This window comes from Mycobacterium sp. NTMscope_MAC_269, assembly GCF_976985695.1.
This window is the reverse complement of the sequence record NZ_OZ335668.1, coordinates 1811866-1866982: the sequence shown is the minus strand read 5'-3', so window position 1 is coordinate 1866982 and position 55117 is coordinate 1811866. Positions and strand designations below refer to the sequence as shown.

Genomic DNA, 55117 nt, shown 5'->3' with positions numbered 1-55117 from the left:
GACTCCAGCTGGCGAACGCGCGGGCCCAGTCCATCCGCCCGCCCAGCATCCGGCTCGACAGTGCCAGCGCCGCCGCGGCACCGTTCGTCATGCCCCATTTGTTGAAACCCGTTGCGACAAAGATGCTTTCGTTGTTCGGCAGAATGGGGCCAACATAGGGCAGATGGTCGATGGGCGTGTAGTCCTGCGCGGACCAAAAATGGGTTTGCTCGGCGCCCGGGTAATGCCTGCGCGTCCAGGACGCCAGCTCGCCCAACGCCTCGGACGGGCTCTTCTCGCGGCCCACGGTGTGGCCGGCTCCGCCCACGATCAGCCTCTGCCCGTCCGCGACCGGCGCGTAGCGCACCGACCGTGTCGGCGAGTCGGCGGTGATCATCATCGGTCGGGTGATGTTGCCGGGAACCTCGAAGGCCAGGCAGTAGGACCGGCTGGGCTTGACCCGCGCGAAGTAGCCGCCGCGATCCAGGATCGGGATGCCGGTGGCAAGCACCAGTTGCCCGGTCTGAAGCTCGACATCCTGCCCGGCAGGGTCGTTGACGTGCACGCGCACGCCCTTGCCGCGCGAGGAGACTCGTCGCACCCGGCTGTGCTCGACCAGCCGACCACCGCGGTTGAGCAGCTCGACGGCCAACGAGTCGAGGAAGGGCATCGGGTCGAACTGCGCCTGGTCGGCCAGCCGCACGCCGCCGTGATACTCGAACGGCACGTCGGCCTCGTCCTCCCACACCGCCGGCAGACCGGCCGTCTGACACGCCTTGAGTTCGGCCCGCGCCGACGGCACGCCCCGAGTCGACTGCGCGTAGGTGTAGGCATCCTCGCGCTGCACCGCCACCCCGTGCGCCTCGCAATGGCCCAGGATCCATTCCTGCCCCTCGCGATTACCGTCGACGTACGCGCGCGCCACCTCCCGGCCATGCCGCGGCAGCACCTTCGAGAGCTGGCTGCCTTGCAGCAGGCTGATTTTGGCGGTCGTGTTCCCCGTTGCGCAGGAACCCACCGTGCGGGCCTCGAGCACCAGCACGTCCTTGCCCGCGCGGGCCAGCAGAACCGCCGTCATCAGCCCGGTGATGCCGGCGCCCACGACGATGACATCGGCGGACGCGGGGCCCTGGTCAAGTGGGCTTGCCGCCCAAGGCCGTTCGGTACGGTCGGTCATCCACAAAGAAGTCACGGCTGTGCAGATACCCCAACCCGGCACGAGGAAACGCCGCGCGGCCTCACCCCTGCTTCAACCGGGCTTTCGCCTCCTTGAGTTCCTCGGCGGCCGCCCGGCTGGCTCCGGCGGCCCGGTCGTAGTCGTGTTCGGTGCGGCCGAGGTCGCGCTCGGCCGCCCGCAGCGCTCTGGCCGCCTCGTCGCGGCGCCGCCGGGCCTCGTCGCGCTGGGCTCCCCGTCCCGACAACCGCTCGTCGGCCTCGGCTTTGGCCGCTTCGGCGGCGGCGACGGCCGCGGTGAGCTTCTCGCTGCGCCGGCTACGGGATTTGTCCTGAGCCGGTTCGGGTGCCGCGTCACCGGAAGCGCCGAAACCCGACCACTGCTCGGGGCGGGTCAGCCGCCCCAGCCGCGCCCGCACCTGCGGGTCGGCGATCGCGGCTTGCAGTGTGCTGGTCAGATCCTCGCGCACGGACGCCGACGGCTGTTTCACCTCGGCGGCGTGCAGCGCGTCCCGAGTGAGCTCGTCGATGAGTTTGTGTTGCTCGGCCGACAACTCGCGGATGCGCGCGCCGTCCATCGCGGCGTGCGCGTCTCGCAACCGCTCACCGAGGTCCGCCAGACGCTCCCGGGTGTCCTTGTGCCGCAGGGCCAGCCGGTTGACGATCCACGCCGCCGTCGTCGGCTTGGTGGCCGCTGCAATGCGTTTGGCGGCCTCGTCGTCACCGCGTTTCCTGGCCGCGGCGGTCAACCTGGCGCGTTCCGCGGTGAACTCCTTGAGCGGCGCGCGATAGAGATCGTCGAGTTCCTCGTCGGCCATGAAGCCATGATCCCCCCGGGGGCCGGCCGAAGGCCCGAACCGTTGCGCCGAGCGTGTACTCACGGCGACTATTGACGAATTCTTCGCCACGAATGCACGTTCGGCGCAGGGCACCGCACGTTTACCGGGAGCGCGCCGCGGGTTATCAGGTGCACAACATGACAATCCGTTGGTCCCGCCGGCTCCTGCTGGCCGTGTTCGTTGTCGTCGGGGTGGTCGGCGCGATCCAGATCGCATCGCCGAATCATCATCCCCGGACCACCGCGACGCCGCCCGGCCCGGCGCAAGTGACGTTCACCCCCGGTCCCGACGCGCACGACGTCGACCCGGTCGCCCCGGTGATGGTCAAAGCCGAGGTGGGCACGCTGGCCGGCGTTGACATGGTCAATGAGTCCGGCACTTCGGTCCAGGGTGTCATGACCCCGGACAACCTGGTGTGGAAGCCCACCGTCCCGCTGGGCTACGGGCGCACCTACACGCTGACGGTCACCAGTCGCGGCACCAACGGCGTTGCGGCCAAACAGGTCTCGACGTTCACCACGCTGCGGCCCTCCAATCAGACCAAGGTGTCGTTCAAAACCACCGCGGAGGCGCCGCTGCGCGACGGCGGCACCTACGGCGTCGGAACGGTCATCGTCGCGCACTTCGACGAGCAGATCACCGACCGGGCCGCCGCCGAGCGACGCCTGGCGGTGACCACCACCCCTAAGGTCGAGGGCTCATGGTTCTGGGTCGACGGTCAAAACGCACACTGGCGCCCGGAGCGCTACTACGCCCCGGACACACAGATCACGGCCGAGGCGCAGATCTATGGAATCGCTTTGGGCGAAGGGTTATTCGGGCAGGACGACACCCGGGTCTCGTTCCGGATCGGTGACGCCCACGTCTCGATCGCCGATGATGCCACCAAACAGGTCAGCGTCTTCGACAACGGGGCGCTGGTGCGCACGATGCCCACCAGCATGGGGATGGGCGGCACCGAAGACGTCGGCGGGCGCAAGATCTCGCTGTGGACCCCGCCGGGTGTGTACACCGTGCTCGACAAGGGCAATCCGGTGGTGATGGACTCCTCGACCTTCGGGTTGCCCAAGAACTCCCGGCTCGGCTATCGCGAAACCATCAACTGGGCTACGAAGATCAGCAGCGACGGCATCTATCTGCATGAGCTCGATGCGACGGTGTGGGCCCAGGGGCACCGCGACACGTCCCACGGGTGCTTGAACCTCAACGCCGACAACGCGAAATGGTTCTACGACTTTTCGGTGCCCGGCGACGTGGTCGAGGTCCGCAACAGCGGCGGTCCGCCGCTGACGCTCGAGCAGAACGGCGACTGGACGCTCAACTGGGACCAATGGCGCGAAGGCAGTGCGCTCAAGCCCGCCTGACGTGGTGTGGCCGGAACATGACCCAGCCCATTCGTCACCCACAATTGTGCTCCACTTCACAAGAAACTCTTGACTCGTTCCAGATAAGTGCGTCATATTGGTGCGGTGTCATCGACGGCCGATTACGCGGACAGGTTGCGGATGGCCGATCTGCGGGTGACCCGTCCCCGGGTTGCCGTGCTGGAAGTCGTGGACGCCAACCCGCACGCCGACACCGAGACGATCTTCTCGGCGGTCCGCAGGGGCCTGCCCGATGTGTCCCGCCAAGCCGTATACGACGTCCTCAACGCGCTGACCACGGTCGGTCTGGTCCGGCGCATCCAGCCGTTGGGGATGGTCGCGCGCTACGAGTCGAGGGTCGGCGACAACCACCATCACGTCGTCTGCCGGACCTGCGGGATCATCGGCGACATCGACTGCGCCGTCGGCGAGGCCCCGTGCCTCACACCGTCGGACGACGACAACGTTCTTGATGGCTTCGTTCTCGACGAGGCCGAAGTCATCTACTGGGGCCTGTGCGCCGATTGCTCGACTGCAGGCTCCTAGATCGCAGCCCGATTCACCCACCTCGAAAGGAATGCTGTGTCATCTGATACATCCGGTAGCCGCCCACCCCAACCAGACACCGGGACGGCTAGCAAGAGCGAAAGCGAAAACCCAGCAATCCCTTCGCCGCAGCCGAAGGCCCACGCCCCGCTGACCAACCAGGACTGGTGGCCCGACCAGGTCGACGTCTCCAGGCTGCACCCGCACTCGCCGCAGTCCAACCCGCTCGGCGACGACTTCGACTACGCCACGGAGTTCGCCAAGCTCGACGTCGACGCGCTCAAGGCCGACATGATCTCGCTGATGACCACGTCGCAGGACTGGTGGCCCGCCGACTACGGCCACTACGGCGGCCTGTTCATCAGGATGAGCTGGCACGCCGCGGGCACCTACCGCATTCACGACGGCCGCGGCGGCGCCGGCCAGGGCATGCAGCGTTTTGCCCCGCTGAACAGCTGGCCGGACAACGCGAGCCTGGACAAGGCCCGCCGGCTGCTCTGGCCGATCAAGAAGAAGTACGGGAACAAGCTGTCCTGGGCGGACCTCATCACCCTCGCCGGCAACGTGGCCCTCGAGTCGATGGGGTTCAAGACCTTCGGCTTCGCCTTCGGGCGCGAGGACGTCTGGGAGCCCGAGGAGATCCTCTGGGGGGAAGAGGAAGAATGGCTGGGCACCGACAGGCGCTATTCGGGTAAGCGCGATCTCGCGCAGCCCTACGGCGCGACGACGATGGGCCTGATCTACGTCAATCCCGAAGGGCCGGAGGGCAAACCGGATCCGATCGCCGCGGCGATCGACATCCGCGAGACGTTCGGCCGGATGGCGATGAACGACGAGGAGACCGCGGCGCTCATCGTCGGGGGTCACAGCTTCGGCAAGACCCACGGCGCCGGCGACGCCGACCTGGTCGGCCCGGAGCCCGAGGCCGCGCCGATCGAACAGCAGGGGCTGGGCTGGAAGAGCTCGTATGCCAGCGGTTCTGGCAAGGACGCGATCACCAGCGGACTCGAGGTGGTCTGGACGCCCACCCCGACGAAGTGGGACAACAGCTTCCTGGAGACGCTGTACGGCTACGAATGGGAGCTGACCAAGAGCCCCGCCGGCGCGTGGCAGTTCACCGCCAAGGACGGCGCGGGTGCGGGCACGATCCCCGACCCGTTCGGCGGCGCGGGTCGCGCACCGACGATGCTGGTCACCGACATCTCGTTGCGCGAATCCCCGATCTACGCCGACATCACGCGCCGCTGGCTGGACCACCCCGAGGAGCTGGCCGACGCGTTCGCCAAGGCGTGGTACAAGTTGCTGCACCGCGACATGGGCCCGATCACCCGCTACCTGGGTCCGTGGGTCGCCGAGCCCCAGCTCTGGCAGGACCCGGTCCCCGCCGTCGACCACGAGCTCGTCGACGACAAGGACGTCGCGGCGCTGAAGAAGAAGGTGCTCGACTCCGGGCTGTCCATCCCGCAGCTGGTCAAAACGGCCTGGTCGGCGGCGGCGAGCTATCGCAACACCGACAAGCGCGGCGGGGCGAACGGCGGGCGGCTGCGCCTGCAACCCCAGCGCAATTGGGAGGCCAACGAGCCCTCCGAACTCGACAAGGTGCTGCCGGTGCTGGAAAAGATCCAGCAGGATTTCAACGCCTCGGCCTCCGGCGGCAAGAAGATCTCGCTGGCCGACCTGATTGTGCTGGCGGGCTCGGCGGCCGTCGAGAAGGCGGCCAAGGACGCCGGTTACGAGATCGCGGTGCACTTCGCGCCGGGCCGCACCGACGCCTCGCAGGAGAGCACCGACGTGGAGTCGTTCGCGGTGCTCGAACCGCGGGCCGACGGATTCCGCAACTACATCCGGCCGGGTGAGAAGGCGCCGCTCGAGCAGCTACTGATGGAGCGGGCGTACCTGCTCGGCGTGACCGGTCCGGAGTTGACCGTGCTCGTCGGGGGCCTGCGCGCCCTCGGTGCCAATCACGGCAGCAGCAAGCACGGGGTGTTCACCGACAAGCCGGGCGCGTTGACCAACGACTTCTTCGTCAACCTGCTCGACATGGGCACCGAGTGGAGGGCGTCGGAGACCGCGGAGAACGTCTACGAGGGACACGACCGGTCCTCCGGCGCGCTCAAGTGGACCGCCACCGCGAACGACCTTGTCTTCGGCTCCAACTCGGTGCTGCGTGGACTGGTCGAGGTCTACGCCCAGGATGACGCCCAGGGGAAGTTCGTGGAGGACTTCGTCGCGGCGTGGGTGAAGGTCATGAACAACGACCGGTTCGACCTCAAGTAGAACCCGGATAGCGAGCGACACCCCGCGGGCCCTCGGCTCGCGGGGTGTCGTCTTGGTGGGGCTAACCGTCGAGCGTCGGCCGTATGCACTGGATCGGGCCGCTTTTCGTGCATAGGACCCACGGTCGACGTGTGGACCGGCCTGAATCAGCGCGGATCAGGGAGGCTCAGCGGGCCAAATCCCATTGCCCGTAATCGGGCGCGAGGACGTCGTCGACGTCCACGTTGATCCCGCCGAGCAGCGGGCCCGGGTTCGACGGGCTGTTGACGACGGCCTGGTAGAGGACCGCCGCCGGTTCGCGCTCCCCGTGCGACCACGATCGCGTCTGCCACGCCCACCGGTGCCCGGGCGTGCTGGAGCTCCCGATGACGCCGTCGCGGATGGCCCACCCGCACGCCCTGGCATGCCCGTAGATGCCGGTGCGACCCGCGCCGAGCACCGAGTTGATCCCCCGAAACCAGTCGACGGCAACGCTATTCCAGGCGTTGTCGTCGATGTCGTCGTCGACGCTGAAGAAGATCGGCGCGGAGTCCGGTCCCCCGGCCGCGGCGTGCAGCCGCATCGCGGTCTGGGCGTCGGCGACGCCGCCGTCGTGCCCGCGGGTGCAGTCCGACGGGTCGGGCCACCCCGGCTTGCCGTACTGGAAATTGCTGACGATCTGCAGTCCCGCCGCGCGCAGCGAGTCGGCGTACTGGCGGGTGATGGGCTTGGCCTCGAAGTTCGCGCCCGGGCGCGACTCCGACACATAGTTGACCACGCCGCCGTATCCCGCGGCCTTGATCTCCTCCGGGGCGATCCGCTTCTCGGCGAAATCGATCAGCGTCAGACCCGCGGCCGCCGCTTTCGGCCCGTCGGCGATCGCGCCTGGCAGGCTGAGGATGGCCGGGGCCAACGCGTACTTCAGCACGTCGCGTCTGGAAACAGATCGCGGCGCGTGCCCCGCCGGTGCAGCCGAATCCCGCACCGCGCGATGGTAACAAAGCCCCCTCAGCCACTCATTGACGCCGGTCAGCACCCAGAACCCCCCGGCCGGAAAGCCGGCGGCCGCCCGCCAGTGGCATGATCTTTGCGTGTCGGACATCCCGGGGGCCGTCTGTGCGCGAGACGGTGGATTTCAGCCTCGTTGCGCTCGCTTAGGTGATCGAACTATAGTCTGGACACATGTCCAGTTTGCTGTCACGGAGTTCGGGAGCCCGTTGACAGCGATGGATTCGGCGCCCTTCCGCGGTCATTTTCCAGCACAGAAGAGTTGAGTATGCGAATTGCCCTGCTGTCCTACCGTAGTAAGACCCATTGCGGCGGACAGGGCGTCTACGTGCGCCATCTCAGCCACGGTCTGGTGGAGCTCGGTCACGACGTCGAGGTGTTTTCCGGGCAGCCATATCCCGACCTGCTCGACCCTCGCGTCCGGCTCACCGAAGTTCCGAGCCTTGATCTGTATCGGGAACCTGACCCGTTCCGGGTGCCGCGGCCGAGCGAAATTCGCGATTCCATCGACCTTTTGGAATTGCTGACCACGTGGACCGCGGGCTTTCCCGAGCCTCGGACGTTCACCATGCGGGCCGCGCGGTTATTGGCCGAGCGGGCAGCCGATTTCGACGTCGTACACGACAATCAGAGCCTGGGCACCGGACTGCTCAGCATCGCGGACGCGGGGCTGCCGGTGGTGGCCACCGTGCACCACCCGATCACCCGCGATCGGGTGCTGGACCTTGCTGCTGCGCGTTGGTGGCGAAAACCGTTGGTGCGCCGCTGGTATGGGTTCTTGGACATGCAGCAGGAGGTCGCCCGCCACATCCCCGACCTGTTGACGGTCTCGTCGTCGTCGGCCGCCGACATCGTCAGCGACTTCGGCGTCTCGCCGGACCAGTTGCATGTGGTGCCGCTCGGGGTGAACACCGAGCTGTTCAAACCGGGCTCCGGACCGCGGGAGCCGGGTCGCATCATCGCGATCGCCAGCGCCGACACCCCGCTGAAGGGCGTCCGCACGCTGCTGCACGCGGTCGCCAGGCTGCGCACCGTCCGGGATCTCGAATTGCGGCTCGTCGCGAAGGTCGAACCCAACGGGCCGACCCACAAACTCATCGCCGAGCTCGGCATCTCCGACATCGTGCACATCACCAGCGGGCTCTCCGATGCCGAGCTCGCGGCGTTGTTCGCGTCCGCGGAGGTGGCCTGCATCCCGTCGCTTTACGAGGGGTTCTCGTTGCCGGCGGTGGAAGCCATGGCCAGCGGCACGCCGATCGTCGCCAGCCGGGTGGGCGCGCTGCCGGAAGTCCTTGGGACGGACGGCGCTTGCGCCGAGCTGGTGCCGCCCGCGGACGTCGACGCCCTCACCCACGCGCTCGGTGAACTCCTGGATTCCCCGGAAAAGCGGCGCAGCCTCGGCAAGGCGGGACGAACACGCGCAGTCGACGTGTTCAGCTGGGAAGCCGTCGCCGCGCAGACCGTTCGGGTCTACGAGCGGGCGATCGCACGCACCGCGCGAGGCGAAGCGACATGCTGACCGTCGATTTCGACCGGCTGAGGATCGGCCCGTCGAGCAAGGTCATCGACGTGGGTTGCGGCGCCGGCCGGCACGCGTTCGAAGCGTATCGCCGTGGCGCCGACGTTGTCGCTTTCGACCGCGATGAAGACGAATTACGGTCTGTTGACACCATTTTGCGCGCGATGGCAGACAACGGCGAGGCGCCGGCCGAGGCGTCGGCGAAGGTGGTGGTCGGGGATGCGCTCAAGTTGCCCTACGCCGACCAGACCTTCGACTGTGTCATCGCCTCGGAGATCTTGGAACACATACCGCAAGACGACATCGCCATCGCCGAATTGATCAGGGTGCTCAAAGTCGGTGGCACGCTGGCAGTCAGCGTGCCCCGCTGGCTACCCGAACGGGTGTGTTGGTTGCTGTCCGACGAATACCACGCCAACGAGGGCGGCCACGTGCGCATCTACCGCGCCAATGAACTACGCGGCAAGATCCTCGGTGGCGGAATGGAATTGACGCACACTCATCACGCGCATGCGCTGCATTCGCCCTTCTGGTGGCTGAAATGCGCTGTGGGCGTCTCGAACACCGACCACCGGGCGGTGACCACCTACCACAAACTTCTGGTCTGGGATCTGATGCAGCGGCCCAAGATCACCCAGCTGGCGGAGTCGCTGCTCAATCCGCTGGTGGGTAAGAGCGTGGCGATGTACTTCGTCAAACCACAGGAGGCCGACAGCCAAGCGAGTCCGGGATATTCAGTTGCCTCGGTCTAACCCGCCCGCGGTCACGGGGGTGCTCACTGCCGAACAGTGCCGGCAGACCGCGCTGTCCATCGTTGCCGCACAGGAATCCTCGGGCGCCATCCCCTGGTTCGACGGCGGCCACACCGACCCGTGGGATCACGTGGAGTGCGCGATGGCGCTCACCACCGCCGGACTGCTGGACCCGGCGCGGGCGGCCTTCGACTGGAGCCGCCGCACTCAGCGGCCCGACGGCTCCTGGCCCATCCAGTTTCGGGCGGGCGTGATCGAAGACGCCAACAGCGACAGCAACTTCTGCGCCTACATCGCCGCCGGTGTCTGGCACCACGTCCTGGTCACCGGCGACGAATCGTTCGCGGCAAAGATGTGGCCGGTCGTGCACAAGGCGATCGATTTCGTCATCGACATGCAGATCGGCAACGGTGAAATCGCCTGGGCGCGAAGCGAATCCGGGCTGTTGCCGGAAGCCCTGCTGACAGGGTGCTCCAGCGTGTATCACAGCATCCGCTGCGCGCTCGCGCTGGCGGCCTTCGTCGAGGACCCGCAGCCGGAGTGGGAACTCGCGGTGGGCCGGCTGGGCCACGCCATCACCGACCACCCGGAGGCGTTCACCGAAAAAGAGCGCTACTCGATGGACTGGTATTACCCCATTCTCGGCAGTGCCCTGCGGGGCCCGGCCGCGGCCGCGCGCATCCAGCAGCGCTGGGATGACTTCGTGGTCGACGGCCTGGGCATCCGATGCGTCGGCGATCGCCCCTGGGTGACCGGCGCCGAGACCTGCGAGCTGGTGATGGCGCTGGATGCCCTCGGCCGGCGCTCCGACGCTCACCGCCAATTCGCCGCGATGCAGCACCTTCGTGAGGGTGACGGATCCTATTGGACCGGCCTGGTTTTCGCGGACGGGAAACGCTGGCCCGAGGAGCGCACCACCTGGACAGGCGCCGCGATGATCCTGGCGGCCGACGCACTGTCGAACGCGACTCCCGGAGCGGGGATCTTCCGCGGCGACGCGCTGCCGATGGGCCTGCAGACCGACTTCGACTGCGAATGCGTCGCGACCGGCCCCGGCCGGTAACCCGAGACCGCCCGCTACACCGGCTCGCCGGGCCGGCCGCTGACACGTTCGAGCACCCGTAGCGATCCGGTGGCCGATACCTCCCGGAACTGCCCGGAATCGATTGCGCGACAATAGATGTTGTACGGCGGCCGTCCGCCGTCCTTGGGGTCGGGAAACACGTCGTGGATGACCAGCGCCCCGCCCGCGGCGACCCACTTGGCCCATCCGTCGAAGTCCTGGTTCGCGGCGTCCTGGCTGTGGCCGCCGTCGATGAACAGGAACTGCAGCGGCGTCCGCCATGCCCGCGCCACCAGCGGCGACTTGCCGACAATCGTGACGACGTGTTCGTCCAACTGGGCGGCGTCGAGGGTGCGACGAAACGTCGGCAGGGTGTCGAACAAGCCCGTGACCTCATCCACCAACGACGCGTCGTGGTATTCCCAGCCGGCCTGATGTTCCTCGGAGCCGTGGTGGTGGTCGATCGTGAAGACCACGCTGGCGGTCTGCTGCGCCGCCGCGCCCAGCAAAAGGGTGGATTTGCCGCAGTACGTGCCGATCTCGACGCCGGTACCACCGTCGAGATAGCGCAGCGCGGCGTCGTAGAGCGCGCGCCCTTCGTCGGGCGGCATGAAACCTTGTACCTGTTCGGCCAGTGCGAACAAGCGCTCGGGCGCACCCGTGGCGACGTGATCCATCAGGTGAACCTATCGCCTGGATCGACGCCGCCGTCAGCGTGGTCGATGTTCGCGCTGAGCGATCACACGAGGTCCGCGTGCCGGCCGGCCAGCGGACGCGGTGAGATCGCTTTACCATCATGGGCGTGCGCGCCTTGCCTCTCCGTAAATGCGGTGCCGCCGGCCTCGCCGCGGTCACCGCCGCGACCGCCCTGGTGCTGGCCGCCGCGGCCGTTCCGCCGTCGTCGCCGCTCGCGGCGCCCGTGGCCGCCGCCGCCTGTCCGCCGGTGCAGGTCGTGTTCGCCCGCGGCCGCAACGAATCGCCGGGGCCGGGCGTGCTGGGCAACGCGTTCATCAGCGCCCTGCGCTCCAAGGTCTCGAGGACCGTCGACGCCTATGCCGTGCGATACCCCGCCGACACCGAGGTCGCCCAGGGCGCCAACGACATGAGCCACCACATCCAGGACGTGGTCAACAACTGCCCGGACACCAGGCTGGTGCTGGGCGGCTACTCGCTGGGCGCGGCAGTGACCGACGTCGTGCTCGCGGCGCCCATCGGCGCGTTCGGTTTCGACAGCCCCCTGCCGCCGGGCGTCGATCAGCACATCGCCGCGGTCGCCTTGTTCGGCAACGGAAGCCAGTGGGTTGGGCCGATCACCAACTTCAATCCGACCTACAACGACCGGACCATCGAGCTGTGCCATGGCGCCGACCCGATCTGCAACCCCGCCGATCCGAACACCTGGAAACAGAACTGGCCGCAGCATCTTGCCGGCGCCTACATCGATGCGGGCATGGCCAATCAGGCCGCGGACTTCGTCGCGGGCAAGCTCTGACCGGTCGCGGTACGTTGGCGCCGCGCGCCCACGCCTAGCGCAGGTTGGTGGGGTTGAGGTCGTCGGGCATCTGCTGGCCGGCGTCCTCGTAGGCCTTCTTGATCGCGGCCATCGCCGGTGCACCGTAATCGCGCTTCTTCGCCACCACCGTGTCGTAGCTGGCCCGCAGCGGGTCCAAATGCCCACGGAACTCCGGGATCACGTAGCGTCCCATCAATTCGTAGCTGCGGAGCGTGGTCTCACGGTCGGCCCAATCGCCGGCCAGCACCAGGAAGCCGCCGAACCCGCCGGTGAGGTTCTGCAGCCGGTGCAACGCCTCGATCATGTCGTCGGGCGTGCCGACGATGGCGGCGTCCTCCTCGATCTCCTGTTCCAGGGTGTAGTCGTTCTTCAGCCCGGCGACCCGCTTGAAGTACCCGACGCGTTCGGCTTCGCGCCCCTCGCGCACCTCGGCCTTGGCCTGTTCCCGCGTGGGCGCCAGATGCGCGCGAATCACCAGGCGCCACTCCTCGCGCCGCAGTTGCTTGCCGCTGTCCGCGGCGGCCTTCTCCCCCAGTGCCCAGTGCGCCGCCAGATCCTTCTTCCCGCCGATCAGCCCGGCGCCTAGCGACAGCACACCGACCCCATGCGTGCCCGCCGCCGTCATGCCCGACGGCGAGGTGCTGGACGCGACGGCGATCGGCATCGAGCCGTTCACCGGAAGCAGTTGCAGCCGAGCCTCTTCCAACGTGAACCAGTCGCTGTGGTGCGTGACGGTCTCGCCGGCCAGCAGCCGAATGATCACGCCGAGCGCTTCGTTCATGCGCGGCCGCTGGGTCACCGGGTCGATGCCCATCATCGTCGCGTCGGAGATCAGCGCACCCGGACCCACGCCCAGCATGGCGCGGCCGTGGGTTAGGTAGTCGAGTTGCACGAACCGGTCGGCGACCATCATCGGGTGGTGGTACGGCAGGCTGACCACCCCGGAACCAAGCCGGATCCGCTGCGTCCGTTGTCCGGCGACCGCCAGGAACATCGCGGGATCGGCGATGTTCTCCCATGCGGCGGAGTGATGCTCGCCGACCCACGCCTCGTCGAATCCCCAGCGGTCGCACCACTCGATCAGCTCGAGGTCGCGCTCGTAGGTGGTCAGCGGGCTCTCACGCACCGGGTGGTAGGGCGCGATGAAGGTTCCGAATCTCAGCATGCCGTCCAGCTCCTATAATCTACGTCAACGTTCATGTTCAAGTTGTTCAGCAAGGGGGCGTCAGATGCTCGATCCCGCCGCATACCGCACCATCGATGTCGCGGTGGACAGCGCGACCGCCGTTGCGGTGCTGACGTTGAACCGGCCCGACAAGGCCAATGCCGTTGATGACGCAATGCATTCGGAGCTGTCCGTGGTCTTCGCGGCGGCCCAGGACGACGCCCGCGTGCGCGCCGTGGTGCTGACCGGGGCGGGCCGGACCTTTTCCGCCGGCGGCGACGAGTCCAGCGATCGCCAGTACGCGACCGCCTCGGGCCGCACCCCGATCGAGGAGGCGCGTCACATCGTCGACGACATCGTGGGGCTGACCAAGCCCCTGGTCGCCGCAGTTAACGGGCACGCGATCGGGCTGGGTGCGGTGCTCGCGACCCTGGCCGACGTCTCCTACATGGCCGAGTCGGCGAAGCTCGGCGATCTGCATGTCCACGCCGCGCTGCCGGCGGGCAACGGCGCCGCGGTGATCTGGCCGCTGCTCGTCGGGCTCAACCGCGCGAAACAATTGCTGATGACGGGCGAAATCCTCACCGCCGCAGAGGCCGAACGTCTCGGGCTGATCTCCCGCGTCGTCCCGCCGGCTGACGTAGGGCCGTCGGCCATGGCGATGGCGCAGCGGCTTGCGGCGCTGGCGCCCCAGGCCGTCCAGGGCACCAAGGCGGCGATGCATCGGCTGCTCGCAATGGCCTCCGGCGCGGTGCTGCCCTTCTCCCTCGCCCTCGAGGCGGCCGCCATGGAGCACGACGACTTTCGTGCGGCGATGGCGAAGTTGGGCCGCGGATGAGGCTTGCATCAGTAGGGACGCTAAAACGCCGTGCCATGTTTGTCAACGTCAACGTTCACGTTGATAATCGCGTTAATCCTCAGGTCAGCTTGCCTGATGGCGTATTTTTGACAGGGCGACAACTCGTCACATGAGGAGGCCGACGATTCCAGCCGCACGCCAGCAGAGCGACAACGCTCGGCGTCGCCATGAGCGACGCAATGCCGACCGCCGCGCGTCCAACGAGCGGTGGCAGACGATCCTCAAGGGCGCGACGGAGGTCTTCCTCCGCGAGGGCTTCGCCCGGGCGAGGCTTGAGGATGTCGCCGTCGAGGTGGGCATCAATCGCGCCTCGCTGTACTACTACGTGGGCACCAAAGAGGAGCTGCTCGTCGCGCTCATCGAACAGCCGGCCTACGAAATGACCCGGCACTGCCGCGAAGCGCTCGAGTCGGACGCCGCGCCGGACGAGAAGTTGCGCCGCGCGCTGGGTGCCTACATCAGCGACCTCGCCGCCTATCCCGAGCTCTTCCTGCTGTTCGGCGAATCCCAGCACATCGCAACCATTCCGGAGGCCCAGGGCATCGTCTCCAACGCTGACGCCTACGGCAAGACGCTGCTGGCGATCATCGAAGAGGGCGTCGCGGGCGAGGTGTTCCGCTCGGACCTGGACCCGCGGCTGGCGATGCTCGGCATTTTGGGCATGCACAACTGGATCCACCGTTGGTATGTGCCCGGGGGTCGCAATTCCCTGAGCGAGATCGGCGACGCCTTCGCCGCCATGGTGCTCTCCGGCCTGCGCCCCTGACCCCAGACTGTACGCAATCGCGCCGCGTAGCCCGTCGCGAGCTGCGTTGACGCGTGGACGGATCCTGGGATTGAATGCAATCTGCAGCGCTGCCCGACCGACCCGCCAACCGAGAGGAGTCGCAATGCCGCGTCTGGAGCCGATCCCCCGGGGCGAGGTCACCGACGAGTTCACCCTGAAGATGTACGACTTCATGTTCGGCGACCGAGATCCCGTGGCCGAACCGGGCACCGTCGGCGGCACCCCCGGCAACTGGTGGACGGTGATGGCGCAGTCCCCCGCCGCCCTTCGTCACGCCGTGCGCGGTTTCCGCCTGTACCGCGAAGAGGTGTCCATCCGCGCCGATCATCGTGAGCTGGGCCAGATCCGGGCGGGCTGGGTGGTCGGCAGCCAGTTCGTCTTCTCGCAACACTGCAAGGCGTGCCGGTCGGCGGGATTGTCCGAGGAGAAGATCGCGGCCATCCCGTCCTGGCAGACCGCCGACTGTTTCGACCAGACCGAGCGGCTGTTGCTGGCCTACACCGACTGCCTTGCGGGACACCATGGTCGGGTGCCGGAGCGGCTGATGGACCAGATGCGGGAGGTCTTCACCGACACCGAGATCCTCGAATTCACCTACACCACCACGATGTACGTGATGCACGCGATCATGTCCCGGGCGCTGCGGCTGGAATTCGACGACGTCGACGACCCAACCGTTGAGGTCGCCGACCCGGACGGCGGCGGTGTGCTCGACATCGGCGCCGCGACCTCTGGGCGTGACTGACATGGGCGAGATGGATGGCCGTTCGGAGCTGGCGTACCGGCTGATCAGGCGCGCCATCGCCGAAGGCGAGTTCGAGCCGGGCTCGCGGTTGGTCGAACAGCGCATCGGAGAGATGTTCGAGCTATCCCGCACGCCGGTGCGAGAGGCGTTGCGGGCCTTGGCCGCCGACGGCCTGGTCACCATCGAACGCAACCGCGGTGCCATCGTCGCGACGATGTCCGACACCGATATCCGCGACCAGTATGAGCTGCGGGCGCGACTGGAATCATTGGCGGCCGAGCGCGCGGCGACGCGGATGGGGGCTGACGGTGTCGCGGCCCTCGACGCCGCGATCGCCGAGTTCGACGCGGGTGTCGAACTGATGTCCGGCGGCTCGCCCGATGCCGGCTTGCGCCGTATCACCGCCGCCAACAGTGCCTTTCACCAGGCGATCGTCGTGGGCGCACAGCATCGGCGGCTGTCCGCGCTGCTGGAGCACGCCGTTGATATCCCCTTGGTGTATCAGGTGTTTCGGCATCAAACGCGACAGGAGCGTGAGCGGTCCAACCTGTTCCACCGCATGGTGCGCGACGCGATCGCGCACGGCGAATCACAGCGGGCCGGCGCATTGATGGCCGAGCACATCCTGCAGGGCCGCGATTCCCTGCTGGCGTTGCGGTCGCAACAGGGACGCGAGACCGAAACGCACGCTTCGTGACGGCCGGTGTCGGTGAGCGGTTCCGGTTGGACGGGCGCGTCGCCGTGGTCACCGGGGCAACGTCCGAACTCGGCGTGGCGATCGCGCGGGCGCTCGGAGCCGCGGGGGCGCGAATCGCATTGGCGGGCCGGCGTGTCGGCGATATCGAAACCAGGTGCGCCGCGCTGCGCGACGACGGCATCGACGCCACCGCCTTTCAGGTCGACGTGGCCGAACCCGAATCCTGCACGACCGCAACGAGCCAGGTGCTAGACCGGTTCGGCAGCGTGGACGTGCTGGTCAACAATGCCGGCGTGGGTACCGCTGCGCCGGCGACGCGCGAAGAGCCCGACCAGTTCCGGCGCACCATCGAGGTGAACCTCATGGGCGCATACTGGATGAGCCAGGCGTGCGGACGGTTGATGCGCCCCGGTTCGGCGGTGGTGATGATCAGCAGCATCCTGGGGCTGACGACGACATCGCTGCCGCAGGCCGGCTACGTGTCGAGCAAGGCGGGGCTGCTCGGCCTGACCCGGGATCTGGCCCGGCAGTGGACCGGCCGCAAGGGAATTCGAGTCAATGCCGTGGCGCCCGGCTTCCTGTCGACCGGCCTGACCAAACTCACCCCGGACGGCTTCAACGACGGATTCGTTGCGACCCGCGTGCCCGCGGCGAGGCTGGGCGAACCCGACGAGGTCGCCGCCGCGGTCCTGTTCCTGGCGAGCCCGGCCGCCTCATTCGTCAGCGGGGCCGTGTTGCCCGTTGACGGTGGCGCCCTGATCACCTGAGCGGCGCGCGAACAGCAGGCCGCGCAGGTGCTCGGTTACGGCGGGGTCGATCAGGTCGGGCTCGTAGAGCAGTTCCGGCGGGAAGTACAGCACGATTTCGTCGATGCCCACCTGCCGCCAACCGGCCACCCAGTCGTCGAACGCCTGCGTCGACGACCAGATGGGATCCGGGGTGGTCGCGGGATTGCCGGCCAGGAGCTGTCGGCGGATGGTCGAGGCGTCGCGGCCCGATTCGGCACAGAATTCGTCGAGGGCTGCCGACCGCCGTGCGGTGATCTGCATCAGCCGCTGCGACGACAACCCCCAGCCGCCGAACGAGCTCCAGATGTCGCCGAACCGGGCGACCAATCGCAGGCTCGAACGGTCGTGTGCGGCAACGCAGATCGGCGGCCGGGGCCGCTGCAGGGGTGCGGGCCGCAACCGCAGGCCGCGGGCTTGATAGTAGGCGCCGCAGTAGTCGACCGGATCGGCGCGCAGCAGCCCGTCGATCAATTCGACCGCCTCGGCGAACCGCGCCGCACGCTCGTCGCGCGACCAGGGGTCGGTGCCGACGAATTCGTGATCCGTGGGGGCGTAACCGGCGCCGAGTCCCAGTTGCAACCGCCCGCCCGACATGCATTCGATGGTGGCGGCCTGGCGGGCGAGCACCACCGGGTGCCGCAGGATGATGTTGGAGACCAGCGGGCCCAGCAAGATGCGCCGGGTGCAGTTGGCCAGGCCGGCCAGCGTGGTGAAGGCTTCGAACCAATTCGACCTGGGCGCTTGCGGATTGACGCCATGATCGTCGATCCACAGGCTACGAAAGCCCAACTCTTCTGCTCGTTCGCAGCGGTCCACCAGCGTGGCCCAGGCGGTATTGGGAAACAGCAGCGCCCCGAAGTCGATCACCGGCTTGCGTGCAGGGTTTCGTTCTCGGCGCGGCGACGAGCCTGGCGCTCTTCCAGGAATTGTTGTGTGGCACCGACGATCGCGTTGGTGATGTTGCCCATCAGGGTTTCGCGGTGGAAGATCGTCCAGTCGCGGCTGCGCTCGAGCGGTTCGAGGGAATCCTGGAACACCGGCATGACGTAGCGGCTGAACAGCTCGTAGGAACGCAGTGTGGCCTCGCGGTTGGCCCACTCGTGCGCCATCAGCAGGTAGGTGCCGAAGCCACCGGATTGTTTCTCGAGCCGGCGTAGCTGCTCGATCGCCATCTCGGGGGTGCCGATCACCCCCACGCCGGTCTCGTTGACCGCGGCCACGATGTCCTCGCCGGGATCGAAGTCGCCCAAAATCGGTATCGCCCCGACATTCTGGAAGTAGTCCACCCACTGCGCCAGGCCGATCTCGACCTCCTTGCGGGCCTGCTCCTCGGATTCGGCGATGTGCATCGGCCCGCACATCCGCCAGCCCTGGCGGCTCACCGTGGTCCCGTGCGCGGCGGCGGTTTCGGTTGCGGTGCGCCAATTGCGGGCCAGCGCGTCAAAGGCCTTCTTCTGGGTGGCCGCGATGGAGAGCAGTCCGATGCCGAACTTGCCCGCCGCCACCGGACCGGAGGGCGAGGCCGTCACCGCCACGCTGACCTCGATGTTGGGTTTGCTGTACGGGCGCAGCTGCAACCGGGCGTCGCGCAGGGTGAACCAGTCGGTCTCCCGGTTGACCGGCGCTTCGTCTCGCCACAGTTCCAGCACCGCGTCCAGGGACTCGAGCATCATGTCCCGCTGTCGCGTGGTCTCGATGCCCATCATGTATGCGTCGCCGGGCAGCGCGCCCGGGCCGACGCCGACGATCAAGCGTCCGCGCGTGAGGTGGTCGAGTTGCACCATGCGGTCGGCGAACATGAAGGGGTGGTGGTACGGCAGGGAGGCCACGCCGGTGCCGAGCCGGATCCGTTTGGTGCGGGCCGCGGCCGTCGCGATCATGAGGTCTGGCGCTCCGATGATTTCCGTTCCGCCGGAATGGTGTTCGCCGAACCAGGCCTCCTCGTAGCCGAGGTTGTCGACGGCCTCGACTAGTTGCAGGTCACGCTCGAAGGCGAGCGTCGGATTGTCGCCGACCATGTGGTACGGCGCGATGAAGACACCAAAGCGCATGAGGTGAATCTACGTCTACGTTCACGTTCATGCAAGGTGGTGCTTGTGCCTTTCGGCCGCGCGAGCGTAGTCACCGACGCGTTTCCCGAGAGGCGACGTCGGTGTTGCCCTCCGGCGGTCAGAGGTCCGCCGCGTGCCGCGCCAGGCGCTTGGCGCGTTCCATGTCGTAGTGCTTGCGCGTGACGAGGCGCTGCGCGAAAAGTCCGCCCCCGGACTGCACGTTGGTCACCAGATGCCAGCCGCCGTAGGAATCGGCCGTGGTGTCGCGGATGGCGTGGAACAGCTTGGCGCGGGCGTCCCCGGACACATCGGATGCACCGGTCAGATACTTGCGCAGCTGCGGGCCGACGTCCGGATTGTCCAGGTCCGCCATCGACGGCGTGGTGATCACCCCGCCCCCGGCGATGTCGTGCAGATGCCGGACCATCAGGTTGAAGTTCGCCGCGCCAAGGTATTTCGTTGCGTTCGTGTACAGGTCGTCCGGATAGTAGTAGCCCTCGGGTGTGGTGTGGGCGTTGCTGATCGCGGCCTCCATGCCTGCCCGCAAGTTGGTGGCGTGGATCATCATCTCGTCGATCTTCTCCCGGATGTGTGACACCCGGGCGGTCCCGTTGGCTTCGGCCATCAACTGGGCCAGGCCCACCATCTCGTCGGCCTGTTCCACCATCACCGCGGTGCCGCCGAGGCGCTCCCACAGGCCCAGGGAGTGCGCGAAGATCCCGGCCTGCGCCGCGACGCCGTCGAGGAACACGTGTTTGTGCGGGACGAACACGTCGTCGAAGATGACGAATCCGTCGGGCATGCTGCGCCGCGCGCTCACCGGGTAGTCGCGCTCGTCGCCGCCGCGGGCCTGGACGGTGCGGCTGATCACGTGCACCCCGGGGGCGTTCACCGGTACCGCGCACGCGATCGCGTAGTCCTCCTCCCCCGGCTTCATCGACTTGGTCGGCATCACCATCAGGTGATGGGCGAACGGTGCGGCGCTGATGTGCAGTTTGGCGCCCCGGATCACCACGCCGTCGTCGCGGCGCTCCACCACGCGCACGTACTGGTCGGCGTCGTCCTGCGCGGACGGCGCCTTCGATCGGTCGCCTTTGGAGTCGGTGATGCACTCGGCGATGCGGATGTCGTCCCGGCGGGCCTGTGCGACATAGGCATTGATGCGGGCGACGAACTCGGGGTGGGCATCGGCCAGTCGCGCCGCGGCCACCACGAGTGTCATCAACGACTGGTAGGTGACGTTGAGCAGCAGGTCCATGCTGGTGAGGATGGGTACCCTCTCGCGCAGCTCCGCCACGCTGCGCGGCGCTTCCACGAGCGGGTTCACCGCGTCGGCGTCCGGCCGGTAGTACTCGTCGTATCCGGCGGCCACCGCGTCCAGCGCCGGCGCCAGTAACGGATCGGTGTCCATGTCGGCGACCAGCTTGCCGTCCTGATAGATGCGCCGCCCGTCTCGTAGTGAGTTCTTGTACTGCTCGCCGGTCATCATGGTCGCTGCGTTCTCCTCTATCGACTGGTCCGCTGGTTGAACGGCTTGTCACGGTCGGGATCGGCCTCGCGGGGCAGCCCCAGCACCCGCTCGGCGATGATATTGCGCTGGATCTCCGAGGTGCCCCCCGCGATGCAGTACTTCTTCATCTCCAGGAAAGACCGTGTGCCGGCTGGCATTTCGGCGTCGGCCGCCCAGCCGATCGTCAGCTCGGGCCGCAGATCGATGCGGACGCGCCCCGCCCGCTCATGCAGGTCCGCGCTGACGAGTTTGCGAATGGAGTCGATGGCCCCGGGATTGCGGTCCGCGGCGACGCTGGCGCGGAAGCCGGCGCTTTGTAGCGCGCGCTCGTCGACGAGCATGTGCTGCAAACGATCCCGTATATCGGCGTCCTGCCATGCTCCGCTTGCCACCGCCTCGCCGATGAGCTCATCGGCGACTCCCGGGCCGACGACGGGCGGGCCGGTGAGGCTGTTGCGCTCCTGCATCAACGTGCTGATGCCGACCTTCCAGCCGTCGTTCAGCGGGCCGAGTCGCGCCGAATCCGGCACCACGACGTCGGTCAGGAAGACCTCGTTGAATTCCTCGTTGAATTCGGCATCGCCCGTCATCTGCCGCAGCGGACGCACCTCCACACCCGGGGTGCGCATGTCGAGCAGGAAGTAGGTGATGCCGGCGTGTTTGGGCAACGTCGGATCGGTGCGGGCCATCAGCAGCCCGAAGTCGGCGGTGTTGGCGAATGAACTCCAGATCTTCTGCCCGTTGACCAGCCAGCGGTCATCATCGAGCGGCACCGCCGAGGTCGACAACGACGCCAGGTCCGACCCGGCGCCGGGCTCGCTGAAGAGTTGACACCAGCGGTGTTCTCCGCGTGCCAGCGGGCGCAGGTAGGTATCGCGTTGCTCGTCGGTACCCCACTGCAAGATGGTCGGCCCGGCCAGCCACACCCCGACGAAATCCTTTTCGGGCCGGTCGACCCCGCGGCGGCGCAACTCCTCCACGGCGGCCCCGCCCTCGTCGCGCCCAAGGCCCCGGCCGCCGTATTCGGTCGGCCACGTCGGCGTGGCCCAGCCTGCGTCGCCGAGACGGCGATACCAGTCTCGGCGCAACGGTGAGTATTTCGCGCCGGGTGGCGGCGCCGCGTGATCCTCGACGATCTCGTCGGTCAGGTTGTCGGCCAGCCACCGGTTCAGGTCGTCGAGAGCCGGCGATCCGCCTTGCCTGACCGCCGATACGGATTCGGTTGCCGTCGAACGGTTTTCGGCTACCGCGCTGCCGAGCCGGTTACGTAGTGCTGACGGCGTCCCGAACAGGTACTGATTGGCCTTGGCGCGACGCAGGTACAGGTGCGCGACATGCTCCCACGTGTAGCCGATTCCGCCGTGCAGCTGGATCATCTCGGCCGCGTTTTGCACGGCGGCCTCTCCGCATGCGGCCGCGGCCACCGTGACGGCGAACTCCGCGTCGGCCGCGCCGTCGGCCAGCTGTCGGATCGCGTACCAGGCGCTGCCGGCGCACAATTCGGCGCGCACCGTGGCATCGGCGAGGCGGTGCTTGAGCGCTTGAAACGAACCGATCTGCCGGCCGAACTGCCGGCGATCCAGCAGGTACTGCTTGGTGAGCGCGACGCAGTGTTCGGCCAGCACGGCCTGCTCGGCGGCCAGCAGTGCCGTCGCCCGCAGGCGCACCCGGGCCAGGACCGACCCGGCCGCTCCCACCGCACCGACCCGGCGGCCCGTCGCCTGAACCAGCCGGAGGTTGGCGAGGCCGCGGGTGCCGTCCAGGGTGGAAAGTCGGTCCCGGTGCACGCCATCGGGCCCGGTCACCGCGTAAAGCGTTGGGCCGCCGTCCGTCTCCGCAGCGAGCAACACCACCTGAGCGTCGGCGCCATCGGGGACGTGGTGAAAGTCGCCGGTGATCGCCCAGGACCTCCCCCGCCGTTCGGCCCGGGCAGCGCCGTGGGCAAGCGTCGCGGTCAGCGCGCCGGCGGCCAGCCCGGGCAGCAGCTCCGTGCGGGCTGAGTCGTCTCCGGAGGCCAACAGCGCCTCGACGGCAAGGCAGGCTGTGGGCAGAAACGGTACGGCCGCCAGCTCCCGCGCGAGTTCTTCGCAGACGATGACCTGCTCGGCCAGGCCGGCGCCACTGCCGCCGTAGTGCTCGGGAACGGCGATGCCGAGCAATCCCAGGTCGGCCAGCGCTGCCCACCCGGCTTGCCGCGCCGACGCCGGATCGGCGTGTCGCATCTGGTCCAGGGGAAGGTGTTTGGCGACGAGTTTGCGCACCATGTCGCGGAGGTCGTCGAGTTCGGAGGCGGACGACAGCGCATCGAGCGAGACGGCCATTTTGTATACAGTAGAGCCGATTTGACAGGTGTCAATGACCATTCACCAGTCGTCAACGGTTGCATGCCCTTTGTTGTATGCAATCCGGCCGAGCGGCGCCGCCTGGGATCGGCGTCGAGCGGCGGCCCCGGTGACGGCGGTGCCCAGCCCCGCGGTAGCGGCGCTCATCGGCGTCGAAGGCGCGGTTCCGGCCGCCGGGGCTTATACGCTGCCGATGGCACAGTCTTTCGGCATACGGATTCAAACCGATCGCGAGGGTAAGGCCACCGGCCGCCGGGCAAAACGCCAAAGGCGTCGCGCGGCGATTCGAAAAGAAAATTAGGCCGGGGTGTTAGTGCTCGAGTAGGCCCGGAAATTGCGGATCAGCGGAACCACTTCATTGCCCGAGGCCGCGGCGCGCTGACGGGCGCGAAACGCCGGGTGGCGACGCATCGCTTCGCTCCGTTCGCGTTCACGGCGTTGGGCGGCGGCCCATACCGGATGGGATTGAAGGAAGATAACCGTGCCTTCTTGGGTATTCGCCACGATCGTCACTCCTCTCAGACCACCCGCAAAAGCTAGGACAGTGGTTATCGGATCGTGATTCCAGAATGCCCGCCGAATCCTGAGACCAAACCATTCGCCAAGGTGAGAATTGGCCATGAATTCCTAAACCCTTGTCCGTATGCCACTGTTGTGCCGCCACCCGTGCTGGGCCGACCGCGATCCGAACCATAGCGGCAGGGTCCGACAATTCCCGTTTAACGTCGCGCACGGTCGGCTGCTAGGGTCCCTTGCTTATGCCGGAGATCGATCGCCGCCGCATGATTTTGACGACCGGGATCGGCGTGCTGGCGGCCGCGCTGCCGGCCCCGAAAACCTGGGCCTCCCCGGCCGGACGGGACGCGCCCGCCGGGCGGATACCGGCGCCTGCCGCGCCCAGCGGCCAGTCCGGGACCTACATTTTCGCCGACGAATTCGACGGCCCGGCCGGTTCGGCACCCGACGCGACCAAATGGGCGGTGGCCAAGGCCCGCGAGACGATCAAGGACCCGACCTATTGGGAGCGACCCGAGAACATCGGCCAGTACCGCGATGATCGCCGGAACGTTTTCCTCGACGGGAAGTCCAACCTGGTCCTGCGCGCCGCCAAGGACGGGCCCACCTACTACAGCGGCAAGGTTCAGAGCCTGTGGCGCGGCGGCGTCGGCCACACCTGGGAAGCCCGGATCAAGCTCAACTGCCTGACCGCCGGCGCCTGGCCCGCCTACTGGCTCGGCAATGACGATCAGGGCGAGATCGACGTCATGGAGTGGTACGGCAACGGCAAGTGGCCGTCGGCCACCACCGTGCACGCCAAGGCCAACGGCGGCGAATGGAAGACGCACAACATCGCCGTGGACAGCGCCTGGCATACCTGGCGCACGCAGTGGGACGAGGCGGGCATCCGGTTCTGGAAGGACTACACCGACGGCGCCGCGCCCTACTTCGACGTGCCGGCGAGCTCGCTGCCGGACTGGCCGTTCAACGGTGCGGGCTACACGGTCTATCCGGTCTTCAACCTGGCAGTGGCCGGATCGGGCGGCGAAGATCCGGGCCCCGGCACCTACCCCGCCGACATGCTCATCGACTGGATCCGCGTCTGGTAGACGGGCGCGCTCAGTGCGTCAGCAGGGCGGTCGCGCTCCAGGCCCTGCCACCCGGGTGGCGCGGATCTGGCTGCGGCAGCCACGCAAGCGGGCGCATCACCAGCGGCAGGCGATGCATCCGGTGAGCGGCCAGATACAGCGCCTCTACGTTGGCGGTGCGCCAGCCGAGACTTTCGAAATAGGCCAGCCCGTTCTCGGGTGCGAACTTGAACGGCGCGTTCTGCAACATGCCCGCCATTTTCTTGTTCATCATCTTCTTCAAACCGGGCCCGGCGAAGTCGAGCATCCACCAGTGGACCTCGGGCCGCTTGATCGCCGCGGAAAGGGCGGTCACGTCAGCGTCGTTCAGATACATCAACAGGCCCTCGGTCAGCACCAGCGCTTTCGTCGCCCCGTCGAGCGCCTCGTTCAGGAAGGCGTCCCGGGCCTGCGGGTCGGCGAGGTCGACGGCGGCCCGCGTCAAGGGGCAGCGCGGTACCTGCTCGGCCAGTGCCTCCGTCTTTTCGGCGAGGAGCTTCGGCAGATCCGCCTCGACCCAGACGAAGTCGGGCGGTAGGTCCAACCGATACGGCCGGGTGTCCAACCCGGCGGCCAGGTTCAGCACCCGGTCGCATCCGTTGGCGATCGCGTCGGCGATCGCGTCGTCGATGATCTTGGTCCGCGCGACCAGCCACCAGCCGTTGCGGGTCGTGCGGGGCACGTTGTCGACGATCGCGCGCCCGTGCTCACCGGCGAGCAGTCCGGCGAGCGGATCGCTGAACAACGCGTCGGGACGGGCCGATTCGGTTGCCCGGTGCAACGCCGTCCACCGGGCCGTATCGGAAACATGGGTAATCGCGTGCGCGGCGCCTGACATAGGTGCGTTATAGCAGCTTCGTCGCCGCCCGACGGACGGGCCCTCCCCCGCAGCTTTCGCGCGAGAGTGCGACTGTCGACGGTCTCTCTCGGGAAACGTGTCGGCAGTTGCACTCTCGCGCGTCGGGCTAGCCCGCGCCGCGTGATTACCCCGATGGTTCTAGAGCTGCGCCCAGACCGACTTCGTCTTGAGGTAGATCTCCAGGCCCTCTTTGCCGAACTCGTGGCCCCAGCCGGACTGCTTGTAGCCGCCGAATGGCACATCGTGGTCGAAGACCAACTGGCAGTTGACCTGAACGCTGCCGGCCTGCAGCCGCCTCATGATCCGGTGCGCCCGACCGAGGTTCTCCGTCCATGCGGTGGCCGCCAGGCCGTAGGTGGTGTCGTTGGCCAGGGCCACGGCCTCGTCTTCGTCGTCGAACGGCAGGATGGTGACCACCGGCCCGAAGATCTCCTGCTGGTAGAGCCGCATGCCCGGGTCGACGTTGGTGAGCACCGTCGGGTGGACGAAGTAACCCTTACGGTCCAGGCGGTGGCCGCCGGTGACCACTTCCACGCCGTCGTTCTTGCCCTCGTCGATGAACCCCATGACCCGGTTCAGCTGCTTCTGGCTGATCAGCGGGCCACTGACGCAGCCCTCCTCGCTGGGGGCGCCCAGCTTGAACGAATTCGCCATCATGGCAATGCCTTCCACGACCCGGTCGTAGACGCCGCGCTGGGCGAAGATACGCGACCCGCACACGCAGCCCTGGCCGGAGTGCACGAAGATGCCCAGCGACGCCATCATGATGGCGTTGTCCAGGTTGGCGTCGTCGAAGATCAGCACCGGCGACTTGCCGCCGAGTTCGAGTGTGACCTTCTTCAGGTTGTCCGCCGAGGCACGCACGATCTCCTTGCCGACCTCGGTCGAGCCGGTGAAGGCGACCTTCTGGACGTCGGGGTGCGCGGTGATCGCGGCGCCCGCGGTGTGCCCGTAACCGGTGAGCAGGTTGACGACGCCCTCGGGCACACCGGCCTCGTGGATGAGCCTGTCCAACAACAGCGCCGACAGCGGCGTCTCCTCGGCGGGCTTGACGAGCAGGCTGCCGCCCGCGGCCAGGGCGGGCGCGAGCTTGGCGCTGGCGTTGAAGATCGGGCCGTTCCACGGGAAGATCAGGCCCACCACGCTGTACGGCTCTTTGAGCGTGTAGGCGTGCATGTTGACGTAGTTGTCGGTCGCGATGCCGTCGGTCTTCACGTCGTAGGCGACGCCGTTGATCTTCGAACACCAACCGGCGTAGTAGCGGAAGAACTCCGAACAGGTGGACATCTGTAACTGGGCCTGCATCAAGGGCATTCCCGTGTTCAGGGAGTCGAGTTGGGCGAACTCTTCGGCATGTTCGTCAATCAAATCCCCGATCCGCCACAGGATCTTGGCCCGCTCGCGGCCGGGAAGATCGGACCAGACACCCGACTCGAACGTCTGCTTCGCCCGCGCGGCGGCGTCGTTGACCGCTTCCTGGCCGCAGTCGGTGAACTCGGTGATCGCCTCTTCGGTCGCGGGATCGATGACCGTGATGACGTCACCCGTTCCCGGGCGCTTTCGAATGTCGTCCAGTACCGCCTGCACAGTCATCTGATCCCTTTCCGTCTGGCCAGTCGTCGCGCCCAGCGCCGAATGCGCTCAGTGCTGAGCACTTGCTTAGCATTCTGCACACGGCTGGTCAAGCGGCCGGTGGCGGGCCGCCGAACCTCGCGTTGTCGGCGACTACTTCACGGGATCGCCGCGACGGGTCGGCGCTGGGCGCAGCTAGGCCACCAGTTCGGGGTGAAACTTGGCCGCCATGCGACGAATTCCCTCCTGCCAGTCGACCGTGGTGCCGCCGATGAGCTCGTGCATCCGGTCGATGGTGGTGGGATTGCCGCGTAGCGCTTGTTCGCTCGCCTCGAAGATCGGCTCCTTGCCGACCAGTGAGCCGAGGTAGTCACACCACTCCTGCAGGCTCACGGTCTGGTCGCCACACCAGTTGACCGTGGTCGCCGGGACCGACGCGACCTCCAGCAGCTTGGGGATGGTGGCGATGATGTCGTCCTCGTGAATCGGGTTGTAGCGGGCGGGTTCACCGGGCGGGACCGGAATCGGGATGCCGGCCAGCATCATCTCCATGTGGTAGAACGGCCACCCCCCGTTGTCGCCATAGGGGACGTTGAGGCGGGCGATCGTGGTGGGCAGTCCGATCACCCGCGCCACCGAACGGGCGACCACCTCCCCGGCGATTTTGGAGATGGAATAGGTGGGGAACAGCGGCTTGTGGTTGTCCCCCAGGGCGGAGCGCTCGCTGCGCGGGTCGTCGCCGGGTGGGTCGTAGACGGCGGCCGACGAACAATGCAGGAAGGCCTTGGCCTCGCGGCAGTGGGCCATGAGCAGGCCGACCGACTCCGCGTTGGCCGCCAGGTCTTTGTCCCAACTGCCGCTCTTGGCCACCGCCAGGTTGAGGACGTAATCGAAATCCTTTGGCAGACCGGTGAAGTCGCCGGACGCCAAATTCACCGTCTCGCATCGGATTCCGGCCGCCTCGAGGCTTTGCCGGCCGCCGGAGTCGGTGAAGCGGGCGATTCCCCACACTTCGTTGTCGGTCGCGAGCGCCCGGGCGATCGGGGTCGCGATTTGACCGGTCGGGCCGGTGATCAGGATCTTGTTGCCGCGCATGGGCGCAATGCTAGCGAGCAGCCGATCGGCCGTCAGTGGATCCGTCAACGTTCGCCGGCGCGGGATGGCGGCGAATCACAACCCGGGCTGGTCGTCGATGATGCGCAGCCATATCTGCGCGACGTCGATGGCCACCTTCTCACTGATGAAGGCGTGCTGGGTTCCGGTGTAGATGTCGCGGAACGCGCGCTCGAGCCGGCTGCCCTCCCGGATCGAGCTGGTCCCGGCGACCAGGTGCGCCCACTCGGCGCAGGCTCGGGCGGTGTCGGTGGCGTAGACGGCGGCCACCCGCATGTCCGCACGCAGGCCCGCTGTCAGTTCCTCCCCCGACGCCACCGCGGCCTCGGCGGTGGTGAACGCGTCGAGCACCAGCAGCCGGGCCGCGCGCCAGGCCGCGCGGTGGTGCGCCAGCCCCTTCTGGAAGGTCGGGCGGCTGGCCAGCGACGCCATGTCGCTCATCCGGAACTTCGTCGCGGCCAGCTCTTGCACGTCGTCGAGCATGCTCTTGGCCACCCCCAGCGCCCACGACGCGTGTCCGGCGGCGGTGACGGGCATCAACCCCATCCGGGTGGCCGGCGACGTGCCGCGCTGCGGCCGCCGCGTGAACAGTTCGAACGTGCGGCCGGAGGGGACGAACACCTCGGCGGCGCTGTAGTCGTAGGAACCGGTTCCCTTGAGTCCTTGGACGAACCAGCCGTCGTTGAAGCTGATCTCGGAGCGGGGAATGATGGCGACGCGCATCTCGGGGAAACCCTCACTGATCCAGCGCATCTCGCCGTTGTCGGTCGGCAGGAATCCGGCCGCGACGTATTGCGAGTGCCCGACCCCCGAACCGAAGTTCCACGCCCCGGTGATTACGTAACCGCCGTCGACGGCGGCGCCCTGTCCGTTGGGAAAGAACTGGCCGCCCATGGTGACCCGGTTGTCGTTGGCGGTGAACACCTCGGCGAAGCCCTCGTCCGGCAGGTACGCCGCGGCAGCGAAGGACGACGGCAGGTTGGCGATCCCCACCCAGCCGAATGAGCCGTCCTGCCAGGCCATTTCGATCCAGGTCTCGATCATCTCGGTGAACGACGGCTCGACACCGTCCGCGGCGACCGGGTTGAACGCGGACATCAGCCCGCTGGCCCACATCTCATCGACGATCGCCGGGGTCAAGGTGCGCAGGCGTTCGGATTCGGCGGCCTGGTCAGCCACCAGCTCGCGCATGCCGCGCGCCAGCGCGACAACCCGGTCTTCGGTGTCGGCGATCGAGGTCATCGGCCCACTCCCATCATCGTGCGAGCGTCAGCGGAAGCGCTGATACCCGGTGACCGTACCAACCGCCACCGCGTCAGGGACGAGCCGGACCTGCGTGAAGGCGTTCACGCGTCGCCTCCAGCGAATCGATTGTCGGAAAGGTGTACTCCATCCACCAGGTTGCGCCGGCCTCCGCGCACGCGGTCACCGTCGCATGGTCCGCTGCGTGTGCGGTCTGGCCGAAGCGGACTATGTCGAACGTCGAATCGTGCTCTCGGCGCAGTGTTTTCACGGCGCGCACCATGTTGTGCAGGTCTGCCGGCTCGACCTCCAGGCCGTACCGGTCGGCGCAGATCATTCCATCCCAACGCGCGGCGCGGGCCAGCGGTTTGGTGGCGGCCAGTGTGGCCGCCGTCCACACCGGAACCCGCGGGCGCTGGACGGGCGGCGCGAATCCCTCGGTCTTGACAGTGAAATTCGGGCCGGAGTGGTCGACGGGTTTTCCGCTCCACAATGCCGCGAGGACGTCGAGGCCTTCGTCGAGCTTGGCGGCGCGCTGTTTGGCATCGCCGTCATCACCGAACGCCGAGTAGTCCGGAAGTGCGGCGTATCCGGCTCCGGCGCCGAGGATCACCCGACCGTGCGAAAGCTGGTCCAGTGTGCTGACTTCGCGGGCAAGTTTTGCGATGTGCCGCCGCGGTATCGGCGTGACCAGCGTGCCTATCCGAATGCGATCGGTGGCCAACGCCATTGCGGCCAACCCGATCCACGGATCCACGGTCGGCTCGATGACTTGCAGATGATCCCAGATGAAGATGCCATCCCAGCCGGCACTCTCGGCTTCTCGCGCGAGTTCAGCCAGCACGTTCGCGTCGCCGCAACAGCCGAAATTGGGAATATAGAAACCCGCCAGCATCGCGTCAGTTTCACCTTCTCGTCGGTTCGCCCCCGGGCAATGCTAACGGGGCGAACCGAAGAACTCGCGACATTGCGAACGCGGCCCTGGAGCCAGGGCCGTCCCCTACCGTGTATTCGTGCGCTGGATCGTCGACGGCATGAATGTGATCGGCAGCCGTCCCGATGGTTGGTGGAAGGACCGCAACGGCGCGATGGTCGCATTGGTGGAAAGGCTGAATCGATGGGCCTCGAGTCAAGGAGAAAAGGTGACAGTGGTTTTTGAACGACCGCCGTCGACGGCCATCGCGTCGCCGGTGGTCGAGATTGCGCACGCGCCCAGGGCGGCCGCGAATTCGGCCGACGACGAGATCGTCCGGCTGGTGGCGGCCGACGCTGCGCCGCACGACATTCGCGTGGTGACGTCCGACCGTGCGCTGACCGAACGGGTGCGAAGCCTGGGCGCGTCCGTCCACCGGTCGGAAAGCTTTCGCGACCTCGTCGATCCTCGCGACCGATGACCACCGGCGACCCGGCCCCCGCGACCAATCGGGTCTGCGCGCTCGCGCGCATCGACATCCCGATCATGCAGGCGCCGATGACCTACATCGCCGGGGCCCGGCTGGCCGCGGCGGTGTCCAACGCCGGTGCGCTGGGAATCATCGAGACCACCTCGGATCAGGGCCGAGCCGACCTGCACCGCGTGCGCGACCTGACCGACGGCGCCGTGGGCGCCAACATCGCGCTGCTGTTCAATCGCGATCCCGCCATGCTGGATTTGCTTGTCGCCAATGACATCCGGTTCGTGACCACCTCGGCCGGCGACCCCTCGCTGTTCACCGGTCGGCTGCACGACGCGGGCATCACGGTCTTCCACGTGGTGGGCACCTTGGCCGCGGCGCGCAAGGCGGTCGACGCCGGGGTGGACGGGCTCGTGGTCGAAGGCGTGGAGGGCGGTGGGTTCAAGAACCGCTTCGGTGCCTCCACCATGGTGCTGCTGCCGTTGGTGGCGGCCCACGTCGACGTCCCGATCGTGGCCGCCGGCGGGATCTGCGACGCCCGATCGATGGCGGCCGCTTTCGTCCTGGGCGCCGAGGCGGTGCAGATGGGCACGCGGCTACTGGCCTCGGCGGACTCCCCCGTGCACGGCAACCTCAAGCAAGCGGTCGTCGACGCCGACGAGACGGGTACGGTCCTGCTCCCCCTCGACGGCAAACGAATGATGCGCGTCATCCGCACGCCCGCCGCCGAGCGGCTGGACGCCGCGACGTCGGCCGGCGAGGGCGCCGCGGCGCTGCAACGCGTGCAGCGGCTCTACTTCGACGGCGACCTGGACGCCAGCGTCGCCAACACCGGCCAGGTGGCCGGCCGCATCCACGACCTGCCGCCGGCCGCCGTCATCATCGAGCAGATGTGGAAAGGGTGCCGAGAGGCGCTGGCCGCCACCGCCGACCGCCTCGGGACGGTCGGCGAGGGCGCCTAGCGTTCCGGAAGGTCAGCCGGCCGCGGACAGCGCAGCGTCGTAGTTGGGCTCCTGCGCGATCTCGGGCACCAGTTCGGTGTAGGCGACGTTGCCGTCGGCGCCGATCACCACGATGGCCCGCGCGAGCAGCCCGGCCATCGGGCCGTCGCTGAGGGTGACGCCGTAGTCCTCGCCGAAGCTGTCCCGGAAGGCGGAGCCGGTCTTGACGTTCTCGATGCCCTCGGCGCCACAGAATCGCGCCTGGGCGAACGGCAGATCCTTCGAGACGTTCACCACGGTCGCCCCGGCCCCGGCGGCGCGCTCGTTGAAGGTCCGCACGCTGGTCGCGCACACCGGCGTGTCGATTGACGGAAAGATGTTGAGCACCACGGGCTTACCGGCGAACTGCTCACTGCTGACCGCGGCCAGATCGCCGCCGACCAGACTGAAGCCCGGGGCTTTGGATCCGACGGCAGGCAGCTCGCCGACTGTGTTGATCGGGTTTCCACGCAACGTTATTTGTGCCATGCGCACAGTCTGCCAACACCGCCCCGGGCGCCCGGGGGCAGGGTGCGTGCAGGTCCCCGTGTCCTGATTCGTGGGGTACATGGCGTAGACGACACACCCCGATGTGTCGAACACTGGGTTCATGCCTCGCAAGGTGGTGATCGCCGGGTATCCCGGCGTGCAGGCGCTCGATGTGATCGGGCCGCACGACGTGTTCACGACCGCATCGCTGTTGACGGGCGGCAGCTACGACGTCGCGGTGGCCTCGGTCGACGGGCAACCGGTGTCGACGGTCACCGGGCTGGCCTTCGTCGCGACGCCGTTGCCAGATCCGGGCGAGCGGATCGACACGGTCGTGCTGCCCGGCGGCGCCGGCGTCGACACGGCGCGCGCCGACGCCGAGCTCGTCGCATGGGTCAAGGCCGTCGCCGGACATGTCCGGCGCATGGTGACGGTCTGCACGGGCGCGTTCCTGGCCGCCGAGGCGGGCCTGCTGGACGGGCAGCGCGTGACCACGCACTGGGCCTTCGCCGAACGCCTGGCGAGCGAGTTCCCCGCCATCGAAGTCGACGCCGACCCGATCTTCGTCCGCACCTCGGACACCGTATGGACCGCCGCGGGGGTCACGGCGGGCATCGACCTCGCGCTCGCGCTGGTCGAGGAGGACCACGGCACCGAGGTCGCCCAGACGGTGGCGCGTTGGCTCGTGCTGTATCTACGCCGCCCCGGTGGGCAGACGCAGTTCGCGGCGCCGGTATGGATGCCCCGGGCCAGGCGCGACTCGATCCGCGAGGTGCAGGAAACGATCGAGGCCGAGCCGGGCGGCCCACACACCGTCGACGAGTTGGCCCGCCGGGCCGCGATGAGCCCGCGGCACTTCACGCGGGTGTTCACCGCCGAAATCGGCGAGGCTCCCGGCCAGTACGTCGAGCGCATCCGCACCGAGGCCGCGCGCCGCCAGTTGGAGGAGAGCGACGACACCGTCGTCGCGATCGCCGCCCGGTGCGGCTTCGGTACCGCGGAGACCATGCGCCGCAATTTCCTTCGCCGCGTGGGTATTTCGCCTGACCAGTACCGCAAGGCGTTCGCTTGAAGGAAAAAGGAAGGATGTCTCAGATGACCCAAATCGCCATCGTGGCCTATCCCGGATTCACCGCGCTGGACATGATCGGCCCCTATGAGGTGTTGCGCAACCTGCCGGGCGCCGAGGTGCGGTTCGTCTGGCACGACGCCGGGCCGATCACCGCCGACTCCGGCGTGCTCGTCATCGGCGCCACGCACTCACTGGCCGAAACACCTTCTCCCGACGTGATTCTCGTCCCGGGCGGCCCGTCGACCCCGGTTCATGCCCGCGACGACGCGCTGCTCGACTGGTTGCGTCGCGCGCACCGCAGTGCGAGCTGGACAGCGTCGGTGTGTTCGGGCTCGGTGATCCTGGCGGCCGCGGGCCTGCTGGAAGGGCGGCGGGCGACGTCGCACTGGCTGACGATTCCCGCGCTGAAGGCGTTCGGTGCGGTCCCGGTGGCCGACGAACGGATCGTGCATCAAGACGACATCGTCACCAGCGCGGGCGTGTCCGCCGGACTCGACCTCGCGTTGTGGCTGGCCGGGCAGATCGGCGGCGAAAACCGCGCCAGGGCAATTCAACTCGCACTCGAATACGACCCGCAGCCACCATTCGACTCGGGCCACATGTCGAAGGCGTCGGCGGCCACGAAGGCCGCGGCGACCGCGCTGCTGTCCAAGGACAGTGTGAAGCCGGCCAACGTCAAGGCCACGACCCTGCTGGCCTGGGACCAGGCGCTGGGCAAGGTGCGGTCACGCCGGCGCAGGCGGTCGAATACCAACGCCGAGTGTGCGATTCACGACTCGACACGCCGGTGATGCGTCGCACACCGCACGCTCGGCGATAGGGCGCTAGGCGTTGGGCTGCAGGATCTCGGTCGTGGCGAGCTGCCCGCCGGCCTGCATCCAGGCCGCGACGACACGGGGCGCGTCACGGTCGGGGTTGTAGATGTCCTCCTCGCTGGAGAACAGGCCGTCGCCGGCGTAGACCAGCCGGGTCCAGTTGGGGAACCAAAACGGTTCGCCGTCCGGATCGGTGGGGTGGTCCAGCAGGTTCTTGATCATGACGACGACTGCGTCGTTGTCCTCGTCGTGGGCGATCCAGTCGTTGGGAAAGCGCATGTGCGGAAACGGCGCCATCACCGCGACAATCCAGTCCCGGACCGCCTCGCGGCCGTGGAAGACCCCGTAGTGATGCTCGGTGTAGACGACGTCTTCGGTGAACAGATCCGCGAACGGGCGCCAGTCGCCCGACGCGCTGCACCCCTCGACGACCTTGGTGTAGTTCTCGACGGCCCTGTCGATTTCCGCCCTGGTGAATTTGCCCATGGCGGACACATTAGAACGTGTTTCGGTTTTAGGTTGCCGGTTGCGAATAGGGTTATCGAATGAACGTGTGCGACCTGTTCGACTTGCGCGGCAAGCGCGCGTTGGTGACCGGGGCGTCCAGCGGCATCGGCAAGAAGGTGGCCCAGGCGTATCTGCAAGCCGGTGCCGATGTGGCCATTGCGGCGCGGAATTTCGAAGCCCTGCAACGCATCGCCGGCGAGCTGGGCGCGGACGGGGACGGCAGGCTGGTGCCGATCCGTTGTGACGTGACGCAACCGGACCAGGTGGCCGCCATGGTGGACCGGGTGGTCGCGGAGTTGGGTGGCATCGACATCGCCGTGTGCAACGCCGGCATCATCGCCGTCATCCCGATGCTGGAGATGTCGCCGGAAGACTTCCAGCGCATCCAGGACACCAACGTGACCGGAGTCTTCCTCACCGCCCAGGCGGCCGCCCGGGCGATGGTCCGGCAGGGACGAGGCGGCGCCATCATCACCACGGCCTCGATGTCGGGCCACATCATCAACGTCCCGCAGCAGGTTGGCCACTACTGCGCCTCCAAGGCGGCCGTCATCCACCTGACCAAGGCGATGGCCGTCGAATTCGCGCCCCACCAGATCCGGGTCAACAGCGTCAGCCCCGGCTACATCCTCACCGAACTCGTCGAGCCGCTCGAGGAGTATCACCGCCGGTGGGAGCCCAAGATTCCGCTCGGCCGCATCGGCCGGCCCGAGGAACTCACCGGCGTCTACCTGTATCTGGCCAGCGAGGCGTCCAGCTACATGACCGGTTCGGACCTGGTGATCGACGGCGGATACAGCTGCCCGTAGCGTGCATCACCGCTCGAGCTCGCCGGAGATCCCGCGCTCGATGTTGGCCTGGGTGCCCGACGGCAGCACCAGCAGGCCGTCGAGTTCGTGCCGGGCCACCTCGTAGGCGCGCTGGCGTTCCTGCGCGGCCGCCGCGGGGTCGCCCGCCACCCGCAGCAGGCTCTGCGCGCGCGCGATCCGTTGTTGGTCCGCGCGGGAAAAGTCGTTGCGGCGTCGGCGCATCGCTTCGGCCTCCGCGGCGTTGAACGCGGTCGCGTAATCCTCGACGGCGGCCATGTATTGCGCGGCGGCTTCGCGATCGTCGAGGAGATCTTCGGCCTTGCCGGGCCGCAGGAAGTCGGCGCGGAGTTTGGCCTTGTGGAACGCGACCGTCAGCGCATCGCGCATGTCGGTCATGACCGGAAAGTCCAGCAGCTTGGCGACGTCGAGTTCGTACTCGAGCCAGCGGTCGTCGGTGCGTGCGTGCTCGTCGAGGACGCGCCGGATGGCACGCCACTGGGCCGCGTGATTGTTCGCGGCGCCGGTGGACGCGTCGGGTAGTGGCGTTCGATCGGCTTCCGGCGGATGCTCGTCGGCGCGCCGCCGGTAAGCGCCGAACGCGCGCACCGCGGCCACGATCGCACCGGTCAGCGGCAAGATGACGATCAGCAGCTCCGCCAACCGGAATAGCAAGCCCACACGGCCAGGATGCCATCAGGGCGGCGGCCGCCGCCGCGTGTGGGGGTTATGGACGAATCCCGGCCAATCCCCGTACCCGGGACCCACACTCGGCGCCACGAGAGGGCGCCCGGCCACGTCAGTGGGCGCCCAGGCCGCCGCCGAGGTATTCGGCGCGGCATGCCCGACGGGCCAGCTTGCCGCTGGTTGTCCGCGGGATGGCTCCGGCCGGCAGCAGGCGCACGTCCGAGACGGTCAGACCGTGTCGCTGCGAGACCGCGTCCTGGATCGCCGCGATCGCCGGCGCGGGGTCCTGACGGCTGGTGCCGGCGGCACGTTCGGCGACGACGATGAGCCGGTCGGCGCCCGGGTTCTTTTCGGCCGGTACGGCAAACGCCGTCACGTATCCGCGCCGAACCAGCGGGGACGCCTCCGCGACGGTCGCCTCGATGTCGTGCGGATAGTGGTTGCGGCCGTCGATCGTGACAAGGTCCGCCGTCCGTCCCGTCACGTAGAGCTCCCCGTCGAGGTACACGCCCAGATCGCCGGTGCGCAGCCACGGGCGTTGGAGATCGGCGCCGCCGGCATGGCTGCCCTCGGCGAGTCGCGATCGCAGCTCGGCGCCGAAGGCCCGCCGGGTTGCCTCGGGCAGTCCCCAGTATCCGCGGCCAATGTTGTTGCCCTGCAACCAGATTTCGCCCACCTCGCCATCCGGCAATTCGGCTGCGCTGCCGGGGTCGACGATCACGGCCCATTCGCTGCGTGCCACCTGTCCGCATGACACCTGAGCGACGGCGTTGGGAGCGTCCGCGGGAACGCGCACCGCACGCCCGGCGCCCAGCTGTTCGCGGTCGAAGTACACCGCCGTCGCTTCGGCCGCCGGCGCGATGGTCGCGACGAGCAGCGTTCCCTCGGCGATGCCGTAGGACGGTTTGAACGCGGTGCGGGGCAACCCGTATGGCGCGAACGCCTTGTTGAAGGTCCTGATCGCGTCGATGCTGACCGGCTCGGAGCCGATGATCATCACGACGTTGCGAAGATCGATGTCCTCGCCGTCGACGGGCAGGCCGCGCTGGGCCGCCCACTCGTAGGCGAAGTTCGGCGCCGCGGTGACGACGTTGCCCTGTCGCGAGCCGTCGGACATCGCCTGGATCCACCGCAGCGGCCGACGGACGAACGCGGCCGGAGACATCAGTGTGGAATGCCCGCCGTAGACGGCCGGAAAGCCGATCATCGACAACCCCATGTCGTGGTAGAGCGGTAACCAGCTGACGCCGTGGGTGTTTCGGTCCAGCAGGTCGATCGACAGGATCATCTGCACCAGGTTGGTGCCGACCGCGCGGTGGGTGATCTCGACGCCGACCGGCGGCCGGGTAGAGCCCGAGGTGTACTGCAGGTGCGACACATCGTTCATGCCGAGCTCGGTCGCCACGAACGAGTCCCCCGCGGAGTCGGGAATCTGGTCGATGGCAATCACCTGCGGCCGGCCCAGGTGTGGGTGGGCGGCTAAGAATTTCTCGACCGCGCCTTGCGCGGCCGTGGTCGTGAGCAGGACGGTCGGCGTCGAGTCGCGCAACGCGGTATCCAGGCGCTCGGCATGCCCGGGCAGCTCCGGGGCGAACAGGGGGACCGCGATGGTTCCTGCCTTGATCGCCGCGTAGAAGCCAGCGACGTAGTCGATGCCCTGCGGGGCGACGACCGCTACGCGCTCGCCGCGGCCCGCGAGGCGTTGGATGCGCGCGCCGATGGCTTCCAGCCGGACACCGAACTGAGTCCAAGTCACCTCCTCGGCATTGCCGTCCCCCGGGCCGCTGTAGTCGAGGTAGCGATAGGCGACGGCGTCGCCGACGTTGGCGATGTTGCGGTCGATGAGAGTGATCAGGTTGACGCCGGGTGGCAGCGCGATAGCGCCGTCGGCGTCCAGGCAGTCCTCGATTCGGAGCAGGCCGGGGACACCGGCGTCGGGTCGGGAACCGTGATCCATGAGCGCAAGTCTAGGCAAGCCGCCCATGGGCTCCGGTTCCCGCGAGGCGGGCAAACGCCAAGCGCGGCGGCCGCATTCGTGCAGGGAGGTCAGCCCTCGCGGCCGCATTGCGCGCGGGCACCGGGCGGGCGGATCAACCCGATCCGTCCGGCGCGCGGCGTGGGCGGTAGCCTACCGGCGAGCGGTGTCGAGGGCCATCGAGGGCCATCAAGGGGCGCAGCGTTTGCTATCACCAGGAGTTGCCATGTCGGGCCGGAAATTCTTTTTCGAAATCACGCGTACCAGCAGCGCGCCCGCCGCGACGCTGTTTCGGCTCGTCGCTGACGGCGCCAACTGGTCGCAGTGGGCCAAGCCGATCGTTTTCCGCTCGAGTTGGGCCCGCCAAGGCGATCCCGCCCCGGGTGGGGTCGGGGCTATCCGCAAGGTCGGCATGTGGCCCGTCTTCGTACAGGAGGAGACCGTCGCGTACGAGCCGGACCGCCGCCACGCCTACAAGCTGGTCGGACCGCCGACCCCGGCCCAGGACTACGCCGGCGAGGTGACCTTCACGCCGAACGCGGCCGGCGGCACGGACATCCGCTGGACCGGCTCATTCACCGAAGGCGTTCGCGGAACGGGGCCGGTGATGCGCGCCGCCATGGGCGGGGCGGTGCGATTCTTCGCCGGCCGGCTGGTGACGGCGGCCGAACGCGAGTCGAACGCCGGGCGCTGACCCCGCCGAAATGCGCGGTCCGCGAAGGACACTCGCGACGGTTCGGCCTGTGAGCCGTTACTTGGACTCGACCTCGTCCTGATATTTCTTGGTCATGTGCGCCACGGCGTCGAGCTGCGACTGCGCCAGGCTCTCCCGGGCTTGTCCGGCGCGCGCCGCGGCGTCCAGCGTCGGCTGGGCCTGCCCCTGAAAGTGGGGCATCACTTCGGCGGCGAACAATTCGGCGGATCGCCTGGTGGCGGCGGGGTTCGCCCACTCGTGACCCATCTGCAGCATGCAGCCGAACCCGCCGGACTGATCCCACAGCCGCTGCACTTGCTCGCGCGCCCGCTCGGGCGTGCCGATCACGCCGGCCCCGTTGTCGTTGATGACGTCGATCATCTCGTGGAGCTGTTCTCCCGGCATCGTCATCTGCGGGAACGCGGCGACCTTCTGGAAGTACCGGAACCACGGCTCGATGCCGAACTTGACCTCTTCGCGGGCCTGTTTCTCGGTCTCGGCGAGGTGGAACAGGCCGACCAGGCTCCAGTTCTTGCGGTCGACCTGCGCGCCGAAGGTCGCCGCGCGTTCCTCGACGATGTCCCAGTGATACGAGAGCGCGTTGAAGCCTTCGACGGTCAGCGTCGCCCCGATGGACAGCAGCCCGATCCCATGCTTGCCGGCCAGCCGAGCCCCCGTCGGCGACGCGACGGCGGCGACCGACAGCGGGATACCGCCGTCGGAATACGGGGCCAGCTGCAACCTGGCATCGAACAGCTGGTGGGTCGCCGTCTTGGCGCTCACCGTCTCCCCCGCCAACAGCCGCACGACGATGTCGAGGTTCGTTTCCAGCAGCTCGCGCGTGTCGGTCGGGGTGAGCCCGATCATGGACGAGTCGCTGGGCAGCGAGCCCGGCCCCACGCCGCCGATGACGCGGCCGTGGGTGAGATGGTCCAGCAGCATCAGCCGGTCCGCGACCCACAGCGGATTGTGGTACGACAGCGAAATCACTCCGGTGCCGAACCGGATTCGCTTCGCGCGCTCGGCGGCCGCGGCGATGAAGATCTCGGGCGAACTGATGATTTCGCTTCCGGCCGAGTGGTGTTCGCCCATCCAGACTTCATCGAAGCCGAGCGCGTCGAGGTGCTCGATGAATTCGAGATCGCGTTGCAGAGCCAACGTCGGATTGGTGCCCGCGCGGTGGAAGGGGGCGATGAAATATCCAAACCTGAGCTTGCCCATGGGATCCCTTTGCAGTCGAGTCCCCCGAACCATAGCTCAAAGGGCGCTGCAGGAAGCCGGAAGAAAAAACCGAAAAGGTTTCAGCCGGTGGGGCCAGGTAACCATGGCCCCACCGGCTAGGGAAACAAGTCTGGGACTTCGAACTAGAACAGGCTCAACGAGAGTGGCTGATCACGGGTAGCCGCCGCAGACGTTGCCGACGCAGCCGCCGCCACCGCCCGGGCCACCGCCGCCACCGCCGACGCCGGGGATACTGCCGCCGCCGCCACCAGGGCCGCCGCCGCCGGTCGGACCGCCGGGCACGCTGCCGCCGCCGCCACCGGGGCCACCGCCGCCGGTCGGACCGCCGGGCACGTTGCCGCCGCCGCCGCCGCCGGGGCCACCGCCGCCGGTCGGGCCACCGCCGCCCTCACCGGGTGCCGTGGAGGGCGCGACGCTCGAAGACGGTGTGGTCGTCGGGGTGGTCGTGCTGCTCGGGCCTTCTTTATGGCCGCCGCCGCAGCCGACCGCCAATACGAGCATGGCCGCGCCGCCGAACAGGGCGACCGTTGTCCTCGGTCCAGATCCCATCAGATCCCCCAATCTCCACTTGCGCCACATCGCGGCGCCCACTGTTTCTTACCCCGGGCCGCGGGCGCGCAAACTACTTCCGGCGCCGAGATTGCGATCAAGACGAGGGCCGCCCCGCAGGTGCGCCGCGGCCGTGGGGGGAAGTGGTCGTCGGGCGATCCATCGGCGGAGCCGCAGCGGCACAAGGGAATCTGGCCAACACGGGGATCGTGACCATCGAGGTTTTTGAAGCCGATGGCCCATCTCGGGCCTATGGACCATCGGCGAAACAAATCGTATCTGTGTGCGGGCCTCGCCGTATGCCAAATGACTTACTCGTAAATTAGAAAATTTCTTATATTCACTAAGTAGACCTTCTCCGGAACCCGCCTGGGCGGCCGCGCAAGGCTGTGACCAGGGCCGCAGCCGAAATTGCGGCTATCCCTCCTTGGTGATCAGCTTGCGCAGCGCCACGCGATCGGGCTTCAGCAGTTCGGCGATGCGGGGCTGGTTGACCTCCGCGACGATGATCTCGCCGACCTCCTGGTAGACCTCGCTGAAGATGCCGTGGGATTTCATCTTCGAGGTCTGATAGAGGTTGTCCTCGGTCGGCGTCACATAGATCACCCCGTCGGCCTTGAAGCGGTGCACCAGCCAAAGGTGGATCAAGGTCATCAGCCGCTTCTGCCGGAGCTTTTCCGCGAAGGTGTTCTGGTCGCGCACTTGAAGAATGCTGCGGCCATGCCGGTCCTTGATCGGATCGACGACCACGTTGGCCAGCTGTTCGTCGTCGTTGCCGTAGATGCCGAGTTCGAGCACATCCGAACCGGCCCGGCGAGGCCGCAGTTGCACCCGCAGTTTCTCGCCGAGGTCGTAATTTTCGCTCCACATCGCCAGCCACTCCTCGAGCAGCTTCTTGGGCACCTCGGTCTGCACCAGGTGCTGGTGCTGGGTCGAGCCCTCGCCCATCGACTTGGTGGTTGCGGTGCGGCCCGAAGAAGCGGTGAGCGCGGCATCGCTGCGCGGCCCGCCGACCAGGGTTTGCGGTGTGCGGTAAGGAGATTCGACCAGGCGCATCTTGCGCTGCAGGCGGGCCAGGGCCAGCATGCCGTCCTGTTGCAGCGAGGTGGCGAACTCCTCGGCGGCGACGCCGTCGATCTGGTGTCCGCCGTAAGTGATGAAGTTGAAGACGAAACCCATCTTGCCCAGTTCCTCGGGGAACTGTTTCATCTGCTCGTCGGTCATGCCGGTGGTGTCCCAGTTGAACGACGGGGACAGGTTGTAGGCGAGCATCTGGTCGGGGAACTTGGCGTGGATGGCGTCGGCGAACTGCTTGGCGTCGGCCAGGTCGGCGGTCTTGGTCTCCATCCACAACAGGTCGGCGAACGGCGCGGCCGCCAGCGATTTGGCAATGGCGTACGGGATGCCGCCACGGATCTGGTAGTACCCCTCCGGCGTCTTCGATAGTTCGCAGTCCCAACCAGGGTCGACGCCCAACTCCTTCGCTTTGGCCTTGGCGGAATAAAGCGATGCGCTCGCCGCAAAAACCCGCCATTCGTCTGCGGTCATGTCGGCCGGTTCGTCCTCGCTGGCGGCAAAGGCGAGCACATCGGCGACGGCCTCGCCGTAGGTCATCAGGCCGGCGTCGTCCTCCCAAGCCGCCACGAACCGCGACTCGACTTGGTCGAACAGGTCGTCGATCGATTGCTGACCGTTCTCGCGCCAGGCATTGACGGCGTCGGAGATCACGCCCTGGATCCCTTGGCGCTCAAGCCATGCTGCGGCCTCGGCGTACTCGGCTTCGGGCAGCGCATAGAGCAGGTGGCCGTTGAGGTCCTTGACACCCAGCTCGTAGAAGCGCCGCACCAGCGCCAAAAAGCACGACTTGTACGACGGAATCTTGAGGTTGGTGGCCCCGAGCAGGAACGGCTGGTCACGCTCGTCGGCCCGGCTGTCCAGCAGGTTGGCGGCCTCGGCGTCGGTCCGCGCGACGATGATGCCCGGCACGTTCATGATGTCGAGCTGGAAGCGCGCGGTGTTGAGGCGTTTGATCTGTTCGTCGGACGGCACCAAGACCTTGCCGCCCTGGTGACCGCACTTCTTGGTGCCAGGGCGCTGGTCTTCGATGTGGTAGCCGGGCACGCCGACCTCAACGAACCGGCGGATCAGGTTGCGCACGTGCGGGTCGCCGCCGTGACCGGTGTCCGCATCGGCGATGATGAACGGCCGGTAGTCGTACTCCGTGGCCGCCGCGCGCTGCTTCTCGCTCATTTGCAGGCGCTGGTATTGCTGGTTGCGGTCGGCGGTGAGCAGGGCGCGCACCAGCACCGCGGCGTCGTCGGGCACCTGGCTCAGCGGGTAGCTGGCCAGGTCGGGGCCGGGATCTTCGGTGGTAGACCCCTTGGCCGACGTGGCCCAGCCGCCCAGGTAGATCCCCTCGATGCCCATCCGCTTCATCGCGACCGCCTGCCCGGGCGAGTACGGGCCGAACGTCGTGATGCTCTTCTTCTGGGCGAACAGCTCGCGCAACCGCTCGTAGAAGGCCGCCGCCGCGTTGCGTGCCACGGTGTAATCGGTCGGGATGGTGCCGCGCTGCTCTGCTACCTGGCGGGCCGTGTACAGGCGGGTGATCTGAGCAAAGCGCGGATCGTCGAAGTATCGCTGCGTGGCAGCGACCTCGTCGTCGAACGATGGCCGGACTTGTGTGTCCTTGTCGATGATCGCCATGTCTTACGCCCCTCTCCGGCACGACTCCACTGATCGTGAGTCTATCCCCGCGACGGGCAGTTCAATCAGGAGTCGAAAGACTGAACCAAATCGGCTGCAAAGATACTGGGGCGCAACGTAATTCGATACCAGCGATTATTGTCCGGCCGCGCGCCGGGCCAGCCAGTCCCGCTGACGACGGACGAATCCGGCGTCGACGACTTCGCCATGGCCCGGGACGTAGATGGCGTCGGGCCCGCCGAGGACGAGCAGCCGCTCGAGAGTCGCCGGCCAGGCCGCCGCGTCGGAGTCGGCGTCGATCGCGGGGTCGGCGGACTCCTCGACCAGATCGCCGGTGAACACCACCACCGGCTCGCCGGCACAGGTCGCCGGAGCGACCACCACCAGGTCCGAGGTAGTGTGGCCGCGCCCGAGGTAGGTGATCGTCGCCGTGCGGTCTCCCAGGTCGATCGCGGCGTCGTAGATGCCGTGGTGCGGTGGCCGCAGCGCCGCGATCGCGGCGTCCACCTGCGCGGGGTCCGCCCCGTGACGCAGCGCGTCCCTGCGGATCTGATCGGTCGCCGATGTCAGGTGCCCGATGACCTCGGGCGCGCAATGGATTTCCGCGCCGTCGAACAGCGACGAGCCCAGGACATGGTCGAAGTGCTTGTGCGTCAAGACGATATGGCTCACCGGTCGCCCGGCAAGCCGACGGATGTCGGCGTCGACGGCGGCCGCTTCGGCCAGCGTGCTACCCGTGTCGATGAGCAACGTTGCGGTGCTGCCGGCCACCAGGCCGATGGTCACATCGCAGAACGGGAGCCGGCAGCGATGCACACCGCTGGTCAGCGTTTCCCAGGCGAAGTGCACACCCAGAAAGGTAGCCGGGTTGGCTTCCAGGGGCCGACGCGGCCGGTTTCGAGCGTGACCGCACCGGCTATCTCCCCGAGATGGCTATCACCGATTCCCGCGAGGTCGTCATCGAAGCGACGCCCGACGAAATCCTGGACGTGCTGTTCGACCTCGAGTCGTTGACCGAATGGTCGTCGGCCCACAAAAAGGTCGAGGTGCTCGAGCGGGACGACCAGAACCACCCGACCAGATCCAGACAGGTGGTCAAACTCGTCGGCGTCAGCGACGAACAGGAACTCGCCTACACCGTTCACGACGACGGCGTGGGCTGGACCCTGATCAGCTCCAAACAGCAACGCGCTCAGGAGGGCCGGTACACGTTGACGCCCGACGGGGACTCCACCCGGGTCCGCTTCGACCTCACCGTCGATCTGGTGGCGCCCGTCCCCGGATTCCTGGTCAAGAAGGGCGCCAAGTCGCTGATGGACACGGCCACCGAGGGATTGCGCAAGCGGGTGCTCGCGGTCGAGAAGCGCGACGAGTAGCCGCGTTCGTCGCCGGCAAACGGATGCTTCCGCAGCGGGACCGCGCGGTTCAGACTGTGTGCATGGAGTCCAGGCGGGTGTTTCGCCGAATCGCAGCCCTGGTGGGCGCGGCGGTGCTGCTGGGGGCACTGGCCGGCTGCAGCGGAGGCGGCGACAACCAGCCGACCCCGTCCCCGGGGCCGAGAGTCACGACGCTCGGGAAGACGGCGCCCAACGCTCCCGCCGGCGGGCCGTTGACGATCAGCAGCCCGGCGTTCGCCGATGGTGCGCCGATTCCGGTGCAGTACACCTGCAAAGGCGCCGACATCGCACCGCCGTTGGCGTGGTCGGCGCCGCTGGGCGGGGCCCTCGTCGTCGACGATCCCGACGCCCCGGCCGGGTTGTACGTCCACTGGGTGGTGATCGGGATCGCCCCCGGGGCCGGGAGCACGGCCGAGGGCCAGTCACCGGCCGGCGCCACCACTCTGCCCAACACGGCCGGCCAATCGGCGTACCAGGGCCCGTGTCCCCCTGCGGGTACCGGCACACACCGGTACCGGTTCACGCTTTATCAGCTGCCCAACGACTATCAGCTGCCCGGCGGCCTGGGCGGCGTGCAGGCCGCCCAGACGATCGCCGGCGCCGCGACCGCGCAGGCGCAGCTCGTCGGGGCGTTCGGCGGCTGATCGGCCTGGGTCAGGACGCGTCGTCGAGCACCTGGTAGCCGGCGTTGTATCCGGGGGTGAAGGTGATGCCCGGTCCGCCGTGGCAGCCCGCGCCACCGAGGTAGAGGCCATCGATTCCGATCGGCAAATCGAGGAAGCCTTTCGGGCCGGGCCGGTTGGGGCCCATCAGGTCTGGGTGCAACAGCCCGTGGCAGAAGTCCCCGTCGGGCGCGCCGAACATGGTGTTCATGTGGTAGGGCGCGAACGTGATATGGCGGATCACGATGTCCTTGAAGTTCGGCGCCAACCTGGTGATCTTGTCGATAACCCGTTGTGCCATCTCGTTTTTGAGACGCCCGTGTTGCGCTCGGTCGACCTCGACCGGAAACGCGTAGGCGAACGCGCTCGCCGCGTGTTTGCCCGGTGGCGCCATGGCCGGGTCGTGGACCGAGGGGATCTGCATACCCATCGAGGGGTTGTCCGGGACAATGCCCCGCCGGCAGTTTTCCCAGTGCAGCTGTTGGGATTCGGGCGACCCGAAGATACCGATCGACTGCTGCATGCCGTCGGCGTTGAGGAATTCGTATGGCGGGGCGAATTCGGGCAGGCCGTCGAGCGCGAAGTGGATCTGCACGAACGAGGCGCGGTGGTCGCGGCCGGACACGCGCGAGACAAGCTCCGCGGGAACGTGTTCGGGAGCGATGAGCTCGGTGAGGGTGACATCGGGTGACAGATTGGACACCACGATCGGCGCCGAGATCGTGGACCCGTCGCGCAGCCGTACGCCGGTCACCTTCTGCCGGTCGACCAGGATCTCCTCGACCTTGGTGCGGAAGCGGATCTCGCCGCCATGGGAGACGAACAGCTCACGCAGGTGTTCGGTGAGGGCGCCGATGCCGCCCTTGAGCTTGGTCATCATCGCGGTGCTACCGTCGGGCGCCGCCAGCGCGAACGCCAAACAGGCTGCGCTACCAGGTGTGTAGGGGCCGCGGTAAGTCGAGTTGACGGCCAGGAATGCCAGCATGCCGCGCATGACCGCGTGCTGTTCGCGGTCGGGCAGGTAGCGGTCGATCACGTCCATCGCCGAGCCGAAGAGCATCTCGTGGATCGCCCGGCGTTCGGCGTCGTTTGTGGCGCAGGCGTACATCTCGTCCAGCGTCTTGGGCGGCCGGCGGATGTCGAAGCGGCCGAGCGCCTTCGCCGGCGCCTGGCTCCAACCGATCAATTCGGCCATGCCCGTGACGGCCTCGATCCCGTGTTTCTCGCCCAGGTGCGTCATCAGTTGCATCGGGTCGCGATAGAAGATCATCGGCTCTTCGCCGTGTTCGCCGATGTTGGTTGACATCACCTCGGGCTCCACCGCCGGCAGCGTGTCGAGCCCGAGGTCTTTGGTGAGCTGGCTTGCCATGGGGAACTGCACCGAGCCGGCGATCTCGTAGCGAAAGCCGTCGATCAATTCGACCGTCGCTGCCATGCCCCCCGCATAGGTGTTGGCTTCCAGGCACACCGTGCGCAGACCCGCGCGCTGCAGGATCGCCGCCGCGGTCAGCCCGTTATGACCGGCCCCCACCACGATCGCGTCGTAATCCGTTGTGCTCATGGCCCTCACCTCCGTCGGGTTACCGGATGCAGAATATGTCAGTACTGACATAATGGGAAGATGTCGGTGTTGACTACTTCGGCTGGGATACGATTCCCCTGAGATGACCGCCCCGGCCAACCGTCATGAACAACGGCGACGATCGACGCATGAGGCCCTTCGCCGCGCGGCGTTGAAGAGCTTCGCCCGCAAGGGTTTTGCGAATGTCACCGTCACCGAGCTGGCGCGCGAGGCCGGCGTCACCGAGCGGACCTTTTTCCGGCACTTCCCCACCAAGGAGGCCGTCCTTTTCCAGGACTACGAGACGCAGCTGGAATGGCTGGCTGAGGCGCTCGCGCAACGCCCGCCGTCGGAGTCGTTGTTCGATGCGGTGCTGGCGAGCGTTTCCGCGTTCCCGCACGACCTCGAAGTGGTTCGCCAGGCGGCGACCGCGCGCGCGGAGCTGATCAGCGCCGAACAGATCGCCGGCCATTTACGGGTGGTGCAGTCCTCGTTCGCCGGGGTACTCACCGATTTCGTCCGGAAGCGCAATCCGGATATGGCGGACATCGACCTGGCCGCGCAGGTGGCGGGTTCCGCGCTGGCCGCGGCCCTCGTTGCGGCGGTGGAGAATTGGGGTCGCAACGGATGCACCCGCGACCTCGGCCAAGACGTCGCCGCGGGCCTGGAGCTGGTGCGCTCCGGTTTGGCGCGGCTTGCCTAAGCAACCCTTATCCGCGGCCGGCCGCACGCATCGCGCGACGGTGTGCTGAAGTGAGTAACACCATGGCATTACCCACGCGCCTGACGGAATTTTTCGGTATCGAGCACCCCGTGCTGCTCGCGCCGATGGCCCTGGTCTCCGGGGGCCGGCTCGCGGCGGCGGTGACCAAGGCGGGCGGCCTGGGCCTGCTCGGCGGGGGCTATGGCGACGTCGACTGGCTGCGCCGCGAATTCGACCACGCCGCCGGCGCCCGGATCGGATGCGGGTTCATCACCTGGAGCCTGGCCCACGATCCGCGCGCGCTCGACCTTGCGCTGGCCCGCCGGCCGGCGACGATCATGTTGTCCTTCGGCGACTTACGGCCGTTCGCCGATCGCATCCACGCGGCCGGCGTCTCGCTCACCGCCCAGGTGCAAAACCTCGACCAGGCGCGCCGGGCCGTCGACGCCGGGGCGCAGGTCATCGTGGCGCAGGGCAGCGAGGCGGGCGGACATGGAATGAGCGGACGGTCGACCTTCACGTTGGTGCCCGACGTGGTCGACCTCGTGGCCGACCGCTCGCCCGACACGTTGGTGGCGGCGGCCGGCGGGGTCGGCGACGGCCGCGGGTTGGCGGCCGCGCTGGCACTGGGTGCCGACGGCGCGGTCGTGGGGACCAGGTTGTGGGCGTCGCCGGAGGCATTGGTGTCACCGCGGGCGCAGCAGCGCGCCGTGGCGGCCCGCGGCGACGACACCGTGCGCACCCGCATCTTTGACGTTGTGCGCCGCCTAGATTGGCCCGCCGGATACGACGCCCGGGCGCTGGACAACAAGTTCCTCGACACCTGGCACGGTCACGAGGCCGAGCTGTCGGACCAGCTGCCCCAGGCGGTCGTCGGCTACCAGAAGGCCGTTGCCGCAGAGGATTTCGACACCGCGGCCATTCTGACCGGCGAAGTGGTGGGACGCGTCCGCGACGTCCGTCCCGCCGCGGACATCATCACCGACATCGTCGCCGAGGCGGCACGCATCCTCAACCGGCACGCCGGGCCCTAGACAGCCGAGCTCGAGGTCTGGTTTGCTCAGCTCGATATCCCATTTCCCGGGCAGGATTCGCCGACTCCTAAGGATCCCATGGACATCGCCACCGTCGACGAACTGCTGAGCACCACCCGGTCGGTGCGCAAACGGCTCGACCTCACCCGACCGGTCAGCCGCGACGTGATCCTGGAGTGCATCCAGCTGGCGATGCAGGCGCCCACCGCGAGCAACACGCAGGACTGGCGTTGGCTGGTGATCACGGACCCGGACAAACGCGCGGCCATCGCCGAGATCTACCGCAGCATCGGTGCGCAGTACCTGGCGTACGCGGCCGACAACGCGACGGACCCGCAGACGCAGCGGGTGTACCAGAGCGCGATGAGCCTGACCGACACGTTGGGACAAGTTCCCGTGCACGTCATCCCCTGCCTCAACCAGCGCATCGACACCGCCGAACCCGGCATCGCCGCGGCGGCGTGGGCGTCGATCATCCCGGCCGGCTGGAGCTTTCTGCTGGCGCTGCGCTCGCGCGGGCTGGGATCGGTCTGGACGACGATGCATCTGTTCAAGGAGCGGGAAGTGGCCGAGCTGCTCGGCATTCCACCCACCGTCACGCAGGCCGCGCTGTTCCCGGTCGCCTACACGATCGGCACCGACTTCCGGCCGGCTGCGCGGCCGCCCGCGGCGACCATCACGTATTGGGAAGGTTGGGAACAGCCCGGCGGAGACAGTTGATGCAGTCCTACACCGTGCGATTCCACGTCGACGCCCCGCCGCGGAAAGTGTGGCGAGCGCTGCATCCGCCGGCGCCGCCGAACTCCCCGCGCCCGCGGGTGCTGACGTGGCCGACCGGCAGCATGGAAATCCTCAACGAGGGCAACGAAGCCGGCGAGGGCCTGGTGCGCACCTGCGTCTTCGAAGTGCCCAAATACCTGCTGACCCGCGGGCGGGCGCGTTCCTGGGAAACCGTGACCGAAGCCGAGATCTACAAGCTGTCCCGTTACGTGGCCGTCGGGGCCCCGCTGTGGTCGCGCGCCGAGGGGTATCACCGACTCGACGAGCAGCCCGACGGAACCACCGTGCTGACGTTCCACGAGACGTATCGCGCCTACAACCCGGTGCTGCGCGTCTTTCTCGAACGCCCGGTTTACGCCAAAATCTCCCGTGACAACCTCGCGACGTACGAGCGTGCGCTCGGTTACGCGGGCAAGGTGCGGCGCCTCGTCTAGGCGTCTTTTGCTGCCGCGTTCATTTCGCAACGACATGAATTAGGTACTTGACCCCGGTACCCTCGATTTCTATGGGTGGAGTAGCTACTGCGGCACGTTTGGCCGCCGTGGGTTTGATGGCCGCGGGGTGGGCGGCGTCGACCGTCGTTGCCAGCGCCGATCCGGACGAAACGCGCGGACCCGCGCCAGGCCCCGCCGCGTCGCCGGCCCCGGCCGCGTCGCCGGCACCGGCATCAGCACCTCCGGCGGCGCCGCCGCCCGCCGCGTCCCCAGGGGCCTCGCCGGCGCCCGCCCCTCCGGGGCCGAAGACCACCATCGACAAGGACGGCATCTACGCGGTGGGGACCGACATCGCCCCGGGCATCTACAGCTCCGGCGGCCCCGTCGACAACGGCACGTGCTACTGGAAACGGACCAGCAACCCCGACGGCGCGCTCATCGACAACGCAATGACCAAAAAGGCGCAGGTCGTTCAGATCGATCCCGGCGACAAATCGTTCAAGACCTCGGGCTGCCAGCCGTGGCAACTGACCCCGGACGCGGTTCCGCCCTCGCAAGCGCCGCCCGCCGGCGTGCAGGGCACGCTCGGCATCCTCAACAGCCTGTTGGGTGGAGGCGCACAGCGCCCCCCGCAGGCGTCGCCCGCTCCGCAAGCACCTGCACCAGCCCCGGCTGCCCCGACGGCCCCGCAAGCTCCGGCGGTCGCGCCCGCAACCCCGGCGACCCCGCAAGCTCCGGCGGCCGCGCCCGCGACCCCGGTCGCCCCGCAGGCCGCGCATTCCTGATCGGCGCCGCTAGCGCCGTGGCCAGTACGCACCAGATCGTCGTGGTCGGCGCCGGCGTCAGCGGCTTGACGTCGGCCATCAGCCTGGCCGAGGCGGGCTGGCCGGTGCGGGTCTGGGCGGACACGATGCCGAAGCGCACAACTTCGGCGGTGGCGGGCGCGGTGTGGGCTCCCCCACGGCCCGCGGAACGCGCGGACGAGACGCTGCGCTGGACCGAGCACTCGCTGCGGGTGTTCCGTGATCTCGCCCGTGATCCCGACTCGGGTGTGTTGCTAGCGCCGGCGCTGGCCGTCGGCGAGCTGACCGCGGCCGAGGCGATGTCGTCGGCGGCCACGCTGATCCCCGACCTGCGGCCGGCCGACCCGGCCGACCTTCCCCCAGGTTTCGGGACGGGATTTCGCGCCACCGTGCCGATGATCGACATGCCGCACTATCTCGACTACCTGACCCGCCGGCTGGCGGCGGCCGGCTGCCAAATCGAAGAACATCCCGTTCGATCCCTGGCCGACGCCGCCGCCACCGCGGACATCGTCGTCAACTGCGCCGGCCTTCGCGCGGCCACGCTCACCGGCGACCCCACCCTGCGGCCGCTCTTCGGCCAACACGTTGTGCTCACCAATCCCGGTCTGCAGCAACTGTTTCTGGAACTGAACGACGGCCCCGAGTGGACCTGCTACTTCCCGCATCCCCAACGGGTGGTGTGCGGCGGAATCAGCATCCCCGACCGGTGGGACACCACGGCGGAACCCGATGTGACCGAACACATCCTGCAGCGCTGCCGACGAGTCGAGCCGCGCCTCAACGACGCCGAGGTGATCGAGGTCATCACCGGACTGCGCCCCGACCGTCCGTCGGTGCGCGTGGAAGCCGAACCGCTCGGGCGGGCGCGCTGCATCCACAATTACGGCCACAGCAGCAACGGCGTCACCCTGTCCTGGGGCTGCGCGCGTGACGTGGTGAGGCTGGCCGGCGGCCGCTGACCTCAGGCGCCGGCGCGGCGAATGATCAAGGACAACAACCAACTGACGATCGACAAGACGATCGCCGCCCAGATGGCCGTCCACCAAAAGTGGTCGATCTGCAGCCCCCAGTGGGTGGTGTGCTCGGTGATCCACGCGGTGATCCAGAGCATCAGCGCGTTGATGACGACATGGAACAGGCCGAGCGTCACGATGTAGAGCGGGATCGACAGGATCTGGACGATCGGCTTGATGAATGCGTTGACCAGACCGAAGATCACGGCGACGACGAAGATGATGCCGACCCGTTCCAGCCTCGTGCTGCCGCCCACGAAGCTCAGGCCGTGCACGAATAGGGTGACGATCCACAACGCGAATCCGGTCAGCGCGGCGCGCAACAAGAATGGGCCCATGCCGCTAAATCCTGCCACCCGGGAGCCCGCGAAGGTAAGCCGAAATCCGGTCGGCTAGTTCTGACCCGGGGTGACCGGCTTTGCCCGCCGTTTCTCGCACCTCGCGTGGGTGCGATTACGGATATCGGAAACGGATAACGAAATCCCTTGTATCACAGTTGTTTCAGGCGTCCCAAGTCGGGGTTTTTTGTCGGCGGGTGCCGATAGTTTCGCTCCTATGAGTTCGGGCGGCATCATCGATCGGGACGCGATCGTCGCGGCCTTCGACGCCCTCGATCACGCGGTCGAGGGCGTGGGTGCGTTGTGTTTTGATGCGTTGACGCCGCGCGAGTGCCTGGCGCTGTTGGAACGCTGCGAAAGTGTGCGCCGACGGTTGCCGGTCCCCGAGCATCAGTTGATCAATCACCTTGCGCGCCAAGCCAGCGTCGAAGAACTCGGCGGAAGACTCGATCACGCGATCGCCGACCGGACCCGAATCAGCCGCGCCGAAGCCTCTCGGCGCGTCCAAGAAGCCCGCGATCTAGGCCCACGGCACGGCCTGACCGGCGAACCCTTGCCGCCGACGCTGGCCGCCACCGCCGCCGCCCAACGCCGCGGCGAACTGGGCGCCGGCCATGTCGCGGTGATCGGCAAGTTCTATCGCCGCCTGCCCGGCTGGATTGACCAGGCCACCCGCGAACGCGTCGAAGCCGACCTGGCCGGCCTCGCCGCCCATCACCGGCCTGAGGAACTCGACGGCTTGGGCCACACCCTAGAAGATTGCCTCAACCCCGACGGCACCTTCACCGACGAAGACCGGGCCCGCCAACGCGGCGTGACCCTGGGCCGCCAGCAACCCGACGGCATGTCGGCGCTGCGCGGCCTGATCACCCCCGAACTGCGCGCCACCATCGAAGCCGTGGAGGCCAAACTCGGCGCGCCGGGCATGTGCAACCCCTTCGATGAGGTCCCGTGCGTGGACGGCGCGCCCAGTCAAGAGGCCATCGACCGCGATCCGCGCTCGGCCGCCCAGCGCAACCACGACGCCCTTTTGGCCGCGCTGCGTGCACTGCTGGGCTCCGGAGAGCTAGGTCAGCACAACGGCCTACCGGCCTCCATCATCGTCACCACCACCCTGCGCGAGCTCGAGGCCGCCGCCGGGTGCGGCCTGACCGGCGGGGGCACCATCATGCCGATGAGTGATGTGATCCGCCTGGGCCGCCACGCCAACCATTACCTGGCGATTTTCGACAAAGGCAAGGCCCTCGCGCTGTATCACACCAAGCGGTTGGCCTCGCCCGGACAGCGAATTGTGTTGTACGGCAAGGACCGCGGCTGCACCGCACCGGGCTGCGACGTCAAGGGCTACTACTGCGAGGTCCACCACGTCACCGACTACAGCAAGTGCCAGACCACCGACGTCAACGATCTGACCTTCGCCTGCGGCCCGCATCACCGCATGCTGCAACCCGGCGGCTGGAGGACCCGCAAAAACGCCCACGGCGACACCGAATGGAAACCACCACCCCACCTCGAACGCGGCCAACCCCGCACCAACACCTTCCACCACCCCGAGAAGCTGCTACGCGACGGCGACGACGACGAAGACCACAGTCCGGGCGCCGCATGACGCTTCGCGATCGCCGCTGGTTCTGATGGCGGTGACCCGCGTCGCCCGGCTGCGCCGCGCTCGCGATCGCCGCTGGTTCTGATGGCGGTGACCCGCTTCGCCCGGCTGCGCCGCGCTCGCGATCGCCGCTCGTTCTGATGGCGGTGACCCGCTTCGCCCGGCTGCGCCGCGCTCGCGATCGCCGCTAGTTCAGGTTGTAGAAGCGTTGCGCGTTGCGCCCGCCGATCTTCTCCCGGGCTTCCTCGCTGATATCGGCGCGAGTTCGCAAGTGCTTGGTGCTTTCCGGCCATTCGCCGTCCCAGTGCGGGTAATCGCTGGCGAACATGATGAAATCGGCGCCCAGCACGTCGATCACCCCGGGCAGAATCGGCTCCTCCGGTTCACAGGTCACCCAGATGTTGCCCGCGGCCAGATAGTCGTGCGGATCGCGACGCCAGCCGCCCTGGACCCAGTCGCCGCGCTTCTCGTAATGCTCGTGCAGCCGATCGATGAAGAACGGAACCCAGCCGGCGCCCGCCTCGAGGAAGGCGACCCGTAACTCCGGGTGGCGCTCGAAGACACCGCCCGAGACCATCGCGGTCATCGCGGTCATCTGGTCAAACGGGAAGCTGATGCAGTGCACCTGAATGTAATTCGTGAAGCGGTCCACGCCGATCTTGGGCAGATGGATGCCGGGGGCGCCATGCACGCCCAGCGGCATCCCGAGTTCGACGGCGGCGGCGTAAAACGCGTCGAGGTCGGGGTGGTCGAGGTTGCGGGTCTTGAGCGCCGGCGGCACCAAAGTCGCCACCAGCCCAAGGGCTTTGGCTTCCGTCATGACATCGATCGCCAGCCGGCCATGTTCGATCGGAGTTACCGCGACGCCCCTGAGCCGCCCGCCCGAATCGGCGCAGTAGTCGGCGATCCACTCGTTGTAGAGCCGAGCGAATCCGACGGCGAATTCCGGGTCCTCGAGGCTCGGCGCGCACAGCCCGAGGCTGGGATAGAGCACCATCGTGTCGATGTGATCGCGGTCGGCATCCCCCAACACGCCCTCTGGTGAGCGGCAATTGATGTCGGGCGCCTTGCTGATCCCGTGCGCGGGCGGGCAACCCGCGCCCGGGCCCTCGTCCTGCGGATAGCTGCGGCCCTCGAACGTCATCCGGCTGCCGTCGGCCGCCGGTTTGACGTGATGGGGCCAGCGTTTCATCGCCTCGACCGCCAGCGAGGAGTTCTCGGCGACATGCCCGTCGGCATCGATGATTCGCATGTATCGGCAACTTACTCTCGCGCAATGCCGCCCGGTACTGCACGATGCTGACGTGACCACACCGCGTCCTGAAAAGAAGCTGACCGCCGACCAGCGAAACTCCTTCATCGCCGCGTTGTTGGGCTGGACGATGGACGCCTTCGACTACTTCATCGTGGTGCTCGTCTACGCCGACATCGCAAAGACGTTCCACCACAGCAAGGCCGAGGTCGCGTTCGTCACCACTGCCACCCTGATCATGCGTCCCG

54 protein-coding genes and 2 pseudogenes (2 of these 56 running past the window's edge) are annotated in these 55117 nt (G+C 67.8%); 30 read left to right on the top strand and 26 right to left on the bottom strand.

All coding sequences use genetic code 11. From position 1 onward, the window contains the following. Both ACZ50Z_RS08745 and ACZ50Z_RS08740 read right to left on the bottom strand, forming a co-directional pair. On the bottom strand, window positions 1–1156 hold the 5' portion of the coding sequence (locus ACZ50Z_RS08745; protein WP_464483191.1) for an FAD-dependent oxidoreductase. 335 nt of this gene lie to the left of the window's left edge; only the first 1156 of its 1491 coding nucleotides appear in the window; it begins with the start codon at window positions 1154–1156; its stop codon lies beyond the left edge, outside the window. Between the two features lie 61 nt (window positions 1157–1217). Then, window positions 1218–1970, bottom strand: coding sequence for a hypothetical protein (locus ACZ50Z_RS08740; RefSeq protein ID WP_464483190.1), 753 nt, complete (start codon window positions 1968–1970; stop codon window positions 1218–1220). A gap of 158 nt (window positions 1971–2128) precedes the next feature. Between ACZ50Z_RS08740 and ACZ50Z_RS08735 the strand changes: the two genes are divergently transcribed. From ACZ50Z_RS08735 to katG, 3 genes are all read left to right on the top strand, one after another. Further along, window positions 2129–3355 (top strand): L,D-transpeptidase, encoded by a 1227-nt coding sequence (locus tag ACZ50Z_RS08735; RefSeq protein WP_464483189.1) that lies wholly within the window; start codon window positions 2129–2131, stop codon window positions 3353–3355. 105 nt (window positions 3356–3460) lie between these two features. Continuing rightward, entirely contained in the window at window positions 3461–3901 is a 441-nt protein-coding gene (locus ACZ50Z_RS08730) for a Fur family transcriptional regulator (protein ID WP_464483188.1), read from the top strand. Between the two features lie 36 nt (window positions 3902–3937). Next, window positions 3938–6178: a catalase/peroxidase HPI gene (gene katG / locus ACZ50Z_RS08725; protein ID WP_464483187.1), complete on the top strand. Its 2241-nt coding sequence runs from the start codon at window positions 3938–3940 to the stop codon at window positions 6176–6178. 166 nt (window positions 6179–6344) lie between these two features. Here katG and ACZ50Z_RS08720 read toward each other — a convergent pair whose 3' ends face one another. Continuing rightward, window positions 6345–7142 carry a DUF1906 domain-containing protein gene (locus ACZ50Z_RS08720; RefSeq protein WP_464483186.1) on the bottom strand — a complete coding sequence of 266 codons (798 nt, stop codon included), beginning with the start codon at window positions 7140–7142 and terminating at the stop codon, window positions 6345–6347. A 291-nt stretch (window positions 7143–7433) separates the two neighbouring features. On the opposite strand from ACZ50Z_RS08720, the gene ACZ50Z_RS08715 reads away from it, so the two are divergent. From ACZ50Z_RS08715 to ACZ50Z_RS08705, 3 genes are read left to right on the top strand one after another with little or no spacing between them, the layout of a single operon-like run. Continuing rightward, window positions 7434–8684 carry a glycosyltransferase family 4 protein gene (locus ACZ50Z_RS08715; protein ID WP_464483185.1) on the top strand — a complete coding sequence of 417 codons (1251 nt, stop codon included), beginning with the start codon at window positions 7434–7436 and terminating at the stop codon, window positions 8682–8684. Next, window positions 8678–9436 carry a class I SAM-dependent methyltransferase gene (locus ACZ50Z_RS08710; RefSeq protein WP_464483184.1) on the top strand — a complete coding sequence of 253 codons (759 nt, stop codon included), beginning with the start codon at window positions 8678–8680 and terminating at the stop codon, window positions 9434–9436. The genes ACZ50Z_RS08715 and ACZ50Z_RS08710 overlap by 7 nt, the downstream gene beginning before the upstream one ends. Next, window positions 9423–10499, top strand: a complete 1077-nt coding sequence (locus ACZ50Z_RS08705; protein ID WP_464483183.1) for a prenyltransferase — start codon at window positions 9423–9425, stop codon at window positions 10497–10499. The genes ACZ50Z_RS08710 and ACZ50Z_RS08705 overlap by 14 nt, the downstream gene beginning before the upstream one ends. 14 nt (window positions 10500–10513) lie before the next feature. Here ACZ50Z_RS08705 and ACZ50Z_RS08700 read toward each other — a convergent pair whose 3' ends face one another. After that, window positions 10514–11176, bottom strand: coding sequence for a class I SAM-dependent methyltransferase (locus ACZ50Z_RS08700; protein ID WP_464483182.1), 663 nt, complete (start codon window positions 11174–11176; stop codon window positions 10514–10516). Window positions 11177–11301: 125 nt separating this feature from the next. Between ACZ50Z_RS08700 and ACZ50Z_RS08695 the strand changes: the two genes are divergently transcribed. Beyond that, on the top strand, window positions 11302–11991 hold the full coding sequence (locus ACZ50Z_RS08695) for a cutinase family protein (RefSeq protein ID WP_464483181.1): 690 nt from the start codon (window positions 11302–11304) through the stop codon (window positions 11989–11991). Between the two features lie 34 nt (window positions 11992–12025). Here ACZ50Z_RS08695 and ACZ50Z_RS08690 read toward each other — a convergent pair whose 3' ends face one another. Then, complete coding sequence (locus ACZ50Z_RS08690; RefSeq protein ID WP_464483180.1) at window positions 12026–13177, bottom strand: LLM class flavin-dependent oxidoreductase; 1152 nt, start codon at window positions 13175–13177, stop codon at window positions 12026–12028. 64 nt (window positions 13178–13241) lie between these two features. On the opposite strand from ACZ50Z_RS08690, the gene ACZ50Z_RS08685 reads away from it, so the two are divergent. The 5 genes from ACZ50Z_RS08685 (at window position 13242) to ACZ50Z_RS08665 (ending at window position 17032) form a co-directional block, all read left to right on the top strand. Then, a complete protein-coding gene (locus tag ACZ50Z_RS08685; protein ID WP_464483179.1) occupies window positions 13242–14015 on the top strand; it encodes an enoyl-CoA hydratase/isomerase family protein in 774 nt (257 codons plus the stop codon). Between the two features lie 130 nt (window positions 14016–14145). After that, window positions 14146–14802, top strand: a complete 657-nt coding sequence (locus tag ACZ50Z_RS08680) for a TetR/AcrR family transcriptional regulator (protein ID WP_464483178.1) — start codon at window positions 14146–14148, stop codon at window positions 14800–14802. A 124-nt stretch (window positions 14803–14926) separates the two neighbouring features. Next, window positions 14927–15568: a carboxymuconolactone decarboxylase family protein gene (locus ACZ50Z_RS08675; protein ID WP_464483177.1), complete on the top strand. Its 642-nt coding sequence runs from the start codon at window positions 14927–14929 to the stop codon at window positions 15566–15568. A 1-nt stretch (window position 15569) separates the two neighbouring features. Next, window positions 15570–16265, top strand: a complete 696-nt coding sequence (locus ACZ50Z_RS08670; protein ID WP_464486139.1) for a GntR family transcriptional regulator — start codon at window positions 15570–15572, stop codon at window positions 16263–16265. Next, entirely contained in the window at window positions 16262–17032 is a 771-nt protein-coding gene (locus ACZ50Z_RS08665; protein WP_464483176.1) for an SDR family NAD(P)-dependent oxidoreductase, read from the top strand. Before ACZ50Z_RS08670 ends, ACZ50Z_RS08665 begins: the two co-directional genes overlap by 4 nt. Here the strand turns inward: ACZ50Z_RS08665 and ACZ50Z_RS08660 are convergent. The 5 genes from ACZ50Z_RS08660 to ACZ50Z_RS08640 all read right to left on the bottom strand — a co-directional run bounded on the left by ACZ50Z_RS08660 (window position 16979) and on the right by ACZ50Z_RS08640 (window position 23577). Then, on the bottom strand, window positions 16979–17920 hold the full coding sequence (locus tag ACZ50Z_RS08660; protein ID WP_464483175.1) for an LLM class flavin-dependent oxidoreductase: 942 nt from the start codon (window positions 17918–17920) through the stop codon (window positions 16979–16981). The two genes, ACZ50Z_RS08665 and ACZ50Z_RS08660, sit on opposite strands and share 54 nt — an antisense overlap. After that, window positions 17917–19104, bottom strand: a complete 1188-nt coding sequence (locus ACZ50Z_RS08655) for an LLM class flavin-dependent oxidoreductase (RefSeq protein WP_464483174.1) — start codon at window positions 19102–19104, stop codon at window positions 17917–17919. Before ACZ50Z_RS08655 ends, ACZ50Z_RS08660 begins: the two co-directional genes overlap by 4 nt. Before the next feature lie 118 nt (window positions 19105–19222). Continuing rightward, window positions 19223–20593: a 4-hydroxyphenylacetate 3-hydroxylase N-terminal domain-containing protein gene (locus ACZ50Z_RS08650; protein ID WP_464483173.1), complete on the bottom strand. Its 1371-nt coding sequence runs from the start codon at window positions 20591–20593 to the stop codon at window positions 19223–19225. A 17-nt stretch (window positions 20594–20610) separates the two neighbouring features. After that, the gene (locus ACZ50Z_RS08645) at window positions 20611–22935 is read right to left on the bottom strand and encodes an acyl-CoA dehydrogenase (protein WP_464483172.1); all 2325 of its coding nucleotides are present in this window, start codon (window positions 22933–22935) and stop codon (window positions 20611–20613) included. Window positions 22936–23253: 318 nt separating this feature from the next. Further along, window positions 23254–23577, bottom strand: coding sequence for a hypothetical protein (locus ACZ50Z_RS08640; RefSeq protein ID WP_464486405.1), 324 nt, complete (start codon window positions 23575–23577; stop codon window positions 23254–23256). Between the two features lie 137 nt (window positions 23578–23714). On the opposite strand from ACZ50Z_RS08640, the gene ACZ50Z_RS08635 reads away from it, so the two are divergent. Continuing rightward, window positions 23715–24563: a glycoside hydrolase family 16 protein gene (locus ACZ50Z_RS08635; RefSeq protein ID WP_464483171.1), complete on the top strand. Its 849-nt coding sequence runs from the start codon at window positions 23715–23717 to the stop codon at window positions 24561–24563. A 10-nt stretch (window positions 24564–24573) separates the two neighbouring features. On the opposite strand, the gene ACZ50Z_RS08630 is transcribed toward ACZ50Z_RS08635, so the two are convergent. The 5 genes from ACZ50Z_RS08630 to ACZ50Z_RS08610 form a co-directional block, all read right to left on the bottom strand. Continuing rightward, window positions 24574–25419 (bottom strand): class I SAM-dependent methyltransferase, encoded by an 846-nt coding sequence (locus tag ACZ50Z_RS08630; RefSeq protein WP_464483170.1) that lies wholly within the window; start codon window positions 25417–25419, stop codon window positions 24574–24576. A 159-nt stretch (window positions 25420–25578) separates the two neighbouring features. Next, on the bottom strand, window positions 25579–27033 hold the full coding sequence (locus ACZ50Z_RS08625) for an aldehyde dehydrogenase family protein (RefSeq protein WP_464483169.1): 1455 nt from the start codon (window positions 27031–27033) through the stop codon (window positions 25579–25581). A 174-nt stretch (window positions 27034–27207) separates the two neighbouring features. Continuing rightward, window positions 27208–28107 carry an NAD-dependent epimerase/dehydratase family protein gene (locus ACZ50Z_RS08620; RefSeq protein ID WP_464483168.1) on the bottom strand — a complete coding sequence of 300 codons (900 nt, stop codon included), beginning with the start codon at window positions 28105–28107 and terminating at the stop codon, window positions 27208–27210. Window positions 28108–28182: 75 nt separating this feature from the next. Continuing rightward, on the bottom strand, window positions 28183–29367 hold the full coding sequence (locus ACZ50Z_RS08615; protein WP_464483167.1) for an acyl-CoA dehydrogenase family protein: 1185 nt from the start codon (window positions 29365–29367) through the stop codon (window positions 28183–28185). A gap of 73 nt (window positions 29368–29440) precedes the next feature. Next, window positions 29441–30262 (bottom strand): LLM class flavin-dependent oxidoreductase, encoded by an 822-nt coding sequence (locus ACZ50Z_RS08610; RefSeq protein ID WP_464483166.1) that lies wholly within the window; start codon window positions 30260–30262, stop codon window positions 29441–29443. 118 nt (window positions 30263–30380) lie between these two features. Between ACZ50Z_RS08610 and ACZ50Z_RS08605 the strand changes: the two genes are divergently transcribed. Continuing rightward, window positions 30381–30761 (top strand): NYN domain-containing protein, encoded by a 381-nt coding sequence (locus ACZ50Z_RS08605; RefSeq protein ID WP_464483165.1) that lies wholly within the window; start codon window positions 30381–30383, stop codon window positions 30759–30761. Beyond that, window positions 30758–31723 (top strand): NAD(P)H-dependent flavin oxidoreductase, encoded by a 966-nt coding sequence (locus ACZ50Z_RS08600; RefSeq protein WP_464483164.1) that lies wholly within the window; start codon window positions 30758–30760, stop codon window positions 31721–31723. The genes ACZ50Z_RS08605 and ACZ50Z_RS08600 overlap by 4 nt, the downstream gene beginning before the upstream one ends. Window positions 31724–31735: 12 nt before the next feature. Here ACZ50Z_RS08600 and tpx read toward each other — a convergent pair whose 3' ends face one another. Beyond that, window positions 31736–32230, bottom strand: coding sequence for a thiol peroxidase (gene tpx, locus ACZ50Z_RS08595; RefSeq protein ID WP_464483163.1), 495 nt, complete (start codon window positions 32228–32230; stop codon window positions 31736–31738). 121 nt (window positions 32231–32351) lie between these two features. On the opposite strand from tpx, the gene ACZ50Z_RS08590 reads away from it, so the two are divergent. Beyond that, window positions 32352–33302 (top strand): GlxA family transcriptional regulator, encoded by a 951-nt coding sequence (locus tag ACZ50Z_RS08590; RefSeq protein WP_464483162.1) that lies wholly within the window; start codon window positions 32352–32354, stop codon window positions 33300–33302. A 23-nt stretch (window positions 33303–33325) separates the two neighbouring features. Further along, window positions 33326–34093 (top strand): DJ-1/PfpI family protein, encoded by a 768-nt coding sequence (locus ACZ50Z_RS08585; protein ID WP_464483161.1) that lies wholly within the window; start codon window positions 33326–33328, stop codon window positions 34091–34093. Window positions 34094–34126: 33 nt separating this feature from the next. On the opposite strand, the gene ACZ50Z_RS08580 is transcribed toward ACZ50Z_RS08585, so the two are convergent. Further along, window positions 34127–34603 carry a nuclear transport factor 2 family protein gene (locus tag ACZ50Z_RS08580; RefSeq protein ID WP_464483160.1) on the bottom strand — a complete coding sequence of 159 codons (477 nt, stop codon included), beginning with the start codon at window positions 34601–34603 and terminating at the stop codon, window positions 34127–34129. A gap of 59 nt (window positions 34604–34662) precedes the next feature. Here ACZ50Z_RS08580 and ACZ50Z_RS08575 point away from each other — a divergent pair, with 59 nt between their 5' ends. Further along, window positions 34663–35433, top strand: coding sequence for an SDR family oxidoreductase (locus ACZ50Z_RS08575; RefSeq protein WP_464483159.1), 771 nt, complete (start codon window positions 34663–34665; stop codon window positions 35431–35433). A gap of 6 nt (window positions 35434–35439) precedes the next feature. Here the strand turns inward: ACZ50Z_RS08575 and ACZ50Z_RS08570 are convergent, their stop codons facing one another. Continuing rightward, window positions 35440–36111, bottom strand: a complete 672-nt coding sequence (locus ACZ50Z_RS08570; RefSeq protein ID WP_464483158.1) for a hypothetical protein — start codon at window positions 36109–36111, stop codon at window positions 35440–35442. Between the two features lie 118 nt (window positions 36112–36229). Then, window positions 36230–38074 (bottom strand): fatty acyl-AMP ligase, encoded by a 1845-nt coding sequence (locus ACZ50Z_RS08565; RefSeq protein WP_464483157.1) that lies wholly within the window; start codon window positions 38072–38074, stop codon window positions 36230–36232. A gap of 244 nt (window positions 38075–38318) precedes the next feature. Here ACZ50Z_RS08565 and ACZ50Z_RS08560 point away from each other — a divergent pair, with 244 nt between their 5' ends. Next, window positions 38319–38786 carry an SRPBCC family protein gene (locus ACZ50Z_RS08560; protein ID WP_464483156.1) on the top strand — a complete coding sequence of 156 codons (468 nt, stop codon included), beginning with the start codon at window positions 38319–38321 and terminating at the stop codon, window positions 38784–38786. A gap of 57 nt (window positions 38787–38843) precedes the next feature. Here ACZ50Z_RS08560 and ACZ50Z_RS08555 read toward each other — a convergent pair whose 3' ends face one another. The 4 genes from ACZ50Z_RS08555 to ACZ50Z_RS08540 all read right to left on the bottom strand — a co-directional run bounded on the left by ACZ50Z_RS08555 (window position 38844) and on the right by ACZ50Z_RS08540 (window position 44132). Further along, on the bottom strand, window positions 38844–40007 hold the full coding sequence (locus ACZ50Z_RS08555) for an LLM class flavin-dependent oxidoreductase (protein ID WP_464483155.1): 1164 nt from the start codon (window positions 40005–40007) through the stop codon (window positions 38844–38846). 171 nt (window positions 40008–40178) lie between these two features. Beyond that, window positions 40179–40577, bottom strand: a complete 399-nt coding sequence (locus tag ACZ50Z_RS08550) for a hypothetical protein (RefSeq protein ID WP_464483154.1) — start codon at window positions 40575–40577, stop codon at window positions 40179–40181. Window positions 40578–40994: 417 nt separating this feature from the next. Beyond that, entirely contained in the window at window positions 40995–43283 is a 2289-nt protein-coding gene (gene aceA / locus ACZ50Z_RS08545) for an isocitrate lyase ICL2 (RefSeq protein ID WP_464483153.1), read from the bottom strand. A gap of 135 nt (window positions 43284–43418) precedes the next feature. Then, window positions 43419–44132, bottom strand: a complete 714-nt coding sequence (locus tag ACZ50Z_RS08540; protein ID WP_464483152.1) for an MBL fold metallo-hydrolase — start codon at window positions 44130–44132, stop codon at window positions 43419–43421. Window positions 44133–44212: 80 nt separating this feature from the next. Here ACZ50Z_RS08540 and ACZ50Z_RS08535 point away from each other — a divergent pair, with 80 nt between their 5' ends. Continuing rightward, window positions 44213–44659: an SRPBCC family protein gene (locus ACZ50Z_RS08535; protein WP_464483151.1), complete on the top strand. Its 447-nt coding sequence runs from the start codon at window positions 44213–44215 to the stop codon at window positions 44657–44659. Between the two features lie 62 nt (window positions 44660–44721). Continuing rightward, window positions 44722–45324, top strand: coding sequence for a YbhB/YbcL family Raf kinase inhibitor-like protein (locus ACZ50Z_RS08530; RefSeq protein WP_464483150.1), 603 nt, complete (start codon window positions 44722–44724; stop codon window positions 45322–45324). 10 nt (window positions 45325–45334) lie between these two features. Here ACZ50Z_RS08530 and ACZ50Z_RS08525 read toward each other — a convergent pair whose 3' ends face one another. Next, window positions 45335–46903 carry a phytoene desaturase family protein gene (locus tag ACZ50Z_RS08525; RefSeq protein WP_464483149.1) on the bottom strand — a complete coding sequence of 523 codons (1569 nt, stop codon included), beginning with the start codon at window positions 46901–46903 and terminating at the stop codon, window positions 45335–45337. A 103-nt stretch (window positions 46904–47006) separates the two neighbouring features. Between ACZ50Z_RS08525 and ACZ50Z_RS08520 the strand changes: the two genes are divergently transcribed. The 6 genes and pseudogenes from ACZ50Z_RS08520 to ACZ50Z_RS08495 all read left to right on the top strand — a co-directional run bounded on the left by ACZ50Z_RS08520 (window position 47007) and on the right by ACZ50Z_RS08495 (window position 51619). After that, on the top strand, window positions 47007–47606 hold the full coding sequence (locus ACZ50Z_RS08520) for a TetR/AcrR family transcriptional regulator (protein WP_464483148.1): 600 nt from the start codon (window positions 47007–47009) through the stop codon (window positions 47604–47606). 62 nt (window positions 47607–47668) lie between these two features. Beyond that, complete coding sequence (locus ACZ50Z_RS08515) at window positions 47669–48640, top strand: NAD(P)H-dependent flavin oxidoreductase (RefSeq protein ID WP_464483147.1); 972 nt, start codon at window positions 47669–47671, stop codon at window positions 48638–48640. Window positions 48641–48718: 78 nt separating this feature from the next. Beyond that, entirely contained in the window at window positions 48719–49360 is a 642-nt protein-coding gene (locus ACZ50Z_RS08510; RefSeq protein ID WP_464483146.1) for a nitroreductase family protein, read from the top strand. Then, a complete protein-coding gene (locus ACZ50Z_RS08505) occupies window positions 49360–49854 on the top strand; it encodes an SRPBCC family protein (RefSeq protein WP_464483145.1) in 495 nt (164 codons plus the stop codon). Before ACZ50Z_RS08510 ends, ACZ50Z_RS08505 begins: the two co-directional genes overlap by 1 nt. Before the next feature lie 98 nt (window positions 49855–49952). Then, a pseudogene (locus tag ACZ50Z_RS08500) lies at window positions 49953–50489 on the top strand (hypothetical protein); the annotation flags it as partial. 167 nt (window positions 50490–50656) lie between these two features. After that, the gene (locus tag ACZ50Z_RS08495) at window positions 50657–51619 is read left to right on the top strand and encodes an FAD-dependent oxidoreductase (protein ID WP_464483144.1); all 963 of its coding nucleotides are present in this window, start codon (window positions 50657–50659) and stop codon (window positions 51617–51619) included. 2 nt (window positions 51620–51621) lie between these two features. Here ACZ50Z_RS08495 and ACZ50Z_RS08490 read toward each other — a convergent pair whose 3' ends face one another. After that, the gene (locus tag ACZ50Z_RS08490; protein ID WP_464483143.1) at window positions 51622–52011 is read right to left on the bottom strand and encodes a phage holin family protein; all 390 of its coding nucleotides are present in this window, start codon (window positions 52009–52011) and stop codon (window positions 51622–51624) included. Window positions 52012–52228: 217 nt separating this feature from the next. On the opposite strand from ACZ50Z_RS08490, the gene ACZ50Z_RS08485 reads away from it, so the two are divergent. Together ACZ50Z_RS08485 and ACZ50Z_RS08480 are read left to right on the top strand one after the other, a co-directional pair. Further along, a complete protein-coding gene (locus ACZ50Z_RS08485; RefSeq protein ID WP_464483142.1) occupies window positions 52229–53620 on the top strand; it encodes an HNH endonuclease signature motif containing protein in 1392 nt (463 codons plus the stop codon). A 9-nt stretch (window positions 53621–53629) separates the two neighbouring features. Then, window positions 53630–53864, top strand: a pseudogene (locus ACZ50Z_RS08480) (gamma-glutamyl-gamma-aminobutyrate hydrolase family protein); the annotation flags it as partial. Here ACZ50Z_RS08480 and ACZ50Z_RS08475 read toward each other — a convergent pair. Next, window positions 53805–54869, bottom strand: coding sequence for an amidohydrolase family protein (locus tag ACZ50Z_RS08475; RefSeq protein ID WP_464483141.1), 1065 nt, complete (start codon window positions 54867–54869; stop codon window positions 53805–53807). The pseudogene ACZ50Z_RS08480 and the gene ACZ50Z_RS08475 overlap by 60 nt on opposite strands. Here ACZ50Z_RS08475 and ACZ50Z_RS08470 point away from each other — a divergent pair. Next, window positions 54859–55117: the start of an MFS transporter gene (locus ACZ50Z_RS08470; protein WP_464483140.1), read on the top strand. Its footprint extends 1085 nt past the window's final position; the window shows 259 of its 1344 coding nt (coding positions 1–259); it begins with the start codon at window positions 54859–54861; its stop codon lies off the right edge, out of view. The two genes, ACZ50Z_RS08475 and ACZ50Z_RS08470, sit on opposite strands and share 11 nt — an antisense overlap.

Excerpts from the sequence above, each read along its gene's own strand:
- ACZ50Z_RS08655 (WP_464483174.1), bottom strand. The coding sequence starts at position 19,104 with ATGCGCTTTGGTGTCTTCATCGCGCCGTACCACATGGTCGGCGACAAT.
- tpx (WP_464483163.1), bottom strand. The coding sequence starts at position 32,230 with ATGGCACAAATAACGTTGCGTGGAAACCCGATCAACACAGTCGGCGAG.
- ACZ50Z_RS08505 (WP_464483145.1), top strand. The coding sequence starts at position 49,360 with ATGCAGTCCTACACCGTGCGATTCCACGTCGACGCCCCGCCGCGGAAA.
- ACZ50Z_RS08690 (WP_464483180.1), bottom strand. The coding sequence starts at position 13,177 with ATGCTGAGATTCGGAACCTTCATCGCGCCCTACCACCCGGTGCGTGAG.
- ACZ50Z_RS08525 (WP_464483149.1), bottom strand. The coding sequence starts at position 46,903 with ATGAGCACAACGGATTACGACGCGATCGTGGTGGGGGCCGGTCATAAC.
- ACZ50Z_RS08645 (WP_464483172.1), bottom strand. The coding sequence starts at position 22,935 with ATGGCCGTCTCGCTCGATGCGCTGTCGTCCGCCTCCGAACTCGACGAC.
- aceA (WP_464483153.1), bottom strand. The coding sequence starts at position 43,283 with ATGGCGATCATCGACAAGGACACACAAGTCCGGCCATCGTTCGACGAC.
- ACZ50Z_RS08485 (WP_464483142.1), top strand. The coding sequence starts at position 52,229 with ATGAGTTCGGGCGGCATCATCGATCGGGACGCGATCGTCGCGGCCTTC.
- ACZ50Z_RS08555 (WP_464483155.1), bottom strand. The coding sequence starts at position 40,007 with ATGGGCAAGCTCAGGTTTGGATATTTCATCGCCCCCTTCCACCGCGCG.
- ACZ50Z_RS08625 (WP_464483169.1), bottom strand. The coding sequence starts at position 27,033 with ATGACTGTGCAGGCGGTACTGGACGACATTCGAAAGCGCCCGGGAACG.
- ACZ50Z_RS08650 (WP_464483173.1), bottom strand. The coding sequence starts at position 20,593 with ATGATGACCGGCGAGCAGTACAAGAACTCACTACGAGACGGGCGGCGC.
- ACZ50Z_RS08715 (WP_464483185.1), top strand. The coding sequence starts at position 7,434 with ATGCGAATTGCCCTGCTGTCCTACCGTAGTAAGACCCATTGCGGCGGA.
- ACZ50Z_RS08710 (WP_464483184.1), top strand. The coding sequence starts at position 8,678 with ATGCTGACCGTCGATTTCGACCGGCTGAGGATCGGCCCGTCGAGCAAG.
- ACZ50Z_RS08565 (WP_464483157.1), bottom strand. The coding sequence starts at position 38,074 with ATGGATCACGGTTCCCGACCCGACGCCGGTGTCCCCGGCCTGCTCCGA.
- ACZ50Z_RS08640 (WP_464486405.1), bottom strand. The coding sequence starts at position 23,577 with ATGGCCAATTCTCACCTTGGCGAATGGTTTGGTCTCAGGATTCGGCGG.
- ACZ50Z_RS08475 (WP_464483141.1), bottom strand. The coding sequence starts at position 54,869 with ATGCGAATCATCGATGCCGACGGGCATGTCGCCGAGAACTCCTCGCTG.
- ACZ50Z_RS08630 (WP_464483170.1), bottom strand. The coding sequence starts at position 25,419 with ATGTCAGGCGCCGCGCACGCGATTACCCATGTTTCCGATACGGCCCGG.
- ACZ50Z_RS08600 (WP_464483164.1), top strand. The coding sequence starts at position 30,758 with ATGACCACCGGCGACCCGGCCCCCGCGACCAATCGGGTCTGCGCGCTC.
- ACZ50Z_RS08580 (WP_464483160.1), bottom strand. The coding sequence starts at position 34,603 with ATGGGCAAATTCACCAGGGCGGAAATCGACAGGGCCGTCGAGAACTAC.
- ACZ50Z_RS08530 (WP_464483150.1), top strand. The coding sequence starts at position 44,722 with ATGGAGTCCAGGCGGGTGTTTCGCCGAATCGCAGCCCTGGTGGGCGCG.
- ACZ50Z_RS08560 (WP_464483156.1), top strand. The coding sequence starts at position 38,319 with ATGTCGGGCCGGAAATTCTTTTTCGAAATCACGCGTACCAGCAGCGCG.
- ACZ50Z_RS08735 (WP_464483189.1), top strand. The coding sequence starts at position 2,129 with ATGACAATCCGTTGGTCCCGCCGGCTCCTGCTGGCCGTGTTCGTTGTC.
- ACZ50Z_RS08675 (WP_464483177.1), top strand. The coding sequence starts at position 14,927 with ATGCCGCGTCTGGAGCCGATCCCCCGGGGCGAGGTCACCGACGAGTTC.
- ACZ50Z_RS08515 (WP_464483147.1), top strand. The coding sequence starts at position 47,669 with ATGGCATTACCCACGCGCCTGACGGAATTTTTCGGTATCGAGCACCCC.
- ACZ50Z_RS08490 (WP_464483143.1), bottom strand. The coding sequence starts at position 52,011 with ATGGGCCCATTCTTGTTGCGCGCCGCGCTGACCGGATTCGCGTTGTGG.
- ACZ50Z_RS08585 (WP_464483161.1), top strand. The coding sequence starts at position 33,326 with ATGACCCAAATCGCCATCGTGGCCTATCCCGGATTCACCGCGCTGGAC.
- ACZ50Z_RS08680 (WP_464483178.1), top strand. The coding sequence starts at position 14,146 with ATGAGGAGGCCGACGATTCCAGCCGCACGCCAGCAGAGCGACAACGCT.
- ACZ50Z_RS08575 (WP_464483159.1), top strand. The coding sequence starts at position 34,663 with ATGAACGTGTGCGACCTGTTCGACTTGCGCGGCAAGCGCGCGTTGGTG.
- ACZ50Z_RS08700 (WP_464483182.1), bottom strand. The coding sequence starts at position 11,176 with ATGGATCACGTCGCCACGGGTGCGCCCGAGCGCTTGTTCGCACTGGCC.
- ACZ50Z_RS08510 (WP_464483146.1), top strand. The coding sequence starts at position 48,719 with ATGGACATCGCCACCGTCGACGAACTGCTGAGCACCACCCGGTCGGTG.
- ACZ50Z_RS08740 (WP_464483190.1), bottom strand. The coding sequence starts at position 1,970 with ATGGCCGACGAGGAACTCGACGATCTCTATCGCGCGCCGCTCAAGGAG.
- ACZ50Z_RS08685 (WP_464483179.1), top strand. The coding sequence starts at position 13,242 with ATGCTCGATCCCGCCGCATACCGCACCATCGATGTCGCGGTGGACAGC.
- ACZ50Z_RS08590 (WP_464483162.1), top strand. The coding sequence starts at position 32,352 with ATGCCTCGCAAGGTGGTGATCGCCGGGTATCCCGGCGTGCAGGCGCTC.
- ACZ50Z_RS08615 (WP_464483167.1), bottom strand. The coding sequence starts at position 29,367 with ATGACCTCGATCGCCGACACCGAAGACCGGGTTGTCGCGCTGGCGCGC.
- ACZ50Z_RS08520 (WP_464483148.1), top strand. The coding sequence starts at position 47,007 with ATGACCGCCCCGGCCAACCGTCATGAACAACGGCGACGATCGACGCAT.
- ACZ50Z_RS08620 (WP_464483168.1), bottom strand. The coding sequence starts at position 28,107 with ATGCGCGGCAACAAGATCCTGATCACCGGCCCGACCGGTCAAATCGCG.
- ACZ50Z_RS08670 (WP_464486139.1), top strand. The coding sequence starts at position 15,570 with ATGGGCGAGATGGATGGCCGTTCGGAGCTGGCGTACCGGCTGATCAGG.
- ACZ50Z_RS08610 (WP_464483166.1), bottom strand. The coding sequence starts at position 30,262 with ATGCTGGCGGGTTTCTATATTCCCAATTTCGGCTGTTGCGGCGACGCG.
- ACZ50Z_RS08550 (WP_464483154.1), bottom strand. The coding sequence starts at position 40,577 with ATGGGATCTGGACCGAGGACAACGGTCGCCCTGTTCGGCGGCGCGGCC.
- ACZ50Z_RS08535 (WP_464483151.1), top strand. The coding sequence starts at position 44,213 with ATGGCTATCACCGATTCCCGCGAGGTCGTCATCGAAGCGACGCCCGAC.
- ACZ50Z_RS08635 (WP_464483171.1), top strand. The coding sequence starts at position 23,715 with ATGCCGGAGATCGATCGCCGCCGCATGATTTTGACGACCGGGATCGGC.